The 55421-nt window shown below is 44.5% G+C and carries 45 protein-coding genes and 1 tRNA gene (1 of these 46 only partly in view); 24 read left to right on the forward strand and 22 right to left on the reverse strand.

What is annotated here, in order from left to right:
* Positions 1–936, reverse strand: partial view of an inorganic triphosphatase gene (locus NX845_RS16790; protein WP_065681786.1) — the 5' portion only. Its footprint begins 582 nt before the window's first position; only the first 936 of its 1518 coding nucleotides appear in the window; its start codon is at positions 934–936; its stop codon lies beyond the left edge, outside the window.
* A 207-nt stretch (positions 937–1143) separates the two neighbouring features.
* Here NX845_RS16790 and NX845_RS16795 point away from each other — a divergent pair, with 207 nt between their 5' ends.
* The 3 genes from NX845_RS16795 to NX845_RS16805 all read left to right on the forward strand — a co-directional run bounded on the left by NX845_RS16795 (position 1144) and on the right by NX845_RS16805 (position 4032).
* On the forward strand, positions 1144–1824 hold the full coding sequence (locus NX845_RS16795) for a TIGR00153 family protein (RefSeq protein ID WP_004735960.1): 681 nt from the start codon (positions 1144–1146) through the stop codon (positions 1822–1824).
* A 128-nt stretch (positions 1825–1952) separates the two neighbouring features.
* A complete protein-coding gene (locus NX845_RS16800; protein WP_102568782.1) occupies positions 1953–3215 on the forward strand; it encodes an inorganic phosphate transporter in 1263 nt (420 codons plus the stop codon).
* A 205-nt stretch (positions 3216–3420) separates the two neighbouring features.
* A complete protein-coding gene (locus tag NX845_RS16805) occupies positions 3421–4032 on the forward strand; it encodes a TIGR04211 family SH3 domain-containing protein (protein ID WP_004735962.1) in 612 nt (203 codons plus the stop codon).
* A 129-nt stretch (positions 4033–4161) separates the two neighbouring features.
* Here NX845_RS16805 and NX845_RS16810 read toward each other — a convergent pair whose 3' ends face one another.
* Together NX845_RS16810 and NX845_RS16815 are read right to left on the reverse strand one after the other, a co-directional pair.
* Positions 4162–5145, reverse strand: a complete 984-nt coding sequence (locus tag NX845_RS16810; protein WP_260257012.1) for a general secretion pathway protein GspB — start codon at positions 5143–5145, stop codon at positions 4162–4164.
* On the reverse strand, positions 5145–6815 hold the full coding sequence (locus NX845_RS16815) for an ExeA family protein (RefSeq protein WP_260257013.1): 1671 nt from the start codon (positions 6813–6815) through the stop codon (positions 5145–5147). The genes NX845_RS16810 and NX845_RS16815 overlap by 1 nt, the downstream gene beginning before the upstream one ends.
* 36 nt (positions 6816–6851) lie before the next feature.
* Here NX845_RS16815 and NX845_RS16820 point away from each other — a divergent pair, with 36 nt between their 5' ends.
* The gene (locus NX845_RS16820) at positions 6852–8168 is read left to right on the forward strand and encodes a multifunctional CCA addition/repair protein (RefSeq protein WP_151417543.1); all 1317 of its coding nucleotides are present in this window, start codon (positions 6852–6854) and stop codon (positions 8166–8168) included.
* Positions 8169–8268: 100 nt separating this feature from the next.
* Here the strand turns inward: NX845_RS16820 and NX845_RS16825 are convergent, their stop codons facing one another.
* The 3 genes from NX845_RS16825 to folB are packed head-to-tail and all read right to left on the reverse strand — an operon-like array spanning position 8269 to position 9926.
* Positions 8269–9072 carry an undecaprenyl-diphosphate phosphatase gene (locus tag NX845_RS16825; protein ID WP_004735967.1) on the reverse strand — a complete coding sequence of 268 codons (804 nt, stop codon included), beginning with the start codon at positions 9070–9072 and terminating at the stop codon, positions 8269–8271.
* Positions 9073–9087: 15 nt separating this feature from the next.
* Entirely contained in the window at positions 9088–9570 is a 483-nt protein-coding gene (gene folK, locus NX845_RS16830; protein ID WP_004735968.1) for a 2-amino-4-hydroxy-6-hydroxymethyldihydropteridine diphosphokinase, read from the reverse strand.
* Entirely contained in the window at positions 9567–9926 is a 360-nt protein-coding gene (folB, locus tag NX845_RS16835; RefSeq protein WP_004735969.1) for a dihydroneopterin aldolase, read from the reverse strand. Before folB ends, folK begins: the two co-directional genes overlap by 4 nt.
* 138 nt (positions 9927–10064) lie before the next feature.
* Here folB and plsY point away from each other — a divergent pair, with 138 nt between their 5' ends.
* Positions 10065–10661, forward strand: coding sequence for a glycerol-3-phosphate 1-O-acyltransferase PlsY (gene plsY / locus NX845_RS16840; RefSeq protein ID WP_004735970.1), 597 nt, complete (start codon positions 10065–10067; stop codon positions 10659–10661).
* Between the two features lie 92 nt (positions 10662–10753).
* Here plsY and NX845_RS16845 read toward each other — a convergent pair whose 3' ends face one another.
* Positions 10754–11569, reverse strand: coding sequence for an alpha/beta fold hydrolase (locus tag NX845_RS16845; RefSeq protein WP_260257014.1), 816 nt, complete (start codon positions 11567–11569; stop codon positions 10754–10756).
* 178 nt (positions 11570–11747) lie between these two features.
* Positions 11748–12764, reverse strand: coding sequence for a tRNA (adenosine(37)-N6)-threonylcarbamoyltransferase complex transferase subunit TsaD (gene tsaD / locus NX845_RS16850; RefSeq protein WP_004735972.1), 1017 nt, complete (start codon positions 12762–12764; stop codon positions 11748–11750).
* Between the two features lie 258 nt (positions 12765–13022).
* Here tsaD and rpsU point away from each other — a divergent pair, with 258 nt between their 5' ends.
* The 6 genes from rpsU to NX845_RS16880 all read left to right on the forward strand — a co-directional run bounded on the left by rpsU (position 13023) and on the right by NX845_RS16880 (position 19212).
* The gene (rpsU, locus tag NX845_RS16855) at positions 13023–13238 is read left to right on the forward strand and encodes a 30S ribosomal protein S21 (protein ID WP_004396009.1); all 216 of its coding nucleotides are present in this window, start codon (positions 13023–13025) and stop codon (positions 13236–13238) included.
* Between the two features lie 25 nt (positions 13239–13263).
* A complete protein-coding gene (locus NX845_RS16860) occupies positions 13264–13707 on the forward strand; it encodes a GatB/YqeY domain-containing protein (RefSeq protein WP_009847797.1) in 444 nt (147 codons plus the stop codon).
* A gap of 119 nt (positions 13708–13826) precedes the next feature.
* The gene (gene dnaG / locus NX845_RS16865) at positions 13827–15578 is read left to right on the forward strand and encodes a DNA primase (protein ID WP_017080230.1); all 1752 of its coding nucleotides are present in this window, start codon (positions 13827–13829) and stop codon (positions 15576–15578) included.
* Between the two features lie 99 nt (positions 15579–15677).
* Complete coding sequence (gene rpoD, locus NX845_RS16870) at positions 15678–17522, forward strand: RNA polymerase sigma factor RpoD (RefSeq protein WP_009847799.1); 1845 nt, start codon at positions 15678–15680, stop codon at positions 17520–17522.
* Between the two features lie 163 nt (positions 17523–17685).
* Positions 17686–17761 (forward strand) — tRNA-Ile (locus NX845_RS16875).
* A gap of 182 nt (positions 17762–17943) precedes the next feature.
* Positions 17944–19212, forward strand: a complete 1269-nt coding sequence (locus tag NX845_RS16880) for an O-acetylhomoserine aminocarboxypropyltransferase/cysteine synthase family protein (protein ID WP_215515023.1) — start codon at positions 17944–17946, stop codon at positions 19210–19212.
* 104 nt (positions 19213–19316) lie between these two features.
* Here NX845_RS16880 and glmS read toward each other — a convergent pair whose 3' ends face one another.
* Together glmS and NX845_RS16890 are read right to left on the reverse strand one after the other, a co-directional pair.
* Positions 19317–21149, reverse strand: a complete 1833-nt coding sequence (glmS, locus tag NX845_RS16885; RefSeq protein ID WP_004736010.1) for a glutamine--fructose-6-phosphate transaminase (isomerizing) — start codon at positions 21147–21149, stop codon at positions 19317–19319.
* 107 nt (positions 21150–21256) lie between these two features.
* Entirely contained in the window at positions 21257–22027 is a 771-nt protein-coding gene (locus NX845_RS16890) for a DeoR/GlpR family DNA-binding transcription regulator (protein ID WP_004736011.1), read from the reverse strand.
* Between the two features lie 429 nt (positions 22028–22456).
* On the opposite strand from NX845_RS16890, the gene pykF reads away from it, so the two are divergent.
* Both pykF and NX845_RS16900 read left to right on the forward strand, forming a co-directional pair.
* Positions 22457–23869 (forward strand): pyruvate kinase PykF, encoded by a 1413-nt coding sequence (gene pykF, locus NX845_RS16895; protein ID WP_108091711.1) that lies wholly within the window; start codon positions 22457–22459, stop codon positions 23867–23869.
* 173 nt (positions 23870–24042) lie between these two features.
* Positions 24043–24714 carry a GntR family transcriptional regulator gene (locus tag NX845_RS16900; protein WP_017080206.1) on the forward strand — a complete coding sequence of 224 codons (672 nt, stop codon included), beginning with the start codon at positions 24043–24045 and terminating at the stop codon, positions 24712–24714.
* 637 nt (positions 24715–25351) lie between these two features.
* On the opposite strand, the gene NX845_RS16905 is transcribed toward NX845_RS16900, so the two are convergent.
* The 10 genes from NX845_RS16905 to NX845_RS16950 form a co-directional block, all read right to left on the reverse strand.
* Complete coding sequence (locus NX845_RS16905; RefSeq protein WP_260257015.1) at positions 25352–27235, reverse strand: diguanylate cyclase; 1884 nt, start codon at positions 27233–27235, stop codon at positions 25352–25354.
* Positions 27236–27346: 111 nt separating this feature from the next.
* The gene (gene ilvN / locus NX845_RS16910) at positions 27347–27841 is read right to left on the reverse strand and encodes an acetolactate synthase small subunit (RefSeq protein ID WP_004735875.1); all 495 of its coding nucleotides are present in this window, start codon (positions 27839–27841) and stop codon (positions 27347–27349) included.
* A 1-nt stretch (position 27842) separates the two neighbouring features.
* On the reverse strand, positions 27843–29600 hold the full coding sequence (locus tag NX845_RS16915; protein WP_054541385.1) for an acetolactate synthase 3 large subunit: 1758 nt from the start codon (positions 29598–29600) through the stop codon (positions 27843–27845).
* Positions 29601–30060: 460 nt separating this feature from the next.
* The gene (locus tag NX845_RS16920; protein WP_102501119.1) at positions 30061–31869 is read right to left on the reverse strand and encodes a long-chain fatty acid--CoA ligase; all 1809 of its coding nucleotides are present in this window, start codon (positions 31867–31869) and stop codon (positions 30061–30063) included.
* A gap of 201 nt (positions 31870–32070) precedes the next feature.
* Positions 32071–33030 (reverse strand): transcriptional regulator LeuO, encoded by a 960-nt coding sequence (gene leuO / locus NX845_RS16925; RefSeq protein ID WP_004735878.1) that lies wholly within the window; start codon positions 33028–33030, stop codon positions 32071–32073.
* Positions 33031–33376: 346 nt separating this feature from the next.
* Entirely contained in the window at positions 33377–34432 is a 1056-nt protein-coding gene (locus tag NX845_RS16930) for an MJ1255/VC2487 family glycosyltransferase (protein ID WP_102458446.1), read from the reverse strand.
* Between the two features lie 57 nt (positions 34433–34489).
* Entirely contained in the window at positions 34490–35014 is a 525-nt protein-coding gene (locus NX845_RS16935) for a phosphatase PAP2 family protein (protein ID WP_102501120.1), read from the reverse strand.
* Positions 35015–35320: 306 nt separating this feature from the next.
* A complete protein-coding gene (locus NX845_RS16940; protein WP_108194347.1) occupies positions 35321–38428 on the reverse strand; it encodes an efflux RND transporter permease subunit in 3108 nt (1035 codons plus the stop codon).
* Positions 38425–39762, reverse strand: a complete 1338-nt coding sequence (locus NX845_RS16945) for an efflux RND transporter periplasmic adaptor subunit (RefSeq protein WP_108091715.1) — start codon at positions 39760–39762, stop codon at positions 38425–38427. The genes NX845_RS16940 and NX845_RS16945 overlap by 4 nt, the downstream gene beginning before the upstream one ends.
* Positions 39759–40421 carry a TetR/AcrR family transcriptional regulator gene (locus NX845_RS16950; RefSeq protein ID WP_102441793.1) on the reverse strand — a complete coding sequence of 221 codons (663 nt, stop codon included), beginning with the start codon at positions 40419–40421 and terminating at the stop codon, positions 39759–39761. Before NX845_RS16950 ends, NX845_RS16945 begins: the two co-directional genes overlap by 4 nt.
* A 568-nt stretch (positions 40422–40989) precedes the next feature.
* On the opposite strand from NX845_RS16950, the gene leuA reads away from it, so the two are divergent.
* The 5 genes from leuA to NX845_RS16975 all read left to right on the forward strand — a co-directional run bounded on the left by leuA (position 40990) and on the right by NX845_RS16975 (position 46850).
* Positions 40990–42537 (forward strand): 2-isopropylmalate synthase, encoded by a 1548-nt coding sequence (gene leuA, locus NX845_RS16955; protein ID WP_004735885.1) that lies wholly within the window; start codon positions 40990–40992, stop codon positions 42535–42537.
* A 97-nt stretch (positions 42538–42634) separates the two neighbouring features.
* Positions 42635–43726, forward strand: coding sequence for a 3-isopropylmalate dehydrogenase (gene leuB / locus NX845_RS16960; RefSeq protein ID WP_260257016.1), 1092 nt, complete (start codon positions 42635–42637; stop codon positions 43724–43726).
* Positions 43727–43843: 117 nt separating this feature from the next.
* A complete protein-coding gene (gene leuC, locus NX845_RS16965; RefSeq protein WP_017088769.1) occupies positions 43844–45256 on the forward strand; it encodes a 3-isopropylmalate dehydratase large subunit in 1413 nt (470 codons plus the stop codon).
* A 14-nt stretch (positions 45257–45270) separates the two neighbouring features.
* Positions 45271–45873 (forward strand): 3-isopropylmalate dehydratase small subunit, encoded by a 603-nt coding sequence (gene leuD, locus NX845_RS16970; protein WP_061025022.1) that lies wholly within the window; start codon positions 45271–45273, stop codon positions 45871–45873.
* Positions 45874–46067: 194 nt separating this feature from the next.
* A complete protein-coding gene (locus NX845_RS16975) occupies positions 46068–46850 on the forward strand; it encodes a DUF547 domain-containing protein (RefSeq protein WP_061025023.1) in 783 nt (260 codons plus the stop codon).
* A gap of 101 nt (positions 46851–46951) precedes the next feature.
* Here the strand turns inward: NX845_RS16975 and NX845_RS16980 are convergent, their stop codons facing one another.
* Positions 46952–47497 carry a DUF924 family protein gene (locus NX845_RS16980; protein WP_260257017.1) on the reverse strand — a complete coding sequence of 182 codons (546 nt, stop codon included), beginning with the start codon at positions 47495–47497 and terminating at the stop codon, positions 46952–46954.
* Between the two features lie 58 nt (positions 47498–47555).
* The gene (gene djlA, locus NX845_RS16985) at positions 47556–48410 is read right to left on the reverse strand and encodes a co-chaperone DjlA (RefSeq protein ID WP_017077642.1); all 855 of its coding nucleotides are present in this window, start codon (positions 48408–48410) and stop codon (positions 47556–47558) included.
* Between the two features lie 149 nt (positions 48411–48559).
* On the opposite strand from djlA, the gene lptD reads away from it, so the two are divergent.
* The 6 genes from lptD to apaH all read left to right on the forward strand — a co-directional run bounded on the left by lptD (position 48560) and on the right by apaH (position 55340).
* Positions 48560–50914: an LPS assembly protein LptD gene (gene lptD / locus NX845_RS16990; protein ID WP_017096002.1), complete on the forward strand. Its 2355-nt coding sequence runs from the start codon at positions 48560–48562 to the stop codon at positions 50912–50914.
* Between the two features lie 43 nt (positions 50915–50957).
* Positions 50958–52253: a peptidylprolyl isomerase SurA gene (gene surA, locus NX845_RS16995; protein ID WP_017096001.1), complete on the forward strand. Its 1296-nt coding sequence runs from the start codon at positions 50958–50960 to the stop codon at positions 52251–52253.
* Positions 52243–53232, forward strand: a complete 990-nt coding sequence (gene pdxA, locus NX845_RS17000) for a 4-hydroxythreonine-4-phosphate dehydrogenase PdxA (RefSeq protein WP_029222219.1) — start codon at positions 52243–52245, stop codon at positions 53230–53232. The genes surA and pdxA overlap by 11 nt, the downstream gene beginning before the upstream one ends.
* Entirely contained in the window at positions 53229–54044 is an 816-nt protein-coding gene (rsmA, locus tag NX845_RS17005) for a 16S rRNA (adenine(1518)-N(6)/adenine(1519)-N(6))-dimethyltransferase RsmA (protein ID WP_004735898.1), read from the forward strand. Before pdxA ends, rsmA begins: the two co-directional genes overlap by 4 nt.
* Before the next feature lie 82 nt (positions 54045–54126).
* The gene (gene apaG, locus NX845_RS17010; RefSeq protein WP_004735899.1) at positions 54127–54507 is read left to right on the forward strand and encodes a Co2+/Mg2+ efflux protein ApaG; all 381 of its coding nucleotides are present in this window, start codon (positions 54127–54129) and stop codon (positions 54505–54507) included.
* Between the two features lie 29 nt (positions 54508–54536).
* Entirely contained in the window at positions 54537–55340 is an 804-nt protein-coding gene (gene apaH / locus NX845_RS17015) for a bis(5'-nucleosyl)-tetraphosphatase (symmetrical) ApaH (protein WP_065681813.1), read from the forward strand.
* The last annotated feature ends 81 nt before the right edge of the window (positions 55341–55421 follow it).

Below are 55421 nucleotides of genomic sequence, written 5' to 3' on the forward strand. Positions count from 1 at the left end.
CACGTGGCCTTTATCTTCGAGCAAATCTTCGAAGTGGTCATAACTTTTTAGCCAATCAAGTTCTTGCTCAAGCCACTTAAGTTCTTGGCGTAAAATAGCACTCGCGCGTCTTGGAACAATATCACCATAGATAGTGAAGGTTTGACGAATAAAACTTAACGAATGGCTTATCTCATGTAACGCTTCAATAGATTGACGCTCAGTAAAAATCTGCTCGTGAGAGTGCCAATGAGCGAGAGCATGCTCTAAAGATTGAATGAAACACGATTCAACAGTATCACTTTTGTCAGTATCAACTAAGGTCAAAGGAGTGACTTCATCTCCTTGATAACCTTGAGCAAGACGGTAACCCTTAGCGGCTTTGCTGAGATTCCCCAAACGCATGCCACCTTGTTCGCAGAATTGACGAGACAATGTAAATAGAGCATCCGTTTGACCCGATTTAAGTTCCAATTCGACTTCGCAAATCGGTTCTTGCAGCTCGCCGGACTCAACAAAGCCTTGGTCGAACGCAACCTCAACCTGGCTGCCATCTGGCATACCAATCAACCACTGCTCACGCGTGAAGTTGGTAGAGAACAGAGGAGTCAGCTCAGCTTGCAACGTTTCGATGTCTTTACCCGCTGGCCAGATATCCTCTGGATGTAGGGCTAGCTTAGGTTCATTGCTATCGTGTTCTGCATTGTATTCAGGCCTTTGATGCAGACCAGCAACCACACGACCAGCGGTCTTTACGGTTTGTACAAATACGTCATCAAAACGTCGAATACGCAAGCCAATATCGTGCTTACGTAGCCAGTTGTCAGGGGTGTCAAAGTAGATGTTACCTAGCTCGCGACAACTGTGCTGAAGTACTTTAGTTTCAGCAATTTTATTGCGTAAAGTCTCTGAAAAATCAGGAGAAACAAAAAACTTCAGTTCTATCTCGGTTTCCATAGTTATACCTTTCTGTGAAGATAGGGACAGGATATTGCCAATTTGAAAACTCAGCAAGTCAGAAATATCGCCCTTATGATGATCTAAAACAGTTTTAATGAGACATTGATTAGGTTAACATGCGCGACTTTGTAGCCATCGCTTAACATTTCACCATGAATATGGTGTATGTTGTTTTAAGGTTATTATTTATTAGGTTGGATGACCATGCCAGTAAATACAATTATGGGGTTATTTGCAAAGTCCCCAATTAAACCTTTGCAGCGTCACGTAGTATGCGTGAACGAATGTTGTTCTCACCTAGTTAATTTCTTTGAAGTTTCTTCAAAAGGTGACTGGGAGAAAGCATCAGAAATTCGAGCTCAGATTTCTCACCTTGAGAAAGAAGCTGACGTACTAAAACGTGAAATTCGCCTTAAACTTCCTCGTGGTTTGTTTATGCCAGTTGATCGCACCGATATGTTGGAGCTATTAACTCAACAAGACAAACTCGCAAACCTAGCGAAAGACATTGCTGGCCGTGTATATGGTCGTCAACTCGTCATTCCAGCTCCAATGCAAGAAAACTTCATCGCTTACGTTAAACGTTGTCTAGATGCAGCGAACCAAGCACAAAACGTAATCAATGAACTAGACGAATTACTTGAGACTGGCTTTAAGGGCCGTGAAGTAACACTCGTTGCTGAAATGATTCATCAGTTAGATGTAATTGAAGATGACACGGACGCGATGCAGATCGAATTACGCCAACAATTAATGGCGATTGAAGACGATATGAATCCAGTTGACATCATGTTCTTATACAAAATTCTTGAATGGGTTGGTGGTATTGCAGATCAAGCACAGCGTGTAGGCGCTCGTCTTGAAGTAATGCTTTCTCGATCTTAAATCATACGCTAACTATATAACGAAGAGCATTTTTTAACCAAACCACTTATGCGCTGAGTATTCCTCTCGCTGAGCGGTTTTTTGCGTCTAAATTTGTTCCGCTTGTTATCAAACAACTAGGTATTACGATGGATATCCTTGCTAACTACGGCACTGTCCTGATTATTGTTGCAGCAGCTTTCGGTTTCTTGATGGCTATTGGTATTGGTGCAAATGACGTTGCGAATGCAATGGGCACTTCAGTAGGCTCTAAAGCTCTAACCGTAAAACAAGCGATCATTATCGCAATGATCTTTGAATTCGCAGGTGCTTACCTTGCGGGCGGCGAAGTAACTGACACGATCCGTAAAGGTGTTATCGAAACGTCTCTATTCGCTCATCAACCTGACGTACTTGTGTACGGCATGATGTCGGCGCTACTGGCTGCTGGTACATGGTTGCTTCTAGCATCATACATGGGCTGGCCAGTATCAACGACTCACTCGATCATCGGTGCAATCATCGGTTTCGCGTGTGTGTCTGTAGGTACAGAAGCCGTAGACTGGAACAGCGTTCAAGGTATTGTGGGTAGTTGGATTGTCACACCGTTGATTTCCGGCATCTTCGCCTATCTTATTTTTGTCAGTGCCCAACGACTGATATTCGATACAGAAAACCCGTTATTTAACGCTAAGCGTTTTGTGCCTGTGTACATGTTCATTACGACAATGGTCATTGCACTTGTAACAATCAAGAAAGGTCTTAAGCACGTTGGCCTTCACCTAACCGGTACTGAAGCCTGGTTATGGGCAGCTGGTGTTTCTGCTGTAGTCATGGTTGGCGGTTACTTATACATTCAAAAGAAATTTGCTAATCGCGAAGAAGACCATGGCTTTGCCGGTGTAGAAGGTATCTTCAGCGTTTTAATGGTTATTACTGCTTGTGCGATGGCATTCGCTCACGGTTCTAACGATGTAGCAAACGCGATTGGTCCATTGTCTGCTGTAGTATCAACCGTTGAGAATATGGGTGAACTTACAGCGAAAAGCAGCATTGCGTGGTGGATTCTTCCACTAGGTGGTATTGGTATCGTTGTTGGTCTTGCTACCATGGGTCATAAAGTAATGGCGACTGTGGGTACTGGTATTACAGAACTAACACCTAGCCGTGGCTTTGCCGCTCAACTAGCAACGGCATGTACGGTTGTACTTGCTTCTGGTACTGGCCTTCCGATTTCAACTACGCAAACATTGGTTGGTGCGGTTTTAGGTGTAGGTTTTGCTCGTGGTATCGCAGCACTCAACCTAGGCGTTGTGCGTAACATCGTTGCTTCGTGGATTGTAACGCTACCTGCAGGTGCTCTACTTGCTGTTGTGTTCTTCTACGCAATTCAGGCTATGTTTACTATGTAATAGCCTTGGCGTTAGTAAATATTAGCGTCAGAAAACGGTGAGCTTCGGTAATGATATGTAAATACCATGTCATTATTGACTCAAACGCACAGAAAGGGAGGCTTTGCCTCCCTTCTTTGTTGCACCGCATAAAGAAACTAAATATTATTTGCTCATTGAGGCTGACTCATACGCCTACCCAATTTGAATCGTTAAGGGATTTACTGTGAAAAAACTGATTAGCTTAGTTTTGCTCGCAATGCTTGCGGCTCCAGCTGCCTTTGCACAAGACCGTTATATTGCTGACAAACTATTTACTTATATGCATTCTGGCCCAAACAACACATTCCGTATCATCGGTAGTGTTGATGCTGGTGAAAAGATTACTTACCTGCAAACTAACAAGAGCACGGGTTACACCCAGGTTCAAGACAACCGCGGCCGTAAAGGCTGGGTAGAAAGTAAGTTTGTAAGCACTCAAGAAAGCATGGCTCTGCGTATGCCTAAGCTAGAGAAAGAGCTGACTGACGTTAAAGGCAAGCTAGCGAATGCTCGTCAAAGTGCTGACAGCGAAAAAGCTGGCCTAGCGAGCTCTTTAGACTCTCGTAACAAGCAAATTTCTGAACTTGAGCAAAACTACAGCGAGATTAGCCAACAACTTACGAGCTCTCAAACAGAGAACCGTGAGCTACGCGCTAAGCTAGACACTCAAAAAGATGATCTGCTACTGAAATACTTTATGTATGGTGGTGGTGTTGCTGGTATTGGTCTACTTCTTGGCCTTGTCCTGCCACACATTATACCTCGTCGCAGAAAGTCACCAAACGGCTGGTCGTAAGCTGATCACTTTACCTGTTTGGCTTATCTTGCGCTAAACAGAGTAAATTCAGTATCGAATATCAAAAAGGAGCACCTCGGTGCTCCTTTTTATTTGTCTGTTCTCTAGGTCTTTAGGGCTATCTAGCTTTTAGCCTTTCCACTCGTACAGAGCGGGGATTTCTATTTTCTGTTGATTGAACTCGATAATCACTGATTGCGGCTTAATTTCGAGTAACTGGATGTCTCTTCCAATCCAATCCCCTTGCGCCACTTCTTGACCATTCACTTTGACCCAACGCTTGGTTTCGCTACTCGAGTACATGTGAGTTTGTAGATCTAACTTAGGTAATACCCCTGATAAGCTATTGGTGTGCGTTTCCAGCTCAATGACCTGAGACCCTACCTGTCCTGCTGGACGCGAGTCCATTGGCTCAGGTGCGCTTTGTTGCTCACCCATCATTGATTCAAGCTTTAAGGCCAAATCGGGGGGTAACTCACTGAGATCTAGCCCTTGCAGTAAATCACTGTCCGATTGCAGAGCCGTATTCTCATTGCTTACACCTGGCTGAACCTCTTGCTGAGCTAGTGATAACTCTGACTCTTCTGATGTTCGCGCACTACTCTCTGAACTAGCCACAGGCACAATAGCTCCACCAGCGACATTCGTACTTTCAGAGCCAATCTGCGCATACACCTCTTGGCGTGGCAGTGCTTTCAAAGGTTGGCTTGCCGGCGCTGCGCGAACGGCAAATAATACTTCACCTTCTGCATCCATTGACACAGCCTCCACATTGGCTATATCAGCATCAGCGATTTGAGGCTCAAGGTCTGATTGAGGTTTTGATTCAGGCAGAGCGACATAGGCAGCTTGGCTAGCCGAGTTTTGTTGTTGGTTATACGATTGATAAGCCAGAACACCACCCACCAACAAAGAAGGCACTAAGATAAGCAGTAGCCCCATGGCTAACGATGAGCCTCGTTTATTGCTAATCCCTTTAACAGAACTTAGCACATGATGATTTTGGTAGCCTTTGAAGCTGGGGCTATTAAAAGATGATTGTTTAAGAGACGCTTGGTTAAGAGGCGGCTGCTTAGCAGACGACTGATTAAGCTCATGCATAATGCGTGACATTAACTTGCGCCTCCATCAAGTGACATCAACTTAGGCGAGTCGAGTTGAGCCAACCTTTGTAATCTTGCCAGCGTGCGCTTTCCAGCGATGCCATCGACAGACATCCCTTGCCACATTTGAAACGCTTCAATTTTCATTTTTAACTCATAGTCAAATACATCACTGCCCGATACGTCTTCACCCAAAACTTCAGACAATAGCAGATCAAGCAGTGCAATCGCCTCACCTTGGTAACCCTCTTTGAGCGTCTCTCTGAGTGGCTGTTTCCAAATCGCGACATAATCACCTTGCCAGATTTTCTTTAAGGTACGCTTAGGCATCACCAAGAGCTTTTCGTTAACGAGGAGCTCGACAGACTCCTCAGACGCACCATAAAGCACAGCAAACACTGGCTCTTGATCGATATCCAGATTAAGGACCACGGGTACGCCAAGATCTAACAATGTATCCAAATTTGACTGTTGTTGCTCGCACACAAAGACACTTTGCGGCTCACTTAAGCACAAGCCATCACGCAGTGAAGACTGATACCCCCAGAGCGTATACAAGTCCTTGATAGCGAGAGAACGATTGGTTCCCTGCATCAAGTGCTGTTGAATATCTTGTGGCAAAGCAAACTTGGAAGGTTTTGGCTCAGCAACCAACTGAGGTTGACTCGCTACCAAAGAGCGCTGAGCCTGTGCAGACACTTCTGTTTTCATTTCACTTGAAGTCTCAGCCGACTGCCATGCATTGATATAGCTTGGAGCAAAATTAAAGGTCGCCATTGCGAGGCCGACACTTAATGTAGCAATCCCAGCGTATTGGAATAACTTGGGGACTACGTGAGAAGATCGAGGCTTTTCGACATGATACACATCGGCCTGAAACGACATAACTTGCTGACACGCTCGGTTAACCGTTTCATTGTTCGGTAATGGCTCACCATCATGAAAAGCCAATTGCAGGGCTTTATCACACACCAAGTTAATGAGCCTTGGAATACCATGAGTATATTGGGCGATTAGCTTGATTGAACGATTCGAAAACAGCATCTGCTCGCCACCCGCCGTTTCCAAACGAAACGCGATGTACTTGCCAGTTTCTTCAGTATTAAGAGGCAGTAAGTGATAGCGACCTGTAATGCGCTGAGCTAGCTGACGTAATTGAGTGGTTTGTAAGTGCTGTTGTAATTCCGGTTGGCCGACCAACAGTACTTTTAACAGCTTGCGACTGTCGGTTTCTAAGTTGGTCAGAAGGCGTAACTGCTCCAGCACATCAGCTGCAAGATGTTGGGCTTCATCGATCACCAATAAGGTTTGAATGCCTTCAGCATGACTATCGAGCAGGAAGTAATGAATGGCCTGACTCAGCTGTTTCAACGATGCTTGTTCAGGGTACTCGACCTCAAACTCATCACAGATAGCTTCCAGTAAATCCGTATTGGAAAACGTAGGGTTAAGTATAAGGCCAGCTTGAGTCTGATTATCGAGTGATGACAACATCGCTTTGGCGACCGTTGTTTTTCCTGTACCGACCTCACCAGTAAGCATCGCAAAGCCCCCACCTTCGCCTAAACCGGCTTGTAGGTTCTGCATCGCTTCTTGATGGCGCTGACTTAAAAACAAGTAGCGAGAATTTGGTACAATCGAAAATGGCATCTCAACGAAGCCAAAATATTCCTTATACATGTGCTGCCCTATAATTACGATTAATGGAAAGTACCATTGCTTGCAGTAAAGTCCAGCAGTGATAAAACATTTCGAGGTGATAAGTTGCAAATATACGATAGCCTACCAAAAGACAATGGGCTACAACGCTACCTAGTCGGTGGAGCGGTGCGCGATAAGCTGCTCAACATTGATAGCTATGATAGAGATTGGGTCGTGGTAGGGAGTACCCCTCAAGAGATGGAAAACCTTGGCTTTACTGCAGTGGGTAAAGACTTCCCCGTATTCTTACACCCAAAGACGAAAGAAGAGCACGCACTGGCTCGCACCGAAAGAAAGTCAGGTTCGGGTTACACAGGTTTCGAATGTTACTTTGCACCAGATGTGAGTTTGGAAGAAGATCTCATGCGTCGAGATTTGACCATCAACGCCATTGCTCAAGACGATAAAGGCCAGCTTTACGATCCTTACCATGGCCAGAAAGATCTCTCTGATCGTGTTCTAAGACACGTCTCGGATGCTTTTGTTGAAGATCCTCTGCGTGTGCTGCGTGTGGCTCGCTTCGCCGCCAAACTTCACCATCTCAACTTTACGGTTGCACCAGAAACCATGGTGATGATGAGTGAGATAGTTCAATCCGGTGAACTGGCACATCTCACTGCCGAACGAGTTTGGCAAGAGTGGCATAAATCCCTTAGCACTCCGCATCCTGAAGTGTTCCTTTCGATACTGAAAGAGTGTGGTGCATTGGCTGTTGTGTTGCCTGAAATTGACGCGCTGTTTGGTGTACCTCAACCTGAAAAGTGGCACCCTGAGATCGACACGGGCATTCACACTCTGATGGTTGCTCAACAAGCTGCGCGATTAAGCTCATCGTTACCCGCGCGTTTTGCCGCTCAAGTGCATGATTTAGGTAAAGGCGTCACGCCAGAAAGCGAGTGGCCAAGCCATAAAATGCATTGCCATACAGGCTTAAAAATCATTAAGAAGCTGTGTGAAAGAGTCAGAGTGCCCAATGAATTCAGAGATCTTGCGTTGTTAGTGTGCGAGCAGCATTCTAATATCCACCGCGCAGGCGAGCTCAAGCCAACTACCTTTCTCAAGGTTCTGAACAAGTTTGATGTTTGGCGTAAACCAGACAGGCTCAACGACATACTGCTTTGCTGCCAAGCCGATCATGCTGGTCGTAAAGGATTAGAAGATCAGCCTTACCCTCAGAAAGCGCGTTTTGAAATGGCTTACCAAGCAGCGCTTCAAGTCGAAGTAAAAGCGATTATTGCCGATGGTTTTAAAGGCAAAGACATTCGAGAAGAACAAGAAAAGCGTAGAGCTGCCGCGATTGAGAGCGCGTTATCAGAACTCTCTAATAGTTAATCTGCACAATGCTGATTACCATGCATTAAAAAACCCGCTACTAGGCGGGTTTTTCCGTTTCAATCTGTAGGACGAAACATTTGTCTACGTAAGTTGAGTGCTACTGCATCATCAAGAAAGCAAATAGACCAAAACCTAGAATCAGGCGGTAGATAACAAACGGTGTCATACCCATACGTGAGATCAGCTTCAAGAAGAAGTGAATACAGATATAAGCACTGATGAAAGAAACCACGATACCCGTTAGCAAGGTGCCAACATGGATAGGGTCACCACTGGTCACTAACTTCAGACCTAAGTAACCACCCGCCAGAGTGATGATTGGGATAGACATTAGGAAAGAGAATCGAGCCGCGGCTTCACGTGTGAAACCAAGGTAAAGTGCTGCGGTAATCGTTGCGCCAGAGCGAGACGTACCTGGGATGATCGCCATTGCTTGAGCAAGACCAATAAACAGCGCCTTTTTCCAACCCGCTTGGTATTCGTCATCACGTAGGCTTGAGTTTTTATCCACCCACCATAGCAATAAACCAAAAATAATCGTTGTCGTCGCAATCACCCACGCACTGCGCAAATAAAGCTCAACAATATCTTTCATCAACAAACCAAAGATACACGCTGGAATCGTCGCGAGAATGATCATCCAAGCGAGCTTCGCTTCTTTACTACGATCACCTTTAAACACGGAACCAAAGAATGCGCTCAAAAGAGAGACCACTTCTTTGCGGAAATAGATAACGACGGCAGCCAGAGTACCGACGTGGACCGCAACATCAAAAGCCAAGCCTTGATCTTCCCAACCTAAAACAGCCGAAGGAAGGATTAAGTGTGCAGAACTGGAAATAGGTAAAAACTCAGTAAAGCCTTGCACCAACGCCAACATAAACGCTTCAAAATAACTCATTACTTACCTTAAAAATTATAGTGTTATATCTACGACAGAGAGCGAATCTAATTGCTGCATCTTCTGCCATATTTCACTGACGGTTCTTCCATCTTGCGGGATCACTCTCGCAGGACAGAGATCATAAAGTGGTTGTGTTACAAAAGGATATTTATAGATATCACTGCGTGGTAATTCTGGTTCGCTTTCAGAAACCACGTCTCCAAACAGCACAATATCAAGATCGAGCTTTCGATCTTGAAGTTTATGAGCATCTTGAGAGCGACCCCATTTAAACTCAATTTTACGAAGTTGCTGTGAAAATTCAGTCAATGAGAGTGATGTGTCGAGCTCTATCACAAAGTTATAAAACGAATGGCTTTCAAACCCTACAGGCTCACAATGATAGATCTTAGAGCATTTAAGGTTAGTCCCTAACGATTGAAGCTCTGTCCATGCCACCCTTGCATGCTTGTCGCGGTCTATGTTCGTACCAACACCAACATAGGCTATTGTCATGCTTGACCTCGTTCGATGATCACACCGACGGCTTTTGCTTGTGGCACTGCGCCAGGCTTCGCTAAACGGATTTTAATCCAAGGCACTGAAAACTGAGTCATGATTAGTTCAGCGACTTCTTCTGCCACACGCTCAACCAATAGGAATCGGCCATTCGCAATGTGGTCAAGTACGGCTGTGCTGACTGTCGAGTAATCCAAAGCATCAACAACATCATCACTCTTACCTGCAGGGCGGTTGTCATGAGCCATTTCAATATCAAGCACAAGTTTTTGTTTGATCTCTTGTTCCCAATCGTAAACACCGATCGTTGTAATTACTTCTAGCTGTTCAATGAAAACTTTATCCAGTGCCATGACTTGTCCTTTTAGAGGTCGGATACCCATATGGGGGAAAAAAACGTATTATTCGTGTAATTCCAGATATGATATCAATTACTCTTGGATTGAGCATTATTTTCCCATCGTTAGACTTATAACCGTTTAAGGAAAAACATGACCCCTTTGGCACTTATCATGATCATTGCGGCCTATTTGCTAGGTTCAATTTCGAGTGCGGTCTTGATATGCCGAGTCTTAAGACTTCCAGATCCAAGAACGGTAGGCTCCAACAATCCAGGGGCCACCAATGTACTGCGTGTGGGCGGCAAAGGCGCCGCTGCAGCCGTGCTACTTTGTGACATGCTTAAAGGCACCATTCCAGTCTGGCTTGGCTACTACCTCAACATCGACTCGATCATTTTAGGCGTCGTGGCGATTGCTGCATGCCTTGGTCATATGTACCCAATATTCTTCCACTTTAAAGGTGGTAAAGGCGTCGCAACGGCACTCGGAGCCATCGCCCCAATTGGATTTGATCTAACGGGCATGATCATGGCGACTTGGTTGGTTGTGGCATTTTTGTTTCGTTATTCTTCTTTAGCGGCACTGGTTACTGTGTTGCTCGCACCTTTCTACGCTTGGTTAGTCAAACCTCAATACACACTGCCTGTGGCCATGTTGTGTTGTTTGATCGTCCTACGTCACCATCAGAATATTCGTCGCCTACTCGATGGCAGTGAACCAAAACTCGGGCAAAAAAAATCGGCTTAAACTGTCATGTCTAAGCCGAACCATTTTTAAACCGAGATAAATTTAAACCGACACAAATCTCAATCGATCAATACTATTCAGTCTTTAAGAGCTTACAGCAGATGTTTATCTAAAAACGTCTTCAGCATTGTGTTCACAAACTCTGGTTGCTCTAGCGAGCTAATATGACCAGCACCAGGAATCACCACTAACTCACTGCCCGTAATGCAATCATGCATTAGGTATGACTCAAGTGCCGGACGCGGCTTATCTTCTTGTCCAACGGCAATCAACACTGGCAGTGCAAAGTTCTCTACCGCTTCAATCATATCGCGACGCCCAAACACCATTCGACCGATTCGTGCGACTTCTTCTGCTTTCTCACCCTCAAGTGATGATAGCTGCTGAGTAAAACCTCCCACTAAAGCTGGTGAGTTAGTTTGAGCATCATTAGCAAAGAACAGTGGAACAACCGCTTCTACAATCGGCTGAGGAACCATTTTGGTTTGAGTAATGGTGTCTAACATGCTGAAGTATTTAGCATGAGCAACTTCTGGCTCTAAACCAACAAAGGTATCCATAAGTACCAAAGACTTGATTCGTGCAGGAGCTAACTCCGCCAACTCTGTTCCCCACATACCGCCAACCGATAAGCCAACCACAGAGAATTCTTCGATATCTAAATGATCAAGCAGAGCCAAAACGTGCTGAGCGTAATCTTTCAAGTTACGCATCGAAGCTGGTGCAGCTTGTGACTCACCATGAGACCAAAGCTCTGGAACAATACAGCGATACTGAGTTTTTAATGCATCGATCTGCGGCTTCCACATTGCACTATCCCAAAGGTAGCTGTGGCCTAACACAACAACAGGGCCTTGACCTTCATCTAGGTACGCCATCGACTGATTGTCTACTGTAAACTTGTTCATTTTCTTCCCTAATCTCTATTAGCAATTATTTATCGACACATAGTCGGTAAGCTAGGATATAAAAACGGCCGCACAAGGCGACCGTTTATCGAAACACACTGGTTTATTCTGCGGTTAGCTTTTGTTGATCGACGGTTTCTCGTTGAACGATTGCTACTAGCCAAGCGATTGCTACGAGCTAAGCAATTGGCTCTAGTTGGTCAATTGGCCAACGCGGCGTGGCATGAACAGACAAATCAGCCGTTTCACCATTTTTAAGGCGTTGCATACCCGCGTAAGCAATCATCGCACCGTTATCAGTACAGAATTCAGTTCGTGGGTAGTAAACCTCACCACCGATTTTCTTCGCCAGCGCTTCAAGCTCAATACGTAGCTGTTTGTTGGCACTAACACCGCCAGCAATCACGATACGTTTCATACCCGTCTCTACCAAGGCACGCTTACACTTGATTACCAAGGTCGCACAAACCGCTTCTTGGAACGCGTAAGCAATATCAGCACGAGTTTGGTCATCATTGTCATTAGCGCGAATGGTATTTGCCGCGAACGTTTTCAAACCAGAAAAGCTCATATCTAGCCCTGGGCGATCGGTCATTGGACGTGGGAACTTAAAGCGCCCCGGAGTCCCTTTTTCTGCAAGTCGAGATAACAGCGGGCCACCCGGGTAATCTAAGCCCATCAGCTTCGCGGTTTTATCAAACGCTTCACCCGCCGCATCATCAATCGATTCACCAAGGATTCGGTATTCACCAATGCCTTTTACTTCGACCATCATGGTATGACCGCCAGAAACCAGCAGAGCAACAAATGGGAATGGTGGAGGATTGTCTTCTAGCATTGGCGCAAGAAGGTGACCTTCCATATGGTGTACTGGCACAGCAGGCACGCCCCACGCATAAGCAATACTGCGACCAATTGTTGCACCCACAAGCAATGCACCAACCAAACCGGGACCAGCTGTGTAAGCCACGCCATCAATGTCTTTCGACGTTAGGTTCGCTTCTGCCAATGCCGCTTTAATCAGTGGAATGGTTTTTTTTACGTGGTCACGCGACGCTAGCTCAGGTACCACACCACCGTAATCGGCGTGCAGTTTTACTTGGCTGTATAACTGATGAGAAAGCAGCCCTTGCTCATCATCATAAATTGCGATTCCTGTTTCATCACAAGAGGTTTCAATACCAATAATGCGCATAATTTTCTCGGCACGCTTTCGTCTAAAATGGGAAATTAGCGCAATATTACCCTGCCTAAGCTCTTCAAACAAATATTGTACAGACTATAATCGACAAAGTGCTTTACAAAGCCACTGTGATCGGATTAAAATTCCGCACCATTTTTGATCAAGCTGGTTAATGGCCAAACGCAAATAGAGAGTTAGCTCGATGGGTAACTTCTCTGATTTGGTACTGAGTAACCAGCGATAATGAATAACCCCTGAGGTGAAAGGCATATGCCAATAGTTAAAGTACGTGAAAACGAACCGTTCGACGTTGCACTACGTCGTTTCAAGCGCTCTTGTGAAAAAGCAGGTATCCTTTCTGAAGTGCGTCGTCGTGAGCATTACGAAAAGCCAACTACAGTTCGCAAACGCGCTAAAGCAGCAGCTCAAAAGCGTCACGCTAAAAAGCTAGCTCGCGAAAACGCACGTCGCGTTCGTCTGTACTAATAACTTAATCCATAAGGACTGAGTTATGGCTCTTATTGAACAACTCAAAGAAGAGCAAAAATTAGCGATGAAAGCCAAGGACAAACCGCGCCTTGGCACTATCCGCTTAGCTCTTTCAGCAATTAAGCAACGTGAAGTTGACGAACGGATCACTCTGAACGACGACGACATTATTGCTATATTAGTTAAAATGGTTAAGCAACGTCGCGATTCTGTTGCTCAATATGAATCGGCAAATCGTCAAGATCTTGCTGACGTGGAAAAAGCAGAAATTACGGTACTTGAAGGCTTTATGCCTCAACCGCTAACTGAAGAAGAAGTTATTGCACTACTTGATAGCGCAATTGCAGAAGCTCAACCTGCGGGCATGCAAGACATGGGTAAAGTAATGGCTATCTTGAAACCACAAATTCAAGGGCGTGCAGATATGGGTAAAGTTAGTGGTTTAGTTCGTTCTAAACTCGCTTAATCCCAAATCAAATTGCAACAAGCCGTGCAATCCTTCGGAACGCACGGCTTGTTTGTATCTGTAACCTATTCAAACTATTATTATCCACACTCTCAGTTAGTGCATTTTTCTAAGGTTTTATGGCAGGACACATCCCGCGTAGTTTCATCGATGATCTCCTAGCGCGTCTCGACATTGTCGATATTGTGGACGCACGCGTGAAACTTAAGAAAAAAGGCAAAAACTATGGTGCTTGTTGCCCATTTCACAACGAAAAGACCCCTTCTTTCAGCGTAAGCCAAGAAAAACAGTTTTATCACTGCTTTGGTTGTGGCGTACACGGCAATGCTATCGACTTCATTATGGAGTTCGAACGTCTCGATTTTGTTGAAGCGATTGAAGAGCTGGCCTCATTTTTAGGACTTGATGTTCCTAGAGAACAGCGCAGCGGTGAAATATCCACGGCGCCAAGAGCCAACAGCGAACAAAAACGTAACCTCTACGATTTGATGGGCGGCATCAGTAATTTTTACCGCTCTCAGCTGAAAATCTCAGCTAACAAACCTGCGATTGATTACCTAAAAAATCGCGGTCTTTCTGGTGAAATCGTACAGAAGTTTGGCATTGGCTACGTCGCTGATGAATGGGACTTGGTTCGTAAGAACTTTGGCCAACAAAAAGAAGCCCAAGACATGCTCGTTACTGGCGGCATGTTGATAGAAAACGATAAAGGCAACCGATACGATCGATTCCGTGGACGCGTGATGTTCCCGATTCGTGACCGTCGTGGCCGAGTGATCGGGTTTGGCGGCCGTGTTTTAGAAGACGGCACACCAAAGTATCTAAACTCGCCAGAAACGCCGATCTTCCATAAAGGTAAAGAGCTTTACGGCCTTTATGAAGTGTTACAAGCATACCGTGAACCGCCTCAAGTACTTGTGGTTGAAGGTTATATGGATGTTGTCGCACTAGCGCAATACGGTGTCGATTACTCAGTGGCATCACTGGGCACCTCAACAACCGGTGATCACGTTCAAATGTTGTTCCGCCAGACCAATACTGTGGTTTGTTGTTACGATGGTGATAGAGCAGGTAAAGAGGCCGCATGGCGCGCACTAGAAAATGCGCTTGAATACCTAAAAACAGGTAACACACTCAAGTTTCTGTTCTTGCCAGACGGTGAAGACCCTGACAGCTATATTAGAGAACACGGTCAAGCTGCTTTCGAACAGCTCGTCCACAATGCGACGCCGCTTTCGACCTACTTGTTCGATAACCTGATTGAAATACACAAGCTGAATTTAGGAACAACAGAAGGAAAATCGGCACTGCGTGCACACGCGAGCGCCTTGATTAGTAAAATTCCTGACAGTTACTTCCAAGAACTGCTCGAAAAATTGCTCGATGAGCGAACTGGATTTGATAACCAATTGAGGCGTGCTCGCGTTCACACAAAGAACCCGACACCTCAACCGCATAAAGAGCTCAAGCGCACTCCAATGCGTGAAGTTATCGCTTTGCTTATCCAAAATCCGAGCTATGCTGATATGGTACCGGATTTATCAAGTGTCAAAGGCTTACAGCTGCCTGGACTAAGTTTATTCGTCGAAGTACTTGATATCTGCCGAGTGAACCCCCATATCAGCACAGGCCAATTATTAGAACATTGGCGAGAGAACAAACATGAGGCACTTCTGTCTCGTCTCGCGAGCTGGGAAATCCCCCTCGACGAAGACAATCAAGAAGACATATTTTTAGACTCATTGGACAATATCCTTGCCCAGTGCGTTGAAAAACAAATTGAAAACCTGCAGGCCAAAGCAAGAAGTGTCGGTTTATCAGCCGAAGAAAAAAGGGAGCTACTAGCTTTAATGCTAGATCTAAAAGCGTAACCCTGTTTGATTAGTCAGCATTTAATAAATTTGTTAACATAATTGGTTTGCATTTGAGAATGCAACGTCCTTCACCAGACCTGAAGTTGGATATCATCTATGGATCAAAATCCGCAGTCACAGCTAAAATTACTTGTTATTAAAGGCAAGGAACAAGGCTATCTGACCTACGCCGAAGTAAACGACCACCTACCTGCAGAAATCGTGGATTCTGAACAGGTAGAAGACATCATTCAAATGATCAATGACATGGGTATCAAGGTAGTAGAAACTGCACCTGACGCTGATGATCTAGCTCTTAATGATGACGATGCCAATATAGATGAAGATGCAGCTGAAGCTGCTGCTGCTGCGCTTTCAAGCGTAGAAAGCGAGATTGGCCGTACAACTGACCCAGTTCGTATGTACATGCGTGAAATGGGTACAGTTGAACTACTGACTCGTGAAGGCGAAATCGACATTGCGAAGCGTATTGAAGATGGTATCAATACCGTTCAATTATCTGTTGCTGAGTACCCAGGCACGATTCCATACATCTTGGAACAGTTTGACCGCGTACTCGCTGAAGAGATTCGCTTAACAGATCTAATCAATGGCTTTGTTGACCCAGACGACGATGGCACAGCTGCGCCAACGGCGACTCACATCGGTTCAGAGCTCGCTAAAACTGATCTAGAAGACGAAGACAAAGAAGAAGCAGAAGACGACGAGGAAGAAGAAGAGGAAGATACAGGTATTGATCCTGAGCTTGCTCTTGAGAAGTTCACAGCACTTCGTACTAGCTACCAAAACCGTCAACTAGCAATCAATGAATACGGCCACGAAAGCCCGAAAGCAACGCTTGCAACAACAATGATGCAAGACGTATTCAAAGAATTCCGTCTGACGCCAAAACAGTTTGATTACCTAGTAAACGAACTGCGTACTTCTATGGATCGCGTACGTACTCAAGAACGCCTAATCATGCGTCAAACGGTTGAGTACGGCAAAATGCCGAAGAAATCTTTCATTGCTCTATTTACTGGCAATGAATCTAGCGAAGCATGGTTGGACGAAGTTCTTGCTTCAGACAAGCCATACGCAGAAAAGATCAAACGTAACGAACACGACATCCGTCGCTCTATCCAAAAGCTGGATATCATCGAACGTGAAACGTCTCTTACTGTTCAAAGCATCAAAGATATCAGCCGTCGTATGTCTATCGGTGAAGCGAAAGCTCGTCGTGCGAAGAAAGAGATGGTTGAAGCGAACTTACGTCTAGTAATCTCGATTGCTAAGAAGTACACAAACCGTGGTCTACAATTCCTGGATCTAATCCAAGAAGGTAACATCGGTCTGATGAAAGCGGTAGATAAGTTTGAATACCGTCGTGGTTACAAGTTCTCGACTTACGCTACGTGGTGGATCCGTCAAGCAATCACTCGTTCGATTGCCGACCAAGCTCGTACTATCCGTATTCCGGTTCACATGATCGAAACGATCAACAAACTAAACCGTATCTCTCGTCAAATGCTACAAGAGATGGGTCGTGAACCGCTTCCGGAAGAGTTGGCTGAGCGCATGCAAATGCCTGAAGACAAGATCCGTAAAGTACTGAAAATTGCTAAAGAGCCTATCTCAATGGAGACACCAATCGGTGACGACGAAGATTCGCATCTGGGTGATTTCATCGAAGATACAACGCTAGAACTGCCTTTAGACTCTGCAACGGCAACAAGCCTGCGCGGTGCAACTAAAGACGTTCTTGCAGGCCTAACGCCTCGTGAAGCGAAAGTACTGCGTATGCGTTTCGGTATCGACATGAACACTGACCACACTCTTGAAGAGGTTGGTAAGCAGTTCGACGTAACTCGTGAACGTATCCGTCAGATCGAAGCAAAAGCACTGCGTAAACTTCGTCACCCAAGCCGCTCAGAAACTCTGCGTAGCTTCCTAGACGAGTAATTACACGCTCTAGTGTGGTTAGCTTTTAAGCATAAAATAAAAAAGGTGAGCGTTGGCTCACCTTTTTTGTGCCTACGTGATTTAAGTGGCTAAGATGTAAGCGGAATTGCCCCTCATAGTGTCTAGACACCATTGATTGGTTCCCCTATAATCTATGCCCTACGGCCCCTTAGCTCAGTGGTTAGAGCGCACGACTCATAATCGTTCGGTCCCCAGTTCAAATCTGGGAGGGGCCACCAAATTAGAAAAGCCAGAACAGTTCACGCTGCTCTGGCTTTTTGCTTTTCTAGCCCTTTATCTTCTAGCTTAACGCTCAGCCCCATTCGTCCAGTTTCTTCTATGTGACTAAACATACTTTTCTTTTATAAAAAAATCGGCAATATGAGAGTACACAAATCATTCAATAGTTCAGGGAAGACTCATGAAAGACGAAACGCTCTCGATTCACTTCGGCTACGACACTGATCCAACAACCAAATCGGTTGCGACTCCTATTTACCAAACCGTTGCTTACGAATTCGATGACGCACAACACGGCGCCGACCTGTTTAACCTTGTGGTGCCAGGCAATATCTACACTCGTATAATGAACCCAACCAATGATGTGTTGGAAAAACGCATGGCAGCCTTAGAAGGTGGTATTGCAGGCTTAGTGGTGAGTGCAGGCAGCGCGGCGATCAACTACGCGATTCAAACGTTGGCACAAATCGGTGACAACATCGTTTCAACACCTCAGCTTTACGGCGGTACTTACACCCTATTTGCTCATATGCTACCAAACCAAGGGATCGAAGTTCGCTTTGCCAAAGACGACAAACCAGAAAGCTTAGCGGCACTGATCGATGAAAAAACCAAGGCGGTTTATTGTGAAAGTATCGGTAACCCAGCAGGCAATATTATCGACTTAGAACGTGTTGCTGAGCTTGCTCACGCACAAGGTGTACCTGTGATTGTCGATAATACGGTGGCGACACCTGTGTTGTGTAAACCTATCGATTTTGGTGCCGATATTGTGGTGCACTCGCTAACCAAATACGTTGGTGGTCACGGAACGACGTTGGGTGGTGTTATTGTCGATTCAGGCAAATTCCCATGGGCAGAGCACAAAGATCGCTTCCCGGTCTTTAATCAACCAGAACCTTCTTACCACGGTGTGGTATATACCGAAGCCTTTGGTGAAGCCGCCTTTATTGGCCGCGCTCGAACCGTTCCATTGCGTAATACAGGCGCAGCACTGTCACCCATGAATGCCTTCATGTTGATGCAGGGCCTAGAAACGTTGTCGCTACGCATGGAGCGACACACCGAGAATGCACTGAAAGTAGCAGAATACCTTAAGCAACATGAGAATGTGAGTTGGGTAAGCTACGCGGGGTTACCAACCTCTGAGTTCTACCCACTGGCTGAGAAATACATGCAAGGTAAGCCGTCTGCCATTTTATCTTTTGGCTTGAAAGATGGTTATGAAGCCGGTGTTCGTTTCTATGATGCGCTGCAAATCTTCAAGCGCTTGGTGAACATTGGTGATGCAAAATCTCTCGCTTGTCACCCTGCTTCGACGACACACCGTCAATTAAGCGAAGCGGAACAAAAGCAAGCAGGTGTGTCACCAGAGATGATTCGCCTCTCAGTAGGTATTGAACACATTGACGATATCTTGGCTGATCTAGAGCAAGCACTTAATGCTTAATGACGCTACAGCTAGCTCTAACACTGATCGTTAACTGGCAGACACAAAAAAGCCCATCACAGGATGGGCTTCTTATTATCTAATTTTCTTAGATAGGCTAACGATTACTCAACCGTTACCGCTTTCGCAAGGTTACGAGGTTGGTCAACATCGGTACCCTTGATTAGCGCTACGTGGTAAGACAACAGCTGCATCGGTACTGTGTAGTAGATAGGTGCTGTTACTTCACTTACGTGAGGCATCTTGATGATCTTCATGTTCTCATCGCTTTCAAAGCCTGCATCTTCATCTGCGAATACGTAAAGTAGACCGCCACGAGCACGTACTTCTTCAACGTTTGATTTCAGCTTCTCTAGCAAGTCGTTGCTTGGTGCAATAACGACGACTGGCATATCTGCATCGATAAGAGCCAAAGGACCGTGCTTAAGCTCACCAGCCGCGTATGCTTCTGCGTGGATGTAAGAGATCTCTTTCAGTTTAAGAGACGCTTCCATCGCGATTGGGTAGAACTCACCACGACCCAAGAATAGTGTGTGGTGCTTATCTGCAAAATCAGGTGCTAGCGCTTCGATCTCTTTATCAAACGCTAATGCTTTTTCAATATCAGCAGGCAGTTGATGCAGTGCTTGAACGATCTCCGCTTCTTTCTCTTCATTGATGCGACCTTGTAGACGACCAATTGACGTTACCATCATCAGCATTGCAGCTAGTTGAGTGGTGAAAGCTTTAGTAGAAGCAACACCGATCTCTGTTCCTGCGCGAGTCATGAAGGCAAAATCAGATTCACGAACCAGCGAAGAGCCTGCAACGTTACAGATAGTCATTGCTGACATGTAACCTTTTTCTTTTGCAAGACGAAGTGCAGCAAGCGTATCCGCCGTTTCACCAGACTGAGACAAAGTCACCAATAGGCTATTCGGACGAACAACGAAATCACGGTAACGGAATTCAGAAGCAATCTCTACGTCACAGCTTACGCCTGCTAGAGATTCAAACCAGTAACGCGCAGCCATGCCTGAATTGTAAGACGTACCACATGCGATGATCTGCACGTGTTCAACTTTGCTTAGGATCTCTTCCGCTTTAACACCGATTGCGTTAGTGATAACCGAAGTGTCAGAGATACGGCCTTCCATTGTGTTGATCAGCGCTGTTGGCTGCTCAAAGATCTCTTTCTGCATGAAGTGACGGTATTGACCTTTATCACCTGCATCGTGTTCTGCGTTTGATTCAACGATTTCACGCTCAACACGCTCGCCCGCCACATCAAATACTGTTACATCACGACGAGTCACCTCAGCAACATCACCTTCTTCTAAGTACATGAAGCGACGAGTTACGCTTAATAGCGCTAGTTGGTCAGAAGCAAGGAAGTTCTCGCCCACACCAAAACCGATAACGATTGGGCTACCAGAACGAGCAACAACGATACGGCTAGGATCTTTACGATCAACCGCCACCGTGCCGTATGCACCGTCTAATTGTTTCGCTGTCTTTTGAAGCGCTTCAACCAATGAAGCTGACGTGCGAAGTTCCCACTCAACTAAGTGAGCGATAACTTCTGTATCTGTTTGTGAAGTAAACACGTAGCCACGCTCTTGCAGCAGAGCGCGCAGTGTTTCGTGGTTTTCGATAATGCCATTGTGTACAACAGCAATGTCGCCAGACATGTGTGGGTGTGCGTTTGCTTCAGAAGGCTCACCGTGTGTCGCCCAACGTGTATGAGCAATACCAGTACCGCCAATGACATGTTGTTGATCGACTGCGTCTGCTAGCTCTTGTACTTTACCAAGGCGGCGTACACGAGTTAGGTTAGATTCGCTATCAACTACAGCGACACCCGCTGAATCGTAGCCTCGGTATTCTAGGCGGCGAAGACCTTCTACTAAAATTTCAGCTACATCACGCTGTGCTACTGCACCAACAATTCCACACATAGTTTCACTCCATCAATTTCGTTTTATTCCTATTGGCAGCAAGCAAAGGCCAGATCTTTATTAAGATCAATTATAGGAAGGTAAATGCATAATACTTAAATTTGTTTTTACGCTGGATCGGTCAGGATCACTCGAACATCATGTGATTCGATACTTGCTTTGGATTCTTCGCCTAAGTCTGTATCGGTAATTAAGATGTCAATGTGTTCCCATGCCAGCTCTAAGTTCGGGATCTTTCGTCCCACCTTTTCCGACTCAACCATCACGATCACTTCTCGTGACACTTCAGCCATTACTTTACTTAGGCCAACCAATTCATTGAACGTGGTTGTGCCTCTATCAAGGTCGATACCATCAGCCCCGATAAATAGTTGATCAAAATCGTAAGCTCGAAGTACTGATTCTGCGACTTTGCCTTGAAAAGAATCCGAATGGGTATCCCAAGTGCCGCCGGTCATTAGCAGTGTTGGTTCGCTTTCCAACTCATTAAGTGCATTAGCGACATGCAACGAGTTGGTCATCACAACCAAACCACGCTTGCTATTGAGCTGCTGAATTAGCGCTCCTGTCGTGCTACCGCTATCGATCACAATGCGATTATGGTCGCGAATTAAATCTGCAGCGGCTTTCGCTAATGAAATCTTTCGAGTCGAAACTTGTGGACCCAGTTCTTCGTTCACAACCTCTTTCGGTAATGAAATCGCACCACCATAACGGCGCAAAAGCTGACCGTTTTTCTCTAAAGACGCTAAGTCCTTTCTAATCGTGACCTCTGAGGTTTCGAATTTAGCGGATAGTTCATCAACACTAACCTCCCCCTTTTCGTTAACGAGGTTAGAAATAGCATGTCTTCTGAGCTGGGTGTTTCGTTTCGACATTTAAAAAAGGCCAGTAAGTTTCGGTTTGAAACATATTATAGTTACAACGAAACTATTTAGTCCATTTATTTTGATCCAAAAAATTAATAAATAGCGATAAAACCTTGTCCTAAGACAATTGTTAAGCAGTGATATTGAACTGATTAGGTGGTAGAATCCGCACCCGAAAAGAAAAAAAATTACAAAACTGACTGTTATTTTTTTGCAACTTACCTCTTATATAGTGGGGTAAGTCACATAAAACCGATATTGAATCAAAATCTTTTGGTCATAAAATGACTAAAATTGATGAAAGACTTACAACTCTGAAGGACATATTGGAAGTCCCGCGCTTTTACACAACAGGCACAAAATGTTGATGTAGCGGACCAATCTTCAGACCTTAAATAAATTTCAAATTGTAACAATACTTACCGGAGAGTACCTTCCATGAAAAAGACCAAAATCGTATGTACGATTGGCCCTAAAACTGAATCTGTAGAGAAGCTAACTGAACTAGTAGATGCTGGCATGAACGTTATGCGTCTTAACTTCTCTCACGGTGACTTCGCAGAACACGGCACTCGTATCGCGAACTTCCGTACAGTAATGGAAAACAAAGGTGAGCAACTTGCTATCCTTCTAGATACTAAAGGTCCAGAAATCCGTACTATCAAACTTGAAGATGGTAACGACGTAGATCTAGTAGCTGGTCAAGAGTTCACTTTCACAACTGACGCAACAGTTGTTGGTAACAAAGACGTAGTAGCAGTAACTTACCTAGGTTTCGCTAAAGACCTAACAGCTGGTAACACTATCCTTGTTGATGACGGCCTAATCGAAATGGAAGTTATCGCAACAACAGAAGCTGAAGTTAAGTGTAAAGTTCTTAACAACGGTGCTCTAGGCGAAAACAAAGGTGTTAACCTTCCTGGCGTTTCTGTTCAACTTCCAGCTCTTTCTGAGAAAGACAAAGCTGACCTTAAGTTTGGTTGTGAGCAAGGCGTTGATTTCGTAGCTGCTTCTTTCATCCGTAAAGAAGACGACGTTAAAGAAATCCGTGAGCTTCTAAACGCTAACGGCGGCGAGAACATCCACATCATTTCTAAGATTGAAAACCAAGAAGGTGTAGATAACTTCGATTCAATCCTTGAAGCTTCTGACGGCATCATGGTTGCTCGTGGTGACCTAGGTGTTGAAATCCCAGCTGAAGAAGTAATCTTCGCTCAGAAGATGATGATCGAGAAGTGTAACCGTGCACGTAAGATGGTTATCACTGCAACTCAAATGCTTGACTCTATGATCAGCAACCCACGTCCAACTCGTGCTGAAGCGGGTGACGTTGCGAACGCAATCATGGATGGTACTGATGCAGTAATGCTTTCTGGTGAAACTGCTAAAGGTAAGTACCCAGTTGAAGCTGTAACTATCATGGCTCAAATCGCGAACCGTACTGATTCAGCTCTTAAAGCTGAGCTAGGTTCTCGTCTAGACAGCCCACGTCTACGCATCACTGAAGCAGTATGTAAAGGCGCTGTAGACACAGCAGAGAAGCTAGCTGCTCCTCTAATCGTTGTTGCAACTGAAGGCGGTAAGTCTGCACGTTCAGTACGTAAGTACTTCCCAACTGCAAACATCCTTGCTCTAACAACTAACGAAAAGACAGCTGCACAGCTAGTTCTAACTAAAGGTGTTAAGCCAGTTCTTGTTGACTCTATCGAGAACACAGACGCGTTTTACATCAACGGTAAAGAAATCGCTCTACAATCTGGCCTAGGTAACAAAGGCGACATCGTAGTTATGGTTTCTGGTGCTCTAGTCGCTTCTGGTACTACAAACACGGCATCTGTTCACGTTCTATAAGAATGAACCGATACGCATAAAATATAAAAGAGGGCTTCGGCCCTCTTTTTTTATGAAACAAATCTTGCCTAACTTTTCAGTACGCTGTATTATCAATCACAGTAGAATCACGTACTGTTAACTTCCATGGGCTCTTTCGAAGAGACGGATTAGCAGACTAGAATCAAATATGCATGAGGTTTGTAATGTCTAGTCCTACGCTCACAGACAAAGTATCAAAGATGATTCGCCAAGATATTCTTAATGGTGAGTTAACCCCTGGCCAAAAACTCGTTGTTGCTGATCTAAAAGCACGATACAACGTAGGCGCATCTCCAATTCGTGAAGCCTTAGTGCAGTTATCTTGGAGTAAATACGTAAAGCTAGAGCCACAAAAAGGCTGCTGGGTATCTCCGGTCTCAAAGAAAGAACTCAATGACCTATACGAAAGCCTTCGACTGGTCTCTTCCGTTCTGCTTAAAAAAGCGATCTCAGCTGGCGATGAAAGCTGGGAATTAGAAGTGTTGACCTCTTACCACAAGCTATCACGCCTTCAGAACGTAGAAGAAGAATTTGATTCTGTTGAATGGGAAGAACGCCACCAACAGTTCCATGTCGCGTTGCTTGAAGGTGCTGATTCAGAGAACATGTTTAAGTTCTTTGATGAACTTATTAACCAAGTTAAACGTTACCGCTTCTTAGCAATGTCAGCTGAAACAGCATCTGATGATCTGTTCAATATTGATGAGCACGAAATGATCATGAAGCTAGTACTCTCTAAGAATGCAGAACAAGCAACAGAGTTACTTGATCAACATTTACTAGGTTCAATGAAACGAATTGAAGAAGTTATCGAAGCGGCATAACGCCTAGATAGATTCTAACCAAATAAAAACGGAGCCCAACGGCTCCGTTTTTTGTTTCCAGTATCACGACTGAACTACCACCCAAAAAACTCTTTGTGATGAGTATTGAGCAGTACAACCATAGGTAAAAAATACAGTGCACTCAGTTGAAAGCCAAGAATGACTAATGTGCCTATGGTTAACCTCACTAAAAAATCGACAAACATACCAGGCCTCTTTTAACCAGACAGTATGATCCCCAAACTCTTGCTACAGCTAACCTAATTCTACTGTTATCTCTCAAGCCATTGATAAGGCAAGCTAACCAGCTGAATTAAGTTAACGGTGTCATCCCTTTTATATCGGGTAAACACTCTGTTTATTGGTTCGCTTAACACGACGCAACCTGAAGCAAGATAGTTTACTTATTGTTTATTTTAGCTCAAATTTTAACCAGCATTAGACTTTAGTCTAACTACATAAGACTTGTGACATAGGTCGCCTCAAAAGTGAGATTCCTAGTATAGATGTTGAAAGGAACGGCTGAAGACTAGCTTTAAAAGATACGAAGCAAGGAAGATGGCTTGATAGGAAAGTGGTTAGTCACTTAAAACGTAAATCTTTTAAAGGCTAAGTCTGTTGAAAGCCAAGTGAAAGATTAAGCGACATCAGCATGACTAGGGCACATAGAGACGGTATTGCGCCCAGACGATTTAGATTCGTAGAGCCCAACATCGGCACATTTGTACGAGCGAGTGCTGTTGCTTGTCAAATCAGTGAAACCGACACTCACCGTCACTTTAGTCCCTGAGGATAGCTCTATTTCTATTCGTAATCGATCCAATACACGTTTCGCTTCCGGCAGCGAGGTGTGTGGCATCAGTAATGCAAACTCCTCCCCCCCAACGCGAGCAACAAAATCAGTATTGCGTAGGCTGTCTTGCAGAAGCCTTGCAACACTTGCAATCACTCGGTCGCCTTCATCGTGGCCAAGTTCGTCATTGATTCGTTTGAAGTTATCAATATCGACTAAAGCTAAGCAAGTGGTCGCTTCATTAGGGTAACGCTCGACCAAGCGAGAATAATACGCGAGCTGCTCTTCGAACTTTCGGCGGTTCCAAAGGTTACTCAAAGAATCTCGTTCACTTAAGATCCTCAAACGCACCTCAAGCTCCTTCCTTACAGAAATATCAACCAAAGACGTAATATAGTAACTGATCTTTCCAGAGCGATTCTTAACGGCTTGTACTCGCATGATGACGGTGAAAGGGATACGTAACTTGTTCTTACACAGAACTTCCCCCTCCCATACTTCTTCTTGCTCTAAGTGTTGCCAGATTGAATCACTCGAGAGTGTCTGCTCGGTATTTTCAAGCAACAGCTGTAATGCATTTTGACCGATAACTTGAGTTTTGCAGTACCCCGTCATGTTCTCAAACTCGTTGTTGATCATCATAGTACGATGCTGCTTATCAGAGATCATGACGGCCGACATGCCGCTCAATGCGGCACGTGCCAACTTACTTTCTAGACTTCGACGTCGGTAATGAGTCACTAAATAAGCAAACGGAAACGCAAAAACTAGTACCGTTAGCAACACAAACACTTCTTCTTGAGAGAGGTCACTTAAGCTCGGTTCAGCTCGATCCATCAGTTGTTTCTGATTAAGTTGAATCAGTAAATGGACCTTTTGATTATTCGCGAGCATCACCGTGTTAAACGCAAACAAATTGCCATCTTCAAAAACGTGCCCCACCTGATCATTAGAGATCGCTTCCCATGCCTTTGGTGCGATGTTTTTCAGGTTGTAGCCTTTTCTTTCTGGAATAGAATCGCCAAACAGCTTACCGCTATGGTTACTCGCTATGTAATAACCCGCTTCATTAAGAACTTCTGCTCTAAGATCATTATCAGGTGAAAAACTAAGACGCGACGATAAACCCCATACGTCGAGATTAATAACAAGGTAGCCCACTCTTTTATCAGGTGTTTCTACGGGGGTAAAGACACGAATTACCGGCATATAAGGGAAGGTAATCTCACCATGTTCCATTTCAAGTTCAATGCCCCAGCCGCCAATTTGTTCAGCTTCTAGTTTTTGGGCGTATTGAAAGTAGCTCGAGTCAGATTTATCTTGAAGCTGTTGCGGTACCGTTATGTGGCCTGAATCAGCGGAGTAGTTGACACGAACCAGCTCTTTACCCGAGATATCTAGCAGGTGGATCTGTGTATACCATTTTTGGTTCACGAGGACAGACTGCCAAACCTCTTCAAGTAGATCTTTGGTTTGGTTAGAGGGAGAAGAGGCAAAATTAACCAAGCTTTGGCTGTGACTTAACAGGCCCATTACGGAAACTAATTGAGTCTTAAGAAGATCGTAGTCTCGCTTGGCGTACACCAATTGATGGACGGCTTGCTTGGCCGAGTAGTCAAAACTCTGCTGCTTCACTTCTTGATATCGCTGCAAGTAATATAGAGCAACTGCTGAACAGAGTGTGATTGAGATGATTAGTAATGTAATTATTGATTTTTTATTTCGCATTACTAGCTCAGGAAGAAAAAGAGAGCGCAAGATTATAGCACTCTAGGAAATTAACAAAATAAAAGCCGCTTAAAAAAGCGGCTTTAAAACTATTTTTTAAATACTTCTTGTTTAGGCTTTCAACGCTCGTTCACCACGTGCGATGCCAACAACCCCACTTCGAGCCACTTCAAGTACTTCCGTTACTTCAGACAATGCCTGAATGAAAGCATCCAGCTTCTCGCTAGTGCCGGCCATTTGAACCGTATATTGCGAAGCCGTTACATCAACGATTTGGCCACGAAAGATATCCGCGGTGCGTTTCACTTCAGCGCGAGCAAAGCCGCTAGCGCGTACTTTTACCATCAAAAGTTCACGCTCGATATGCTCAAGCTCAGACACTTCTTGTACCTTAAGTACGTCGATTAACTTGTGTAGCTGTTTTTGGATCTGCTCAAGCTGCATTTCGCTCGAGTTAGTGGTGACATTCAGACGAGAAAGCGTTGGATCATCCGTAGGAGATACATTCAAAGACTCAATGTTGTAGCCACGCTGAGAAAACAAGCCAACCACTCGAGAAAGTGCACCTGGTTGGTTTTCCATTAATAGTGAAAGGATGTGTCTCATATTATGTTCTCTCCGTTTTGCTTAGCCACATGTTATCCATACCCTCGCCTTTGATCTGCATTGGGTATACGTGCTCGGTGTCATCCACACTGATATCGACAAATACCAAACGGTCTTTCATCGCCAGTGCTTTTTCCAAACCTGATTCCAGTTCATCCGGAGATGAAATACGCATGCCAACGTGGCCATAAGCCTCAGCAATCGCAGCAAAATCAGGAACAGAGTCCATATATGAATTAGAGTAACGACCTTGATAAACAATGTCTTGCCACTGTTTTACCATGCCTAAGAAACGGTTGTTAAGGTTAATAATCTTAACGGGAATATTGTATTGCAGCGCAGTCGACAGCTCTTGGATATTCATTTGAATACTGCCGTCACCAGTAACAATCACAACTTCTTCATCAGGTTTCGCAAACTTAACGCCCATACCAGCAGGTAGGCCAAAGCCCATAGTGCCTAGACCACCAGAGTTAATCCAACGGCGTGGCTTGTCAAACGGGTAGTACAAAGCAGCAAACATTTGGTGTTGACCTACATCAGAAGCAACATAGGCATCGCCATTGGTTACTTTATGAAGTGTTTCAATAACTTGTTGTGGCTTAATACGACCAGACGTTTTGTCATATGCTAAGCAGTCACGTTCTTGCCACTGTTTAATTTCACTCCACCAGCTTTCCATCGCTTCTGCATCGTTAGTTCCACCTTGCTCAATAAGCAGGTTAACCATGCTCTCTAGTACTTTTTCCGCTGAACCTACAATCGGTAGATCCACTTTAACGTTCTTAGAGATAGAAGATGGATCGATATCAATGTGCATGATCTTCGCATCAGGGCAGTACTTATCTAGGTTATTGGTGGTTCGATCATCGAAACGTACGCCAATACCAAAGATCAAGTCCGCATTGTGCATCGCCATATTGGCTTCATACAAACCATGCATGCCCAACATACCCAAAGAGTTCTTATGGGTACCAGGGAAAGCGCCAAGCCCCATTAGGGTGCTTACCACGGGTAAATTCAGTGCCTCTGCTAATTTTAACAGCGGCTTATCTGCCTCAGAAATAACCGCACCACCACCGACATAAAGTACCGGCTTCTTCGCTTCAAGAAGGGCTTTTAGCGCCTTTTTGATCTGACCTTTATGACCCGTAACCGTTGGGTTATATGAACGCATTTTGATCGTTTCTGGGTATTCATAAGGAAGCTTGATTTGTGGGTTTAAGATGTCTTTTGGCAGATCAATAACCACAGGACCAGGACGTCCTGTCGTTGAAATATAGAATGCTTTTTTAACGACTTCAGGGATATCTTCCGCTTTCTTAACGAGGAAGCTGTGTTTAACGATCGGACGGGATACACCCACGATGTCACACTCTTGGAAGGCGTCATTACCAATTAAGCTATTTGGTACGTTACCAGAAATAACTATCATTGGAATTGAGTCCATGTAGGCGGTGGCAATACCAGTAACGGTATTGGTCGCACCCGGACCAGAACACACAAGTACTACGCCCGGCTTACCGGTAGAACGAGTATAGCCATCTGCCATGTGGGTAGCGGCTTGTTCGTGTCGTACTAATACGTGTTTAATTTCAGCAGTTTTAGCATGCAGCGCATCATAGATATCAAGTACAGAACCACCTGGGTAACCAAAGATTTGTTCTACACCCTCTTCAATTAGAGACTGCACCACCATCTCAGCGCCGGATAACATTTCAGCGCCGGATGACATGGCTGTTTCAGGTTTTGTTGTCATATTGCTCTCCTCACCAGTTTCCAACCATATTTGGTGAACATGTTGGGCTGGTTTTTCATAGTCTAGGGCTTATTCGTAGCCTAATTCGAAATACTTCCACTTTTTCGGCTATGGCTGTCTGTCGTGATAACAACAAACAGTAATACGAAACAACTTTAACGCTTTATTATCATCTGGTCTAACACCTGTTATCCGATAATTACGTCAAAAAACCAACTATTAGCTGAAAGCATTAAATAAAACCCAAACCAAACCCAATAGTTAGATTTAAAAACCAATTAACACCTAAAAAAAAGAGCTTAATATTCAAATGAATCACGATTTATCGATTAATTACGCCCTTATTGGTGTGCGCTTTCGCACATTGTGCTGTGTCAGCAGGCATAAAAAATCCCCCTAAAAATGCAATCACATTCGTAGGGGGATTTTTAAACAACTGAAAATTTATCTAAGCAGAAAACTACTTATCTTTAGGCTTTTCATTGTACATTTCTTCGATTTCGTCTTGATACTTATCGTTGATAACTTTACGACGCAATTTTTGAGTAGGTGTCAGTTCGCCATCATCCATAGAAAATGCTTTTGGCAGCAACTTGAATTTCTTCACTTGCTCAAACTTAGCCAGTTCTTGCTGTAGGTCATTCACACGCTTTTCTAGCATCTCGACAATCTGGTGATGTTTAACAAGCTCAACACGGTCGTGATACTTGATATTCAGCTCTTTGGCATACTCTTCTAGAGAGTCATAACAAGGAACGATCAACGCAGAAACGAATTTGCGCGTATCAGCGATAACGGCAATCTGTTCGATAAAGTGATCTTTACCAATCGCGCCTTCAACCACTTGCGGTGCAATATACTTACCGCCAGAGGTCTTCATCAATTCTTTAATACGATCAGTAATGAACAGGTTACCATTTTCATCAAAATGTCCCGCATCACCAGTCTTTAGGAAACCGTGCTCGTCAAACGTCTTAGCCGTCTCTTCTGGCATCTTGTAGTAGCCACGCATCACCATTGGACCACGAACAAGAATCTCATCCTTAGCACCAATTTTCACTTCAGCGCCCGGCATCGACATACCAATTGAATCAGGGTTAAAACAGCGGTCATCCCAGCACGATACTGTTGCCGTGGTTTCTGTCATGCCGTAGCCAAGTTTTACGTTGATACCGATCGCGTGGAAGAAGCGACCAATGGTTTCATCAAGCTTCGCACCACCACATGGCATGAAGTTGATGTTACCGCCTAACAAAGCTCGCAGTTTAGATAACACAAGCTTATCGGCAAGCGCATGGCTCTTCTTCAGCATGAATGATGGTGTGCGGCCTTCTTGGTGACAAACAGAAAGCTTCGCTCCCATGTTCACGGCCCAAGTAAAGAGGACTTTACGGATAAACGGTGCTTTAGATACTTTCTCGTGAATCGCTGAGAATATCTTCTCGTAGAAACGAGGAACTGCAGACATAACCGTTGGCTTAACATCACTCAGTGCATCACGCACTTGCATTGTGTCTTGCAGGTAACAGTTGGTTGCGCCTTTATAAAGGACATAGAAAGTCCAAGCACGCTCAAATACATGTGATAACGGTAAGAAACACAATGAGACGTCGTCTTTACTTAAGCTAAGGCGCTCATCATGGCCTTTTAGTTGATAGCCAACGTTCGTGTAATCAAGCATTACACCTTTTGGCTGGCCTGTTGTACCAGAGGTATAGATAAGTGTCAGTAAGTCATCCATACAGGCATCCGCAAGACGAACATCAAGCTCAGCTTGCTGATCTTCAACACCACGAGCCATGAATTCTTTCCAAGAGACGGCAAAGCGATGTCCTTGCAGATCGATATCATCAGACATCGCCACAACAACTTCTAGCTGTTCACACTCTTCAAAAAGGCTAACCGCCGCATCAAATTGAGCTTGCTCGCCAACGAATAAGATCTTCACATCTGCATTTTGGATAATGTAAGAAGACTGCGCCGCTGTGTTGGTTGGGTAGATTGGTACCGTTACAAGACGCGCTTGTAAAGATGCAAAATCTGCCACAGTCCACTGGGGCATATTGTTCGAAAAGATACCGATCTTATCCTGAACTCTCAGTCCGTGAGCCAACAGTGCTAATGAAAGCGTATCGATTTGTTGTCCAAACTGTTCCCAGCTAATACCTTGCCATACATTGTCGACTTTATGCTTCAAAGCTGTACGGTTGCCGCCTCGGGCAATTTGGTCACGAAGTCTTTTTACGATATGAAAATCTAAATTGGCCATCTCTTTACCTTTGGCTTACACCTGTAAGCTTTTTTGAGCGCACAAGTGTACCTCTGATCATGGAAAAGGCAACTGATGAAGCTCAAAGTTATAAGTAATAGTACGTCTCACGCTAAGTTTTCTATCAACAAAAATAGCAGGTACAAAAAAGCCCCAAGCCAGACTCCCAGCTTAGGGCTTACAAATCATAGGGATTAGTGCTTAGTTAAGCGCCACGACTTCGCCACAGATCATCATTAACTGATCTCGTAACCAAATGTGTCCTTTATCCTTTTCACTTGATTCGTGCCAGCTTAGGAAGCCAGAAATTGCCGCATTATCGAACGGGAAATCTAGAATCTGAAGCTGATCTTTGTTCGCGGCATGCTCAACCATCCAACGAGGTGCAATCGTCACAAGCTCAGATTGACCAACAACGTAAAGTACGTTGCTTAAGCTCGTACCTTCGTAGAAAGGCGTGCAATCTAGGTCACGGTAAGCTTGCTCTGAGAAGCTGCGTTGACCATGGATGCGAGACAGTTTTGCGTGCTTTTCGTTAAGCAACTCTGCCGCTGAAACTTCACCGTTGATACGTGGGTGAGAAGCAGAAGCAACAACAACTAATTCGTCTTGGAAGATCTCAGTGCTTGAAAAGCCCTGCTCATCAAAACGAGCGTAATCAATAACGAAGTCGATTTCTTGGTAGCGCATACGCTCAGAAAGTTGACGATCGAATTCTGCATCCATGTGCAGTTTAACGCTCGGTGCTTGGTCGTTGATTGTCGACATGATCTTAGGTGCAAAACGCATGTCACAAGGGCTACAAATCGCAAGTTTGAACAGACGAGAAGACGACTCTGGAGAGAACACAGAACTTGGCAGTTCATTGCGAACTAACTGCAGTGCTTGGCGGATTGGACCAAACAACTGACGAGCACGTTGAGTCGGCTGAATACCACGACCTTGACGCATGAATAGTTCGTCGTTAAACATCACTTTTAGACGAGCAACAGCGTTACTTACAGCAGGCTGAGACATACCCAGATTATGAGCTGCACGTGTAATGTTTTGCTCTTGCATAACTGCATCAAATACAGTCAAAAGATTTAAGTCGACTCCACGAAGTGTGCTTTCCATTCTGTAGCTTGCAATAGCACTCATTGCGTCTTTTTTCTCTAACATTCAAGTTGCCTCTTGTCGGTTCGACAGCGTTAAATTGGTAATGGTATAGGAATAGATAACCACTAATTCTTATATTTATCAGACCGATGTTTTTCGGATTACCATTACTATTAACCAATAAATCTCGAGCTACCAACAAGATTGATAAAGAATAATTTTATTTTACCTTAATGATTAAATAACATCTAAAAATCAATTATTTATAGAGTTATAAAAAAACATAAAATGCATCACTTATGAGTTTCATTTCGACTTATTTAGCTGTTCTATCGTTTGGTTACATTTGTTACAATTTATTGAACCCATGAATTGTTTGACCGGTTGATTCAGAAATAACACTTATGAGTTAAGTGAGCGATGCATAACTAGGAAAATCTACCTTGTCCCAAAGTTGCTTTCTTAAGTCATCTTGGTTGGACCAATTGCCCGCTAACACCCACTCAACAAGTGCACTTGCCACATCGGGATAAGTGACCACTTCAGCCTGCTTTTCACCGAGCCAACTGCGCATGATAGCCGCATCTAAAAAGGTCATAGTTTGAGCTAATCCAAGAGCCTCTAGCGTCGCCACATTACTCTGTTGTTCGAACTGCCCCTCAAGTGGTTTCAGAAGCAATTTCTTACCCAAAGTCAGGGCTTCAGATGGCAATTCAAAGCCGCCATTGGCCACTACACCAGAGCATTGATTGAGGTCGAATTGGAAGCCAGCATGACTGAGTGGTTTGAACTCAATATTTTCGACTCGGCTATGCTCAATAACATCCGGGTGGTAACAGACAAAGTTGTGCGAAATGAACTTCATCAGCAGCTCTGAGATCGACTCAAGATCCTCAAACGGCAAATAGACCAACGTAAAGTTTTGTGCTGCTTTTGTTTGTTGATCACCAGCCAGCGTGTGAACGATAGGCGGCAGTATAGGTTGTTCAAAGTGATACCAATGCAAACCAATCGAGTGCTCAGTTGGGGCGAAATGTTGAATCACCGAATGTTCAATCCAGTTGCCCCCTTCTTTAGGTACATCGTAGCGGAACGCATTCTGGTGGCTTATGCCAATGCATGGCACACCTTGCCTCTTAGCTGCCCATGCAGTCACAGGTTCAAAGTCATTCAACACTAAGTCATAAGGCGTCAAATCGATCTGATTAATCTCACTGAGAAATCGCCAGATGTTGTTCTTGATGAATGTCTTGCCGTATTTAACCTGCCCCTGCTCGCTGTAAAAAGTTAAGCCGCTGCGGGTCTGATAATTACCAAACGCTTCCATCGAGAAGTACTTGCTCTCGTCTCGCCCAGAGAACAGAAAGTCGACATCGATATTTTGCTGACGAAAAGCCACAGCCATTGCTCTCGCTCGAGCGATGTGCCCATTCCCTGTGCCTTGTACGCCATATAAAATTTTCATGCATGTTCCTTTATGTTTGCCACTTAAGTTCGGCAGTGGTTGTTGCCAACAAAATGATTACAGGATGAAGCTGATAGCAAGGCTAGTACAAGCGATGCCCAAGGCTGCACCAATCAGTACGTCCGTTAAAAAGTGCACACCAAGTAGGATTCGAGAGCCAGCAATCGCTGCCGCCCAAATCAGGCTAAAGAGATATAAACTCGGATAGAAATGTCCGATTAGAGTCGCCATAACAAAAGCCGCAGCGGAATGCCCAGAAGGCAGGCTGTATTTATCAGATGGCACAATATGGGAGTAAAGCAATGAAGAGAATTCAGCGGGTCTGCGACGCTTGAGGGTATTTTTGGCAAACCAGTAAATAGGTAACTCGATTGCAAAGGCAGTTACGCCCACCAAAAGAAAGTCTCGTCCGGTGTAACTGTCAGCCAGTAGTGCAACCAAAGCAATCAAAACGTAAAGGTGTCCATCTCCAGTATGAGACACCGCCTTACTGAGTGTCGCCTGTTGTCCGCTATAACGGCTCTTTAAACAGAAAACAGAAAATGCCACATCCCAGCGGACAATAGGTTCGATAGTACGCATACAATCTCCTTAACAATCCTTATTCAGTTAAGGCTCAAGTTATGCTCCTGAAATGACAGTTAAGTGACGTTTTGAATGAACTAAAATGAATTTTGAGGCGAATTGACCGCTTTCGCTAAGCAAGCTGATGGGGCCTAGAAACTGCAGATAAAAATAAAGCGACCCAAGGCCGCTTTATTCTTCTACGTTTTTACTTCTTTATATAAGCAAGCAAACGCTACTTCTATCGTGTTAATGGCTATAGCGTTCGCTAATGATAATAGTGCTCACTAATGATAATAGCGCTAAAGGTTATAGCACTAAAAGTTATAGCGCTAATGGCTCATGCTTTTTCACTAAACCAAAGTCCGCCAGTATCGCGTAGGCCGCAGGGATCATAAACAACACCAGTAAGGTCGAGGCAAATATGCCAAACACGATAGAAATAACCAGAGGCTGGATAACCTGAGCCTGTAAGCTGGTTTCCGTCAACAGCGGTAGCAAACCTGCCGCTGTCGTCATTGAGGTCAAGAATACCGCACGGAAACGCTCGCGACTGGCTTTCACTACCGAGTCGTGCACGCTATCTCCCTCATCGACATGGTGACGAATGTACTGGACTAACAAGATGGAATCATTAACCACAATCCCGGCAAGCGACACAAAGCCCATCATGCTTGGCATACTCAAAGAGTGCCCAAGTATCCAGTGCCCAACGACCACCCCAATAAAGGCCAGTGGAATGGCTAGCATCACAACCACAGGCTCTAAGTAGCTTCTGAACTGATAGCTAAGAATCGCAAACACGCCGAATAAACCAAGCAAGAAGCCTTTACCCATCGAGGCTCCTGTCTTCGCGGCATCTTTAGCCTCCCCTTCAAAATCAAAGCGTAATCCTGGGTATTTTTGAATAAGCTTAGCTGCTTCATCTTTTTGGAACTGAGCCAAAATCGCGGATGAACTCGCTTTCTTATTATCAATATCACCAAAGATACTGATGGTTCTTAAGCCATCGATGCGCTGGATTCGTACGTAGTTACGTTGAAAATCTAACGTTGCCAATGTCGCCAGCGGGATCTGGCTACCATCTGCGGTAATGATCGGGAAGTTAGCCAGCTGCTGTATGTCGCCCGCTTGTTCTTTATCAAGACGCACTTCGATCGAGATGTTCTCAACACCGATTTGAATCTCATCCGCAGTTTGCCCAAAGAAAGCCGCTCGTAATTGGGACGCAATCATCTGCCCATTCACATTGTAGGTTTCGGCTCCAGGGCGAAGTTTAACTAAGATTTCTTCTTTACCCATACGCATGTCATCAAGTACACCATGCACCCCGTCAAACTGATTGAGGTACTCCTGAATCTCCAGAGAAGCGGACTTCAATTCAGCCAGATCATCATGCTTGGCACGGATCTCGATGGCACGACCACCCGGCCCCATGGTGGGCTGCTTGAACACTAATGAAATAGGATCAGCCAAATCGCCGATATCTTCACGCCATGCATTGATGAAATCATCGATAACCGTGTTACGGCTCTCTGCACCGCGTAAGTCTAAACGCACAGTAGCTAAATGTGGCCCTGATTCATTGGCGTCTGCGTTGGCATTGAATTGGCTGGTGATATGCTCAACCAATTTATTACCATCCTCAACCTCTTCGCTCCATTGCTCATTCAAACGCTCAGCAGACGCGACAATTTTGTCTACGACTCTCTCGGTTTGAGACAATGATGCGCCCGGCGGAAGAATGATACGCGCCTCGGCAATATCACCATCAAGCTCAGGGAAAGGTTGGAACTTAACAACGCCACCAGCAATCAAGGCTACCGAAAGCAACAGCAGGGTCAGCACTCCGCCCATAAAGGCGTAGCGGAATGTCACCACTGTCTCAACCATGTTCATCAAGGTGGTATTACGAAAGTTCTCAAACTTCTCTAACAACACAACTTTGAAGCGCAGCGCTGGCTTGTCATTCTTTTCTTTGTGTAATGAATGAGACAAGTGATTAGGCAGAATCAGGAAGGCTTCAATCAAGCTCAACGAGAGCACTAATATCAATACTTGAGGAACAGCCTTAAGCACCGCGCCCATTTCCCCATCAAGAAACAGCAAGCTACCGAAAATACACACTGTAGTTAAGAAAGAAGATAAGACTCCGGGAAGCACTTTCTTAACGCCATTGTACACCGCATCATCAACGTTTTGCCCCCGATCTAAATGGGACGCTATCGATTCAGCAATCACGATGGCGTCATCCATCATGATACCAATCGCCATTAGCAAGCCAACCAATGACATGATGTTAATCGATAAACCAAGGTTAGCCATCAAGAACAAACCACCAAGGAAGGCTACCGGCAGGCCAGCAGCTACCCAGAATGAATAACGCAAACTGAAGAACAACCACATGGTGGCAAATACCAGCAAAATACCTTGCCAGCCATTGCGAACCATCATGGTAAGGCGATCCCAAAGTACCGACGAGAGATCGTTGGTCATTTGCAGTGTCACGCCATCAGGAGCAATCGCGCTTTGATCTTCAACGAATCGTGTTACGTTCTCTTTGATTCGTAACGCATCATCTTCTTTATTCTTACTGATTTTCAACAGAGCCGATGGCTTGCCATCAAACAACACCTTCTGTTCATCAAGCTCAAAGCGGTCGGTTATTTTTGCAATGTCCCTCAAACGGATCACAGAGCCATTGGGCGCAGATCCAACCACGATACTTTCAAGCTCAACAGGTGTAATTCGTCTTTCATCAAAACGAATCAAAAAATTCTTGTCTGGTGTTTCAACGTTACCGCTTGGCAGTTTTACATTCTGACGGCCAATCTGGTCTGCGATATCACCGACACTCAAACCCAGCTGGCGAATCGCTTGAGTATCCAGTTCAACGCGGTATTGATGATCAGAGAAGCCGCTAACATCGACCAGTGAAACATCATAATCAAGCTTCATGATACGCTTGAGGTCTTCAGCGTAGGCCTTAAGCTCCGGCCACGATGTTTCTGCTGTGATGGCGATATCAACAACCGGTTCATTCCAATCCAGTTCTTGAACAACAGGCGATTCAATCTCAGTTGGGAAATCATTGATCGAGTTGATTTGAGTTTGCACGTCCACCAGCATTCGGCCAATATCCGCTTTCTCATTCAACTTCAGGATTAGACGTGCGCTACCTTCGATGGCTTCACACTGAGTCTCTTCAATGTTAGCTAGGCCATCGACGGCATCTTCCATTCGTACACACAAGCTTTCTTCCACTTCTTGTGGTGATGCACCGGGATAAACGATGGCCGCCATAATATAAGGCGGATCATAAGCAGGGAAGGTTTCACGCTTGATGGTTGATAATGAGCTGATACCCATGATCAATAACCCAAGCATCAGCAAGTTTGCAGCTGTTGGGTGCCTAGAAAAGAACTTGATCATGACGCACTCTCCTGAGTATCCGATTCAAGCTTAACCTCTTCAGAGTTCGACTCTTTCAGTAACATGCCTTCGATAGCTGGCAGGACGTCATTAAGAACCAATTTATCTCCCGTTTGTAGCTCGCCACTCACAACCACTTGGTTATCTCTGCGATAAAGCACTTCAACATTCACCACTTGCAAGCGCTGATTGTTATCCATCAGGTAAACCTTGTCACCGTGCAATGCTCGCTCTGGAACCACCCAACTTAGATTCGCGACACCTTCAATCTCAGCTTTTACAAACATGCCGTTGACCAAAGGGGTCGCATTGCTTGGCTGCAGTTGTGAATAGTCTTGAGCGATCTCAAGAATAATTCCGGCTGTCGCTTGGTTTTCATCAACCGTCTCACTGATTCTTGCCACCTTCGCAGGCCAACTCAGTTTCAGGTTGCCGCTGTTAAGTTGAATCGTCGCTTTGATTGACACTTCATAAGGATTAGGGATCCCTGCTGCATCGCGAGGGAATTGATTAAAGCTCGAGGCTAAAGTTTGCATATCGTGAATAGAAAGTTGCGCTTCCACTTCCATGACATTAATTCCGTGAGCAACAAACATCTCTTGCTGAAGGTTAACCACTTGGTTTTGTTCGATATCAACTTGAGCAATTCTCATCGCTCTTGGCAAAATGATGGTGGTCTTATCGAGAGAGCGCTGCGCCTCTTTCACTTTAGATACATTGACCTTAATCACCGCTTCCGCAACACGTTTTTCATCTGGCATTAAAGCGATTTGGTTCGCGATATCTAGCACTAGCTTCTGTTGAGATAAAGCACTTTGTTGTTGCAGGTCGACATCCGATTGAGAAGTCAGCCCTTTCTTACGCAGATCTTGTTTACGTTGTAGCTCTTTGTTGCTGATCACTAAGCGATTCTTTTCGATCTTAAGAGTCTGATTCAGGTTGTCTTCTTCTTGATTCAATTTTGCTAATGAGGTTTGGCTTGATTTTAGATCCGCCTCTGCTTGTATCAGTTTCAATTCGTAATCCAATGGATCAACCTTGAGCACGACCGTTCCGGCGGGGATCACCTGACCTTTCTCAAGATCCGGATGACGATAAACGATCTGTCCTGTTACCTCGGCAATCGCTTTCCATTCGACTTTCGGCACCACTTTGCCAAAGCCAACCGCTAACGGTGCTATCAGTTGTTGCTCTAGGCTTACTGTATCAACTAAGCGAGCTCTATCACCCGCGGGCTTGGTTGGAAGATCCGGCTTCAAGTTAATCGCAACCACAAGGCCAATGACACCAACCGCAAGTGCCGGAAAGAAGAGTAGTTTTTTATTTATTTTCATTGTCTTTGGTCCTGCACGGAAGAAGGGCTAGGCGTGTTTATAAAGCCTTCTGTCATCAATTGAATGTTGTGTTCGATTAAACGGTTAAGAAATTCTTCATTAATCTCAATACCATGTATTGCTAATAGAGGGGGCGGCGCAATAAATGGAAATACCATCAAACTTATATACGACACGCGACAGAGCTTGGGATCCATCTCTTTTCTTAAGACACCTTGTGCCACCAACTTTTCAAAAATGACATCTTGGGCTGGCTTGGCCACATCGAGGAAAACCTTTTCGAGCAACTCTCTTTGCACTTCAGAGGGAGGCATATTCATCACTTGGGCAATCAAGCGAGGAAACTTGGGGACCTTGACCATCTCTTTGTAGTAAGTCCGCATTAAATCAAGAAAGTTCTCATGACTACTTTCTTCAACCAACCTTTGCATCTGTAATTGCATCGGTCGTAGGGTTTCACGTAGCATCGCCTCAAATAATCCAGCCTTACTGCCAAAGTAATAACGGATCATCGCAATGTTCACACCCGCACGATCAGCAATCAGGCGTGTCGAGACCTTGTCGTATGGCTGAACAACAAACAGATCGCGAGCATGCTCAATCAATAACTGTCGAACATCTAAGTTCTGTTGAGGTCGCCCCGCTTTTCGTGCCGTCATGGCAAAAATCCATCTCTATAATTAATCATCCGATTAATTATAGAGATAAACAGGCGTAACAGTAGAAGATTAATTACTCACTATTTAATCAAGTGATTAATTAATTGGGTAACGCTTGTAATTTTTTTGGTGAATCATTCCATCAAAAATATTTACTACAAAGTTTTAACCTACACATCAGCCAAACGATAAACTAACCCGCCAATACAAAACCGCCAATCAGTCGATTTAGCCATCCACAACATGAAAAACAGCACAAACCAAACCAAAACACTGCCAATGTACGCTGATATTGGATTTTCTTGTTTGACGCTCAGAATAAATTACGGTAAATATGGTGTTAACAGTTTATTTACGGATATTTGTGTAATGATTTTTTCTTCTTCTCTACTGCTGAAACTTCTCCTTATCGTGAACCAATCGCGCGGGTAAGTTGTGGGTCAAGAACTACACAAATATTAAAACCCGCGCTGAGCGGGTTTTTTTGTAACTGGCACTTTTAAAAGAACATCATTCTTAATAATAATTTGGATAGCAATCGATTCATTATCGATATAAGGAAGCACCCATGAACGATCAAGTAATAATTTTTGATACTACCTTACGTGACGGCGAGCAAGCATTGGCTGCAAGCCTTACGGTAAAAGAGAAGTTACAGATCGCTTATGCTCTTGAGAGACTGGGTGTAGATGTTATCGAAGCTGGCTTCCCTATCTCTTCTCCAGGTGATTTTGAGTCAGTACAAACCATCGCTAAACACATCAAAGACAGCCGTATTTGTGCACTTTCTCGTGCCGTAGCGAAAGATATCGATGCCGCTGCAGAAGCGCTTAAAGTTGCTGACCAGTTCCGTATTCATACCTTCATTTCTACATCAACGGTTCACGTACAAGACAAATTACGCCGCAGCTACGACGATGTAGTAGAGATGGCAGTAAAAGCTGTCAAACACGCTCGTAACTATACCGATGATGTTGAATTCTCTTGTGAAGATGCCGGTCGTACCCCTATCGACAACCTATGTCGTATGGTTGAAGCCGCGATTAACGCAGGCGCTAAAACCATCAATATTCCAGACACCGTTGGCTATACAGTACCGAATGAGTTTGGTGGCATTATCAAAACGCTATTCGATCGCGTACCCAACATCGACCAAGCGATCATCTCTGTTCACTGTCACGATGACTTAGGTATGTCGGTTGCAAACTCAATTGCTGCTGTGCAAGCGGGCGCTCGTCAAATTGAAGGCACAATCAATGGTATTGGCGAACGTGCAGGTAACTGTTCTTTAGAAGAAATCGCAATGATCATCAAAACTCGTCAAGAGCTTTTGGGTGTTCACACCGGCTTGGATCATAAAGAGATTCACCGTACCAGTAAGTTGGTTAGCCAGCTTTGCCACATGCCAATTCAAGACAACAAGGCAATCGTCGGTGCTAACGCATTCAGCCACTCTTCAGGTATTCACCAAGACGGCATGCTTAAGAATAAGAACACTTACGAGATCATGACGCCTGAGTCTATCGGCTTGAAGAACAAGGCATTGAACCTAACAAGCCGTAGTGGCCGAGCGGCTGTTAAGAGCCACATGGACGCAATGGGCTACAAAGACAATGAGTACAACCTAGATTCATTGTACGAAGACTTCTTGAAGCTGGCTGACCGTAAAGGCCAAGTGTTCGATTACGACCTAGAAGCATTGATGCACTTCGCAAACCTACGTGACGAAGATGACTTCTATAAACTTAACTACCTAAGCGTACAATCTGGTAGTGTTATGTCTACCACCAGTATCAAGCTGCAATGTGGCGATGAAGAGAAATGCGAAGCGGCTGTCGGTAACGGCCCTGTAGATGCTTTATACCAATGTATCTACCGCTTAACGGGTTACGAAATTGCATTGGATAAATTCGACCTGACCGCGAAAGGCGAAGGCGAAGATGGCTTAGGTCAAGCCGATATTATTGCGAACTATAAAGGCCGTAAGTACCACGGTACGGGCGTTTCAACGGATATCGTTGAAGCTTCTGGTCAAGCGCTATTGCACGTTATCAATAGCATTCAACGTGCAGACACCATCGCTGAAATGAAGCAGCAAAGAATCGCGACAGTTTAAGCACCCAATAACAGAGCCCTAGAGCCGCTGTTGTTGGCTTTAGGGACAAAATTTAAAACGAGCCAACTAGCTCAGTAACAAGAATTAAAGGATTAACATGACTGATAAATCATACAAGATTGCCGTACTACCTGGTGATGGCATTGGCCCAGAAGTAATGCAGCAAGCACATAAAGTGCTAGACGCGATTGAAAAGAAGCACGCGATTAGCTTTTCTCGCGAAGAGTATGATGTTGGTGGTATCGCAATTGATAATCACGGCTGTCCACTTCCAGAAGCGACAGTAACAGGTTGTGAAGAATCTGACGCGGTACTTTTCGGCTCGGTTGGCGGTCCTAAGTGGGAACACCTTCCACCAAACGATCAACCAGAACGTGGTGCCCTACTTCCTCTGCGTAAGCACTTCCAATTGTTCTGTAACCTACGTCCTGCACAAATCCACAAAGGTTTAGAGTCTTTCTCTCCTTTGCGTGCTGACATCTCAGGTAATGGTTTCGACATCGTTGTTGTTCGTGAACTAACAGGCGGTATCTACTTCGGCCAACCTAAAGGCCGTGAAGGCGAAGGCGCAACTGAAAAAGCGTTTGATACTGAGGTTTACCACCGTTACGAAATCGAACGTATTGCGAAGATTGCTTTTGAATCTGCTCGTCTACGTAACAAAAACGTGTACTCAATAGATAAAGCGAACGTTCTTCAGAGCTCTATCTTATGGCGTGAAGTGGTTGAAGAAATCTCGAAAGACTACCCAGATGTCACGCTAAACCACATGTACATCGACAACGCGACCATGCAGTTAATCAAAGATCCATCTCAGTTTGACGTAATGCTATGTTCAAACATCTTCGGTGACATCATCTCTGATGAGTGCGCAATGATCACGGGTTCTATGGGTATGCTTCCTTCTGCAAGCTTGAACGAAAGTAACTTCGGCCTATACGAACCTGCAGGTGGCAGCGCTCCAGATATTGCAGGCAAGAACATCGCGAACCCAGTCGCGCAAATTCTTTCTGCAGCGCTAATGCTTCGTTACAGCCTAGGCGAAGAAGCCGCAGCTCAAAATATCGAAACAGCGGTATCTAAAGCACTTTCTGCAGGCGAGCTAACCGCTGACCTTGCAGGCAAAAATCAAGCGCTGACTACCTCTGAAATGGGTGACAAGATCGCTGAGTACATCTTAGCTTCATAAGCTAGATGCTTAGATTAGAAGCAAGTACATAAGAATAATATCAAGCCAAGTCAGCTTAAATAGCATGACTTGGCTAGAAACAAACACTGGGACTGATGATCCCAAGGAAGAAAAGCTATGTCGACAAACCAGCAAGCAAAAACCTTATACGAAAAAGTTTATGACGCTCACGTTGCGGTTGCAGCGAAGGGCGAAACGCCTATTCTTTATATCGATCGCCACTTAGTCCACGAAGTAACGTCGCCACAAGCCTTTGATGGCCTGCGTGAAAAAGGTCGTAAAGTTCGCCAAGTAGGTAAAACTTTTGCGACCATGGACCACAACGTATCGACACAAACTAAAGACATCAACGCTTCTGGCGAGATGGCTCGTATCCAAATGGAAACGCTATCGAAGAACTGTGAAGAGTTTGGTGTCACGCTTTACGACTTAAACCACAAATACCAAGGTATTGTGCACGTAATGGGCCCTGAGCTAGGTATTACGCTACCGGGCATGACCATCGTATGTGGTGACTCACACACGGCTACACACGGTGCATTTGGTTCATTGGCATTCGGTATCGGTACTTCAGAAGTTGAGCACGTTCTAGCAACGCAAACACTAAAACAAGCTCGCGCTAAAACCATGAAGATTGAAGTCAAAGGTCAAGTAGCGGAAGGTATTACAGCAAAAGATATCGTACTGGCGATCATCGGCAAGACAACGGCGGCTGGCGGTACAGGCTACGTGGTTGAATTCTGTGGTGAGGCGATTACCGACCTTACAATGGAAGGTCGTATGACGGTATGTAACATGGCGATCGAGCTTGGTGCTAAAGCGGGTCTAATTGCTCCAGATGCAACAACATACGAATACATCAAAGGTCGTAAGTTCTCTCCACAAGGCGAAGACTTAGAAGCGGCAATTGAATACTGGAACACATTGAAAACCGATGCTGATGCAGAGTTCGATGCTGTTGTAACGCTAGAAGCGGCTGACATCAAACCACAAGTCACTTGGGGTACTAACCCAGGTCAGGTGATCTCAGTAGACACACCAATCCCTGCGCCAGAAAGCTTCGCAGACCCTGTTGAAAAAGCATCGGCTGAAAAAGCGCTAGCTTACATGGGACTTGAAGCGGGTAAATCTTTATCTGATTACAACGTCGATAAAGTGTTTGTTGGTTCTTGTACTAACTCTCGTATCGAAGACATGCGCGCAGCAGCAGCGGTAGCGAAAGGCCGCCAAGTAGCGGAACATGTTCAAGCATTAATCGTTCCAGGCTCTGAGCAAGTAAAAGCGCAAGCTGAAGCTGAAGGCCTAGATAAGATCTTTATCGAAGCAGGTTTTGAATGGCGCCTACCGGGTTGCTCTATGTGTCTTGCTATGAACAATGACCGTTTAGGTCCACAAGAGCGCTGTGCTTCTACATCAAACCGTAACTTTGAAGGTCGCCAAGGCCGTGATGGTCGTACGCACCTAGTTAGCCCAGCAATGGCAGCCGCAGCGGCAATCGCTGGTCACTTTGTCGATATTCGTGAACTTTAATTAGAGGATTTAACATGTCAGGTTTTCAACAACACACCGGATTAGTCGTTCCTCTAGATACGGCCAACATCGATACTGATGCGATCATTCCAAAGCAGTTTCTACAGAAAGTGAACCGTATTGGATTTGGTAAGCACTTGTTCCACGATTGGCGCTTCCTTGATGACGCAGGCCAACAGCCAAACCCTGAGTTTGTAATGAACGCCCCACGTTATAAAGGCGCTTCAATTCTCCTAGCTCGTGAAAACTTTGGTTGTGGTTCATCTCGTGAACATGCACCTTGGGCGCTTGCCGATTACGGTATTCAAGTGATGATCGCGCCAAGCTTTGCAGACATTTTTTACGGTAACTCGATCAATAACCAGATGGTTCCTGTTCGTCTTACAGAGCAGGAAGTTGATGAAATCTTCCAGTTCGTTGAAGCAAACGAAGGCGCAGAAATTACAGTTGATCTTGAAGCACTAAAAGTCGCTGCCAATGGAAAAGAATACTCGTTTGAAATTGATGAGTTCCGTCGTCACTGCTTGCTGAATGGCCTAGATAACATCGGCCTAACGCTTCAACACGCAGATAAAATTTCAGAGTTTGAAGCTAAGATTCCTAGCTTCCTGAAATAGCATCACACAGTTTTGTGTACATATAAAAGGTTGGCCTAGTGCCAACCTTTTTTATTTGGCTGAGCTTTTAGCTTAACTTAATGTGCTTATTAAGCTCAGCCCTTTATTTAGAGCAGTTCCGCTATTTAACTGAAGAGCTATGAAAGAAAATCGTAAAGCATAAGGTCTTAGTAGTCAGTCATCAGGAGAATGCCATGAAACAACTACTTTTTATTGTCAGCCTACTTTTCTCAACCTTAGCTTGGTCTGCGCCTAAATCTGATCTTTGGCCATACTGGAACCAAAGTAATGAAACCAATCAAGAACAGGTATCTCATCAAGACTGGCAGCAATTTATCGATAGCTACTTAATTAAACAAGGGCAAAACACCCTAGTTCGCTATCAAGCGGTTAGCGCTGCAGATAAGGCAAAGCTCAAGCAGTACATCAAGAGACTAGAACAGTTGAATCCACTCGACTATTCAAAAGCGGAACAGTATGCCTACTGGGTTAATTTATATAACGCCGTGACTGTCGATCTAATTCTCGATGCTTACCCAATAAAATCCATCACCAAGCTCGGCGGACTGTTTAGTTTTGGACCGTGGGGAGATGATGTAGTGAAGGTAAATGGGAAGTCGCTAACACTCAATGATATTGAACATCGAATCTTAAGACCGATTTGGCAAGATCCACGTACGCATTATGCAGTGAATTGTGCGAGTTTGGGATGCCCTAACTTGCAGCCTGAAGCTTTTACCTCTGACAACACTGCAGCCTTGTTGGAACAAGCTGCTAGTGATTTTGTAAATAGCGATAAGGGCGTGTTGATTGGAAACAACAAACTCCAACTATCATCGATTTACGAATGGTTTGCTGTGGATTTTGGTACAGAGAAACAACTCATTCAACACTTAGACCAGTATCGAACAAAGCCGGTGACGAACACTGAAAAAACCAGTTATGACTATGATTGGTCGCTTAACCAAGCAAACTAGTTTTAACGTTAAAGCTCATGAATTAAGCTAAACAAAAAAAGAGGCGAGAGGTTTTTATTAACCTCTAGCCTCTTCTCAATTCTTTGACCGTATTTCTACGATTAAAAGCTTGAGCCCGGTTGCTGTAAGAATTCAATTTCTTCGGGAGTCGAAGCTCGCCCTAACACTTGATTACGGTGTGGGTAACGACCAAAACGCTCAATGATCACCTTGTGCTTAAACTCAAAATCAAGGTTATTCTCTAGCCCTGTTTGGGAAAAAAGCAGCACCGCTTGTTCATGCATCAGCAAAGATTCACTATGCATATAAGGCATGTAGAGGAAGCTTTTCTGTTGTTGATTGAGTTGGTGATCAAAACCACCCGCTACCGCCTCTTGCGCTAAAACCAACGCCATAGGATCAGCCAAAAATGCTACAGGACTGTTTCGACCCATATTTCGAGAAAACTGATCAAGCACGATAATTTCAGCCAAGCGCCCTTCTGCATTTTGTCGCCATTCAAATAGCTCACCTTGGATAGCGGCTTTGTGCAGTTTAGCAAAACGAGACTCAATCAAAGTATCGATCTCTTCACCGCCAGTAAACCAGTCTTTTGGCGTCAGTTCATCGAACCAAAACTCTAGAACATCCTGATACGTTACCGTCATATAATTCCCTTTAATAAAAAACCGAGTCATTTAATATCATGACTCGGTCTATATTCAATTACTTAAAACCTTTTACTTTCTTTATCAGATCATAAGCGTTCTGAATTTCTTGCGATTTCTCTTTCGCAACATTCATCATCTCAGGCGGTAAGCCCTTCGCCATCAGTTTATCTGGGTGATGCTCATTCATCAGCTTGCGGTAAGCTTTCTTAACCTCTTTACCGTCGGCACTTTCACTCACACCGAGAACTTTAAACGCATCGGCCAATTGGTTTTGTTGCGAAGCCTGTTGCCAACCCGATGATTGCCCATGGCCTTGATGGCCACCAAAGCTTCCACCTTGCTGTTGAAAACGAAATGCTGCTTCTTGCATCTGTAAGCGGCGCTCTAGCTGTTCTGCAGAAAATCCAAGGCCTTGCGCTATCTTATGCAGAACCTGACGTTCACTCGGGTGCAAGCTTCCATCGGCAAATGCTGCGGACACTTGTAGCTCCAGAAAAAACTGCAGAAGGTCAAAACGACCACCCGATGAGATTTTCACACGCTCAAGCACATCGCTTAACGGGAAGTCACTCTCTTTGCCGTCACGGAAAGCATCTTGAGCCGCTTTACGTTGTTCGCCATGCAGGTTCATACGCTCCATCATTGTAGAAGCGAGCTGAATCTCTTCTGGTGTAACCTGCCCCTTAGCTTTAGCAACGTGTCCCATAACCGCAAAAGCAGATTTGAAAAACTCGTTTTGTCTTTCAGCTTGGCTTGGACCTCGGCCAAAACCAGAGCTATTGAAGCCCGATTGGCTTAAACGTCGAGCCTTATCAAATTGATGCCCTAAAAACAGACCAAAAACTAAACCGAGCGGCCCTCCAAATAAAAAGCCAAAAAACGCGCCCAAAATTTTGCCAAATATTTGCATTATGTGTTCTCTATCTATGAATTTTATCTGAGTAACGCTGTCTGATGATGCTGAATGCTAATATTTCCTTTATCATAAGGAAAATGCTTTATTAATTGGATTGATACTAGATCAACCCTTCATCTAGTGACACAGGATAGTTCAACTTCATGCAATCTTTTTCCCGCACCTTGTTAGCCGCGTCTATAAGTACGGCATTATACGTGTCGACAACTCAAGCTGAAACAATCACCGATAGTAGTGTGCAGGAAATGCCCTCTATAGATCAATGCTTGATCGAGCCCGCTGCAGAAAACGAGACACAGCTACCCGCTCATGTTGAGTCAGATCGCTTAGAAGCTATCAATGGTGACAAGGCAATCTATTCGGGTGACGTAAGAGTTACGCAAGGGAACAAGACCATCCTTGCTGATAATGTGACCCTACACCAACAAGAAAATATCGTTGTAGCTGAAGGCAACGTAAACTTTAGTGATGGCCAAATAAAATCCATTTCCGATAAAGCGACAAATAATCTAAATACTGATCAAATCGAATTAGAGAACACTCAATATCAGTTTCTTTGTGAACCAGGCCGAGGAGATGCCCAATATATATCTCGCACTGGCAAAGCGGTTTATACCATGGAAGACGGATCTATCACATCCTGTCCACTTGGTGATAAATCATGGAGGTTAAAAGCCTCTAGTATTGAACTAGATCAAGATGAAGAAGAAGCCACATTCTACAATCCGCGTTTTGAAATTCTAGATGTTCCTGTTTTCTATCTGCCGTATCTCACCGTTCCAGTGGGTGATAAACGTAAAACTGGCTTTTTGTACCCAACGATTTCATACGGCTCTAGTGATGGTTTCGAAACCGAAGTACCATTTTATTGGAATATAGCACCAAACTACGATCTACTTATCACAACTAAATATATGGCAGAACGTGGAACGCAACTGAATAACGAGTTCCGTCATTTAAGTGATTTTGGTGAGAGTAACTTAAAGTTTGAGTTCCTAGAAAGTGATGATAAATACCCGGAACAAGGCAGTCGTTGGGGTGGGCAGTTCAACTTTGAAGGGATCTATCAACAAGCATGGAAGTTTGACATCGACTATTCAAAGGTTAGTGATGTTAATTATTTTTCAGATGTGGATTCAAATATCGGTAATAGAGAAGACGGTCAGCTTTTACAATCAGGACAAGTTACTTACCGATCTCTAAACTGGGATGCATCCATCGCAGTTCGTGACTTCCAAGTACTTACCGATGGAGATAACCAAGCCTATCGTTTAATGCCGCAGCTAACATTTAACTATTACGCTCCTATTATATGGGACTCTGTAGAGGTGGATATGATTAGTCATATCTCTCAATTTGATACAGATGCAAAAGGAAAACCAACAGCAACACGATTGCACATAGAACCAGGGTTAAAAGTACCATTAAGTACAACTTGGGGTACATGGACAACCGAGGCTCGCCTACTTGGAACATACTATAACCAAGACCTGAGTGGTGTGGATACATCTGTAGCAGAGTATGCTGATTTAGAAGAAAGTGTTAGCAGAGTTATACCCGAATTTAGAAGTCATGCAGGTATTGTACTTGAGCGCGACACTACATTAATGAACGGGTACACACAAACTCTTGAACCACAAGTTCAATACCTTTACGTTCCCGAAGAAGAACAAAATAACATTGCTCGCTACGATACTACTCTTTTACAGACAGATTATTACGGCTTATTTAGAAGTAGGAAATACAGTGGGGTTGATTTTATAGCGGCTGCAAATCAGCTAAGCTATGGTGCGTCTTCTCGCTTCTTTGATGACGAGTACAAAGAACGTCTTAATATTTCTTTCGGTCAAATTTTTTATATCGATAAAGAAACAAAGCAATCAACTGGCAACAACGATTCAACAGAAAAATCTAATTATTCATCCTGGGCAGTTGAGGTCGATTTTAATTACGATGACTACCTTTTTTACCATGGTGGCGTTCAATACGATATCGATTCAGCAGAAATGCAACTAGCTAATAGTACAATTGAATATCGAATAGACAGTAACGGTTTTGTTCAAGCAAACTACCGCTACGTCACTAAAGAGTACATTGAAGATAATGTCGGCGAGACCATTACTAATATTGATGAGATTACACGGGAAGGTATCTCACAAGCAGGTTTAGTCACAGGTTACCAATTCACTCCGAAATGGTACGCCAGCGCCCAGTACTACCATGATATGAACGAAAACATTGCTATCGAGTGGTTAGCTAACCTGCGCTATAAAGATGATTGTTGGTACGTGGGAGTTACCTATAGCAACGAACTCCGAAGCTGGACTGGTAGCGGCTATTCAGACATTAATGCTGACCCTATCTACGAAAACAACTTTAGTGTCAATTTTGGTATTGTGGGCTTCGGTACATCGGCGGGATCGGGATCAAACGTTTCAGGCTTTGATAGCTCTGGAAACTCTTTAGAATACGGCCGCCCATTCTTCTTAAACAACTAATTTTCTTTATTGATAAACAATCAGTAAATACAAAGGATTACACATGACATTGTGGAAACACACATTAATTGCTATCGCAGCAGCTTGCACTGTTTCAACGAGCTACGCAGCACCGGTTGAGCTCGATAGCGTAAAAGTGATAGTTAACGAAGGCGTTATCTTACAAAGTGACATCGACGCTTCAATGAAGACACTGCGTGCAAACGCTAAGAAAAGCGGTCAAACGTTACCATCACAAGATGTACTGAATGAACAAGTTCTAGAAAAGCTGATCATTGATACGATTCAAACTCAAGAAGCGGAACGTATTGGGGTTCGAATTGATGATGCTCGACTGGATCAAGCGATTGAAGGCATTGCAAAAGATAACAACCAAACAGTACAACAACTTACTGCATCGGTTGCTGAAGAAGGCCTTAGTTACAATGCATTTCGCGAACAAGTAAGAAAAGAGATTGCGGCAAGTGAAGCGCGTAACGCCTTAGTGCGTCGTCGTATCAACATTCTTCCAGCTGAAGTCGATAACCTTGCGGATATCTTGGCGCAAGAGACTAACGCGACCGTTCAATACAAAATCGGACACATCCAACTTCGCTTTAATGATGACCAAACCAAAGAAGAGCTAGAAGCTCAAGCTAAAGAAGTGGTTGAGGAACTTAACTCAGGCAAAGATTTCAGCACCATGGCTTATACTTATTCAAAAGGCCCTAAAGCGCTACAAGGTGGTGACTGGGGTTGGATGCGTAAAGAAGAGATGCCTACCATTTTTGCAGACCAAATCAAAATGCAGAATAAAGGCAGCATCATCGGTCCTTTCCGAAGCGGCGTTGGTTTCCATATTCTGAAAATTGAAGATGTGAAAGGCTTGGAAACGGTAGCGGTGACGGAAGTTAATGCTCGTCATATCCTAATTAAACCGACCGTAATCTTAAGTGACGACGGTGCCAAGGAGCAACTTGAAGAAATCACGCGTCGTGTAAACGCGGGTGAAGCGAGCTTTGGTGAACTTGCGCAGCAATACAGCCAAGATCCAGGCTCTGCAGTGCAAGATGGTGAACTAGGCTACCAAACACCGGATTTGTATGTACCTGAATTTAAGCACCAAGTAGAAACGCTACCTGAAGGTAAGATCAGCGCACCATTTAAAACCGTGCATGGCTGGCACATTGTTGAAGTACTAGACCGTCGAGAAGTAGACCGTACCGATTCAGCTTTGAAAAACAAAGCTTACCAAATTCTATTTAACCGTAAGTTCAACGAAGAAGCTGGCGCTTGGCTGCAAGAAGTAAGAGCAAGTGCCTTTGTTGAAATGGTTGAGGATGACCAAGATGACAACTAAACGCCTTGTCATTACGGCAGGTGAACCAGCGGGAATTGGGCCAGATTTGACTCTCGCCTTATCCCAAGAAAGCTGGCCACATCAGCTCGTCGTTTGTGCCGATAAAACCCTACTAGCAGAGCGAGCTGAAATGTTAGGGATCGAGGTTGAGCTGTTGGATTACGATTCAACTGCGCCCAAGCAACCTCAACGCTCCGGAACACTAGTTGTGAAACACGTTCCACTTGCTGAAACTGCCGTAGCTGGCCAACTCAATGAAGCGAACGGTCATTACGTATTAAATACTTTAGAAACCGCAGCAATTGGCTGTATGAATGATGAATTTGATGCTATTGTCACCGGCCCTGTTCACAAGGGTGTAATTAACCGAGCTGGCGTTGCTTTTAGCGGCCATACCGAGTTCTTTGCAGAGAAGTCCAATACACCACTGGTGGTGATGATGTTGGCAACAGAAGGGCTGCGTGTTGCGCTAGTAACAACGCACATCCCACTAGCTTATGTATCTCAAGCAGTGACCGAAGACAGATTAGAGCAAATTATTGCAATTCTGAATAAAGATTTGGTTGAAAAATTTGCTATTGAGAAACCAACTATCTACGTGTGTGGCTTGAATCCACATGCTGGTGAAGATGGTTGCTTGGGACGTGAAGAGATAGAAACCATCACCCCGACGCTAGAAAAAATTCGCCAAAAAGATGGCATCAATTTAGTTGGCCCATTGCCAGCAGATACCATCTTTAATGAAAAATATTTGCAAGATGCAGATGCTGTTTTAGGTATGTATCACGACCAAGTACTCCCGGTATTGAAATACAAAGGGTTTGGTCGCTCAGTGAACATCACGCTTGGCTTACCGTTTATTCGCACATCAGTCGACCACGGTACCGCCTTAGACTTGGCAGGGAAAGGCCAAGCCGATACAGGGAGCTTTAGAACAGCGCTCACGCACGCCATTGAATTAGTAGAGAAAAAGCAATGAGAAATGATGTCCACTTAGGGCACAAAGCGCGTAAACGTTTTGGTCAAAACTTCCTTAACGATCCATACATTATTGATGGCATCGTATCGAGCATTAACCCACTACCAGGTCAAAACTTGGTAGAGATCGGTCCTGGTCTAGGCGCAATTACTGAGCCAGTGGGTAAGCTTGTCGATAAATTTACAGTTATCGAATTGGATAGAGACCTAGCTGAACGTCTTCGCAACCATCCCGATCTGGCTGATAAGCTAACGATCTATGAAGGCGATGCAATGAAGTTCGATTTCGAACAACTTGTTAAGCCAAACAACAAGCTACGTATTTTCGGTAACTTGCCATACAACATCTCGACACCATTGATGTTCCACCTTTTTGAGTTCCATAAAGACGTGCAAGACATGCACTTCATGCTTCAAAAAGAAGTGGTTAACCGATTAGCGGCCGGCCCAGGTACTAAAGCTTATGGTCGTCTTACGGTAATGGCTCAATACTACTGTAAAGTGACGCCTGTGCTAGAAGTGCCACCAACGGCCTTCGTTCCGCCACCGAAAGTAGATTCTGCAGTAGTACGCCTACAGCCATACGAAGTGCTACCTTACCCGGCAAAAGATCTGAAATGGCTAGATCGTGTATGTCGTGAAGGCTTTAACCAGCGTCGTAAAACGGTTCGTAACTGCTACAAGAGCCTAATCGACAAGGAAGTACTTGAAGAGTTGGGTGTTAACCCAGGCATGCGTCCTGAGAATTTAACGCTCGAGCAGTTTGTCGACATGGCAAACTGGTTGTACGACACTCACAGCGCTGACAAATAATTCTAAAAGGCTCCTACACTTCGGTGAGGAGCCTGTTTTTTATGTAATACTTTAAAGTATACCAACAACAAAAGGTGCGAATATGGATATATCTACGCCTTGTATCAAATGTCAGGTTCACTCTAAATACATAGAGGAACAATCTGAACCAACGAAGAACCGCTACGTCTTCGCCTACATCATTACCATCAAAAACCTCAGCAAAACAACGGTTCAACTCATGTCTCGCCGCTGGCTGATTACCGACTCCAACGGCAAACAACTCACCATAGAAGGTGATGGCGTAGTTGGGCAACAACCCGTGATTGAGGCCAACGACGAATACACTTACACCAGTGGTACCGTCATCGAAACTCCAGTGGGTGTTATGCAAGGTCATTATGTGATGACAGATAACAAAGGCATCGACTTCATAACTGAAGTGGATCCATTTAGACTCGCGATCCCTAATATTCTTAATTAGCCGTACATCTGTACCTACAGGAAATTATTGTGTCGAATTATATTGTCGGAGACATCCAAGGGTGCTTCGACGAACTTCAATTACTGCTTGAAACCGTCAACTTTGACAAACAACAAGATACCTTATGGGTCGCTGGTGACTTGGTCGCTCGAGGTCCTAAATCATTGGAGACACTACGCTTTATTCGTAGCCTAGGTGACGCAGCTAAGGTTGTATTAGGTAACCATGACTTGCATCTACTTGCGGTTTCCTTAGGGCTATTTCCAGCTAAAGCAAAAGATAAGACTCAACCTATTCTTGATGCGGAAGACCGTGAACAGTTGCTCGAATGGTTAAGACAACAGCCTTTAATTCAGGAGCATCCAGAGTTCGTGATGTCTCATGCTGGTATCTCACCTCAATGGGATCTAGAGCGAGCACGGATTGAAAATCTGGAAATAGCTGATTTATTAAAATCCGATCAGTGGCAATGGCTTATCGAGAATATGTATAGCAACACGCCTGACTTATGGCGTCAAAATTTAGAAGGGATTGAGCGCTATCGCTATGCGATCAACAGCCTTACTAGAATGCGATTCTGTTTTACTGATGGTCGTCTCGATATGGCCTGTAAACTTCCACCAAACGAAATTACAACTGAGCCGCTAGTGCCTTGGTTTGACCTACCACAACGTATAAAGCTGGATAAAACAGTTATTTTTGGACACTGGGCTGCGCTAGAAGGTTACTCAGGAAAAGATGTGATTGGACTTGATACCGGGTGTGTGTGGGGGGGAGACTTGACGATACTTCGCTGGGAAGACAAACAGTTTTTCACTCAAAAAGCGCTATAGAAACACGAGATACGAGATACGAGATACGAGATACGAGATACGAGATACGAGATACGAGATACGAGATACGAGATACGAGAT

Origin of the sequence: Vibrio sp. NC2 (genome assembly GCF_025195005.1) — a bacterium.
GTDB classification, from domain to species: Bacteria; Pseudomonadota; Gammaproteobacteria; order Enterobacterales; family Vibrionaceae; genus Vibrio; species Vibrio splendidus.

Excerpts from the sequence above, each read along its gene's own strand:
- NX845_RS16795 (WP_004735960.1), top strand. The coding sequence starts at position 1,144 with ATGCCAGTAAATACAATTATGGGGTTATTTGCAAAGTCCCCAATTAAA.
- NX845_RS16800 (WP_102568782.1), top strand. The coding sequence starts at position 1,953 with ATGGATATCCTTGCTAACTACGGCACTGTCCTGATTATTGTTGCAGCA.
- NX845_RS16810 (WP_260257012.1), bottom strand. The coding sequence starts at position 5,145 with ATGTCACGCATTATGCATGAGCTTAATCAGTCGTCTGCTAAGCAGCCG.
- NX845_RS16815 (WP_260257013.1), bottom strand. The coding sequence starts at position 6,815 with ATGTATAAGGAATATTTTGGCTTCGTTGAGATGCCATTTTCGATTGTA.
- NX845_RS16825 (WP_004735967.1), bottom strand. The coding sequence starts at position 9,072 with ATGAGTTATTTTGAAGCGTTTATGTTGGCGTTGGTGCAAGGCTTTACT.
- folK (WP_004735968.1), bottom strand. The coding sequence starts at position 9,570 with ATGACAATAGCCTATGTTGGTGTTGGTACGAACATAGACCGCGACAAG.
- folB (WP_004735969.1), bottom strand. The coding sequence starts at position 9,926 with ATGGCACTGGATAAAGTTTTCATTGAACAGCTAGAAGTAATTACAACG.
- plsY (WP_004735970.1), top strand. The coding sequence starts at position 10,065 with ATGACCCCTTTGGCACTTATCATGATCATTGCGGCCTATTTGCTAGGT.
- NX845_RS16845 (WP_260257014.1), bottom strand. The coding sequence starts at position 11,569 with ATGAACAAGTTTACAGTAGACAATCAGTCGATGGCGTACCTAGATGAA.
- tsaD (WP_004735972.1), bottom strand. The coding sequence starts at position 12,764 with ATGCGCATTATTGGTATTGAAACCTCTTGTGATGAAACAGGAATCGCA.
- rpsU (WP_004396009.1), top strand. The coding sequence starts at position 13,023 with ATGCCAATAGTTAAAGTACGTGAAAACGAACCGTTCGACGTTGCACTA.
- NX845_RS16860 (WP_009847797.1), top strand. The coding sequence starts at position 13,264 with ATGGCTCTTATTGAACAACTCAAAGAAGAGCAAAAATTAGCGATGAAA.
- dnaG (WP_017080230.1), top strand. The coding sequence starts at position 13,827 with ATGGCAGGACACATCCCGCGTAGTTTCATCGATGATCTCCTAGCGCGT.
- rpoD (WP_009847799.1), top strand. The coding sequence starts at position 15,678 with ATGGATCAAAATCCGCAGTCACAGCTAAAATTACTTGTTATTAAAGGC.
- NX845_RS16880 (WP_215515023.1), top strand. The coding sequence starts at position 17,944 with ATGAAAGACGAAACGCTCTCGATTCACTTCGGCTACGACACTGATCCA.
- glmS (WP_004736010.1), bottom strand. The coding sequence starts at position 21,149 with ATGTGTGGAATTGTTGGTGCAGTAGCACAGCGTGATGTAGCTGAAATT.
- NX845_RS16890 (WP_004736011.1), bottom strand. The coding sequence starts at position 22,027 with ATGTCGAAACGAAACACCCAGCTCAGAAGACATGCTATTTCTAACCTC.
- pykF (WP_108091711.1), top strand. The coding sequence starts at position 22,457 with ATGAAAAAGACCAAAATCGTATGTACGATTGGCCCTAAAACTGAATCT.
- NX845_RS16900 (WP_017080206.1), top strand. The coding sequence starts at position 24,043 with ATGAGGTTTGTAATGTCTAGTCCTACGCTCACAGACAAAGTATCAAAG.
- NX845_RS16905 (WP_260257015.1), bottom strand. The coding sequence starts at position 27,235 with ATGCGAAATAAAAAATCAATAATTACATTACTAATCATCTCAATCACA.
- ilvN (WP_004735875.1), bottom strand. The coding sequence starts at position 27,841 with ATGAGACACATCCTTTCACTATTAATGGAAAACCAACCAGGTGCACTT.
- NX845_RS16915 (WP_054541385.1), bottom strand. The coding sequence starts at position 29,600 with ATGACAACAAAACCTGAAACAGCCATGTCATCCGGCGCTGAAATGTTA.
- NX845_RS16920 (WP_102501119.1), bottom strand. The coding sequence starts at position 31,869 with ATGGCCAATTTAGATTTTCATATCGTAAAAAGACTTCGTGACCAAATT.
- leuO (WP_004735878.1), bottom strand. The coding sequence starts at position 33,030 with ATGTTAGAGAAAAAAGACGCAATGAGTGCTATTGCAAGCTACAGAATG.
- NX845_RS16930 (WP_102458446.1), bottom strand. The coding sequence starts at position 34,432 with ATGAAAATTTTATATGGCGTACAAGGCACAGGGAATGGGCACATCGCT.
- NX845_RS16935 (WP_102501120.1), bottom strand. The coding sequence starts at position 35,014 with ATGCGTACTATCGAACCTATTGTCCGCTGGGATGTGGCATTTTCTGTT.
- NX845_RS16940 (WP_108194347.1), bottom strand. The coding sequence starts at position 38,428 with ATGATCAAGTTCTTTTCTAGGCACCCAACAGCTGCAAACTTGCTGATG.
- NX845_RS16945 (WP_108091715.1), bottom strand. The coding sequence starts at position 39,762 with ATGAAAATAAATAAAAAACTACTCTTCTTTCCGGCACTTGCGGTTGGT.
- NX845_RS16950 (WP_102441793.1), bottom strand. The coding sequence starts at position 40,421 with ATGACGGCACGAAAAGCGGGGCGACCTCAACAGAACTTAGATGTTCGA.
- leuA (WP_004735885.1), top strand. The coding sequence starts at position 40,990 with ATGAACGATCAAGTAATAATTTTTGATACTACCTTACGTGACGGCGAG.
- leuB (WP_260257016.1), top strand. The coding sequence starts at position 42,635 with ATGACTGATAAATCATACAAGATTGCCGTACTACCTGGTGATGGCATT.
- leuC (WP_017088769.1), top strand. The coding sequence starts at position 43,844 with ATGTCGACAAACCAGCAAGCAAAAACCTTATACGAAAAAGTTTATGAC.
- leuD (WP_061025022.1), top strand. The coding sequence starts at position 45,271 with ATGTCAGGTTTTCAACAACACACCGGATTAGTCGTTCCTCTAGATACG.
- NX845_RS16975 (WP_061025023.1), top strand. The coding sequence starts at position 46,068 with ATGAAACAACTACTTTTTATTGTCAGCCTACTTTTCTCAACCTTAGCT.
- NX845_RS16980 (WP_260257017.1), bottom strand. The coding sequence starts at position 47,497 with ATGACGGTAACGTATCAGGATGTTCTAGAGTTTTGGTTCGATGAACTG.
- djlA (WP_017077642.1), bottom strand. The coding sequence starts at position 48,410 with ATGCAAATATTTGGCAAAATTTTGGGCGCGTTTTTTGGCTTTTTATTT.
- lptD (WP_017096002.1), top strand. The coding sequence starts at position 48,560 with ATGCAATCTTTTTCCCGCACCTTGTTAGCCGCGTCTATAAGTACGGCA.
- surA (WP_017096001.1), top strand. The coding sequence starts at position 50,958 with ATGACATTGTGGAAACACACATTAATTGCTATCGCAGCAGCTTGCACT.
- pdxA (WP_029222219.1), top strand. The coding sequence starts at position 52,243 with ATGACAACTAAACGCCTTGTCATTACGGCAGGTGAACCAGCGGGAATT.
- rsmA (WP_004735898.1), top strand. The coding sequence starts at position 53,229 with ATGAGAAATGATGTCCACTTAGGGCACAAAGCGCGTAAACGTTTTGGT.
- apaG (WP_004735899.1), top strand. The coding sequence starts at position 54,127 with ATGGATATATCTACGCCTTGTATCAAATGTCAGGTTCACTCTAAATAC.